Origin of the sequence: Streptomyces sp. NPDC001604, from assembly GCF_042893475.1 — a bacterium.
Classification (GTDB): Bacteria; Actinomycetota; Actinomycetes; order Streptomycetales; family Streptomycetaceae; genus Streptomyces.
On the sequence record NZ_JBIAUY010000002.1, the window covers coordinates 388510 to 442907 of the forward strand.

The window sequence follows — 54398 nt, forward strand, 5'->3', positions numbered from 1 at the left end:
CGGAGATGTACAACAGCACCTCCGTCGACTTCGCCCAGTCCAACCCCTCGCTGGTGGTCCGGGTCGGCCGGGGCGGCAAGCAGGACGGCGCCCTCTCCACCGACGGCGGCCACACCTGGAACGGCTTCACGGGCGAGCCGGTGCCCAGCGCGGACAGCGGCCACATCGCGATCGCGGCGGACGGCTCCACGTTCGTCTGGGCCGAGGCCGGCCAGGCCCCGTACCGCTCCACCGACCGGGGCGCGAGCTGGTCGAGGGTCAACGGTCTCGGCAACGATGCCGTGGTCGTCGCCGACCGGTCCTCGGCCAACACCTTCTACTCGCTGAACAACGGCACGCTCTACGCCAGCACCGACGGCGGCGCGACCTTCGGTGCCCGCGCATCCAACCTGCCGAGCGGCAAGCTCAGCGCCGTCCCCGGTGTCGCGGGTGACCTGTGGCTCTCCGGCGGCGGCAAGGGGCTGCTGCATTCCACCGACGGCGGCCGCAGCTTCACCACGCTCTCCTCGGTGCAGTCCGCCTCCGCCCTCGGCTTCGGCAAGGCCGCATCGGGCGCCTCCTACCAGGCCCTGTACCTGATCGGCACCGTCAAGGACGTCACCGGAGTGTTCCGCTCCACCGACAAGGGCGCCACCTGGCTCCGCGTCAACGACGACGCCCACCAGTGGGGCGGCATCGGCGGCATCGGCATCATCACCGGCGACCCCGACACCTTCGGCCGCGTCTACATCGGCACCAACGGACGCGGTCTCCAGTACGGCGACCCCTCCTGAGATCCCGACCTCCTAAGGGGGCCGCAGGCGCAACGGCCTGCGGCCCCACCGTGGTTGGCGGACCGCCCGTTGCCTCCACCACTCCGCCGGCGGCGCAGGTCAAGCTGTGATGGGTGAACGAGGCTTGGCAAGCCATACCGGGCGGGGGACGTCGAGAAGACCATACGGCCGGCGCATGTGCGGCATGTGCACGCAACCGATCGAGGATGGCGAGCCGTTCGAGCGGGCGGTGTACGCGAGCGAGGCAAGCGGCGGCAACCGCGGCTACGCCCACACCGGCGACTGCGCAATCGCGGGCTGCACGGCCGGTACATCCCGTTCGTGCGGCTCGACTCCACTGAAATCGCGCGACCCGTTCTCTGAGCACCGTGTGTCACACGCGACCAACGGCAGTCCCTGTCCGGTGCTACCCGCGACAGGCGTGAGCCCGCCGACCCGATTCCCTGGCACTACGCCAGGCGGCACGGCGCCGCCCGCAGTGACAGCTCGTGCCGCCAGCCCATGCGGTTTGCACGCTGTCTCGCGGAGGTGCTCCAGACTTCGGCGGTAGGCGGGGTGGGCGGCCTGGGCCGAGTTCCGGTACGGCAGGACAGCGGTCGGGATGCCCATGCCGTGCGCCTCGCACAGGATGCCCAGGGCGGGTGTGTCGCAGATGCCGGCGGCCCACTTGTTGACCGTGTTGAAGGTGGCGTGCTCCCGCGCCTCCGAGCCGACGGCGTGCCCATAGCGTGTCCATAAGACCGGTAAACCACGGTCAACAGCGGTGCGATCCTCCACCCTCGGACGCCGCGCCAGAGCACATAAGCCCAGGTCAGAAGCCATCTGGCTCCCCAAGCGCCGTCGCTTCCCAAGCTGAGAGCGCGAGTTCGATTCTCGTCACCCGCTCTTTTTGAAGCCCCAGGTCAACGGCCTGGGGCTTGTTTCATAGCGGAGCTGTTGCTGCGTTTTGGCGTGCTCCGGTACCCCGAGATCGGGCACGCAAAGGGCATACGCGCCTTGAGGAGGCGCCTCATCCACGTCTCAGTGTGGCGCTGACCTGTACTTTCACGTGGATGGGCCGGAGGCGAGCCCTCAGCCCGTGAGCGGTAGGCCGTCGGCAAGTGCCACGCTCAACACGTCGATGAGGTCGACGTCCAGCGCGCGGCAGCGGACGCGGACAGACATCCCGGCACCGGACCGACCGTCGTCACGTCCCCGGCTCCACCCGGCCGGTGCCGGTGTCGATGAGGATCTGTGCGGCCTGGGTGATGTTGTCGGCGCGTACCGCTTCGGCCATCGCGGCGCGTGCCGCCTCGGGCGCCGCATGCGGCGGGACCACGAGGAGAGAGAAGTGATCCGCCTCGCCCCTGGTGACGAGGACGGTGTCGTCGCCGACCGGGAAGGAGTCGATGTGGACGACGCGGTCGTCGACGATCAGTCGCGTCGGCAGTTCCTCCCAGGCGGTGGCGTCCAGGCCGATGCGGGTGACCGGCCCGAGATACTCGGTCAATGCGGTGATCAGGGCGGGCAGCTCGGCTGCGATGTCACGGGACCGCGGCCACCATGCCCCGTCCAGAACGCCCTGCCGTTCATGTGTCGTCTCCAGCCGTACGACGGCCGTCCCGGGCTTCGCCACCTGGTGGAGCGTGTCCGGCAGGAGCCTGGTCGCACGCGGGGAGTCGGAGTCGGGCATCACACTCACCTGTCTGTCCGCCGGCGGAAGCGCGGAGTGGATTCCTCGTTCCACGGTACTCCGCGGCTCACTGCGGCCGGGAAGGCCGCTGGTCACGCGCGTGAGCCGCGAGGCGCGCCGGAGTAGAGTCGAACATCCGGTCCGTTCATCCGTGCCCAGACACCCCGAGGTCGCCATGCAGCAGACCAGGCAAACCCCCTCGGAAGGGCACGCCGACGTACGTATCGTCGCGGCCTCACCCGAGGTCGCCCGTCGTGTCGCGGAAGTGCTCCGACGTTGCTTCGCGGCGACCGAGCAGCGCAGCTATCCCGCGGGCGCCGGGGGAGGAACGCGCCTCGAGCTCGTCGTGGACACGACGCGGGCGGCGGAGCCGGCGCGGTCCTGGCTGGAGACCAGCCGCTCCCCGGGAGCGGACAGCCGGCGCGAGTGAGGCGACGGCCGACGGCGGTCCGTTCGGCCTGTTCGAGGAGTAGCGTGAGGTCATCGGGAGCATTTCGCACACCGACCCCGATGCCGGTGTCGTTCCTGGTGAGCAACGACGCCGGACAACTGCCCACGCGCAGGGAGTCCGGAGACGGGTCCGCACGATGTCCGCGACCACCGGCCGTCCTCCGCTGAGCGCCATGCCCTTCAGGGCTCCGACCGCACGCCTCGCCCTCAGACCCGTGAGCCCTTCCCCGGAACACGTCGAGCTGGACGGCGCCTGGTGGCCCCACTCACGTGACCTGACACAGGAACTCGCCCCGCTGGCCGACGTACTGGACCCGCTGTGGGGCCGGATCACCCGGATCGCCTTCAATCCCCGCTACTGGCCCATCATTCCGCACAGAATCTTCGTCAACGGCCATGTGGTGAAGGTCGGCTGGTTCACCTCGGAGCTGGATCCGCACAAGATCCTGCTGCTGTCCGGCACGTCGGGCCCCCGGAACCTGCTGGTGGTTCCGCCCGAGACCGCCGACGCGGCTGCCGCCCGGCTGATGGCTGCCGCGAGCGCCGGCACGGGCCCGCGCTGGACCGCGTCCGCCCTCATGACGGCGGAACAGCCCGACGGCACAGCATCGTCGTACGACACCGGCGCCGGCCCGGCGGACCGGCCGGCGGCGGGCATGTGACGGCCTGCTCCCCGCCCTGGCCTTCAGTGCCCCGGCGGCCAGGTGAGCGGCCCGGCAGCCGGTCACCGGCCGGGTCAGCCCTGACCGTCCGCGGCGGCCGACATGAGCGGTTCCGCGGCCTCCTCGGTCGTGTCCGGCGGCACCACGAGCAGGTCCCAGCGCCCCCGGCCGGGGGCGAGCAGGACGACGGTGCGCGGGGCGGATGCCGCCGGTGTCCTGCGCAGCCGTACGACCTGGTTGGAGACGAGCATCCGGCCGGGCACCGCGGACCAGGTCGCCCCGCTGACCGTGACGCTGGTGATGTGGCCCCACGCGTGCGGCAACCCGGCGAGCAGCAATGGAAGTTCGGCGAGGAGGTCGTACGAACGAGGCCACCACGCGCCGTCGATGGCCCGAGGCAGATCCCTGTGCGGGGCCAGACGCAGGCGCAGGGCGGGCTGGGAGGGAAGCGGGGGCTGCAGTGCGGTGGTCATGACGGCTCCTGCCAACTGCCTTGCACGATGGGATGGTTGACGCCGGGCACGACAGGCCGCGGCCCGAACCTGCGTCGGCCGGCGCGCGTCATGCAGCCGCCGAGGCGTTCGAGGAGTCGTATGACTGCGGCCGACGGGGCGAGCAGACCGCGGTCGGCGCCGTGCCGGGCGCTGGTGGGGTTGGCGTGGTGGAGGGGGTGCGGGCTCTCACCGAAGGAGAGCGGGCCCGGCGGCCACAGGCTGGTGGCCCGGTCGTGGTGACTGATGCGAAAGGGGCGCTCACCGATCATGCGGCTGCCCGTGATCGTTTTGATCGGGCAGGGGACCACGGCGAGCAGGATGTCGACGGTGTGGGTGAGGGCTCCTTGACCTCGGCGGAGGCCGCTGGGACGGAGGTGCGGCCGGGGTCACGGGCTGCCCGTGGTTGGATGGGTGGCGTACTGGAGACGACCTGTCGGATGGGCACGACGCACCCTCTTTCTCCCCACCACCGTACTCCCCGTGCCGGGAAGCCCTCGCAGACCGCTGGTCAGGCCCCCGGGCGCGGTGCGCTCGGGCCGGTGCCGCGTTGACACGGATCGTCGCCGGACGTTGACTGACGGGACGGCGCAGAGCCGTGATGGCAGGGCCGTTCGGGCTTCAGGCAGCCTGAAGCAGGCCGCCGAAAAGGCCAAAGGCGTCTTCGGGCGACGGCCCCCATCACCACGGGAACGGTGGATACGACGATGTACGACCAGACACGCGCCCAACAACCCGCCGACCGGCCCCCGGGCCTCGCCGGGCGCCGCGCCCCGGGCGTGGAACCGCTGCTCCCGACCGACGAACGGGACAGGATCGTCCGGCGCCTCGGACACGCCGTGAACACCTTCGCGGACGCTCCGGGCGAGGCCCTGGAGGAGGCCGAGAACGCCTTCGACGAAGCCACGGAGGCGCTGGTGAACGCCCTTACGGAACGTCGGCGCGCCCTGCGCGCGGGCTGGCAGGACCGGGATCCCGAGACGCAGTCCGCCGAACTCCGGCTCGCGCTGCGGGAGTACCGGGAGATCACCGGGCGGCTGCTGCGCGCCTGAACCGGGCGGATGCTGCGCGCGCGAACGGCCACAGGTCCGCCCGCGCAAGCGTCTTCCGACGGCCGCCGCCGGTCGTTAGATCCCCGGCGGCGGCCGTCTGGGACTCCCCGCGCGGCCGAATCCCCCTTCACGGGCGCGCGATCGGGAGCCGTGTGCCCCGCATCGGACCGCGCGACGGCATGCGGGAGGCACCGCGCCGGTCTCGCGACGAGGGGAAGCAGGACGTGGCGAGCACAGGAGCCGACCACAACGTGTGGCGAAAGCCGACTGCTCTGCAGAGGCTGAGACTCGATCCTTGCCCGGGGCTCGGGACACAGACAGCCAACGGGCTGCCGACCGTCGTGCGTTCCGACGAAACCTGTGCACGGCGGAATGCCGCAAGCCTAGGTGGACTCGCCCCGGGTGAGAACCCCTTGAGGGCCGTGGAGAATCCACCGGACGGGCCCGCAGGTCCACGCGCCGGGGCGGAGTGGCGTGGAACGGACCAGGAGTTGCCCGTACGCCGGCTCCCCGTCGGCGTCGCTCTCGGCGCACCACGACACCGGCCCGTCGCACGGCGGCGTCGAGTTCTACGACGGCAGCCCCGGCCGAGGTTCGGCCGCTGACGACGTGGGGTGAGAGCGGGCGCGGCCTCGCCATGGTGCGGTGCCTGGCACAGCACTTCGACATCGATCCGGTCGACGGGGGCGGCAACAGAGTGCGCGCGGTTCTGGCGCTGTGACCGGCCTGACCGGCCAGGGCGTCGCTCCTCGAACCGCTCCTCCCCGCCCAGGCGTAGCCTGGACGTACCGAGGGCTTTTCGCGCAGCGCGACCGGCGGTGCCGTTCCCGGCGAGTGACCATGCGGGCAGCCGCCCTCGGCTCCCGGACGGGAGCGCACGATGGAACCCAGCAGAACGCCTGCCGAAGACCTGCCCGCTGACGGCGGGCACGACTACCGAATGCCCCTGCCGCGTCTGGCTCTCACCCCGGGAGTCGGCCACGGCCCTCTGGACGGAGCCTGGTGGCCGCGCTGTGACGCGCTTGAACTGGAACTGCCGTCACTCGTCGCCGCGTTGGAGCCGGACCTGGGCAGCACGGTGTACGTCACCGTGGACGCCGCTCAATGGCCCGACGCACCGCACACGGTGATGGCACCCGGCCGAGTGATCACCGTGGAAGCGACCCGAACCGCCGGCGAGAAGCATGTCATCACGCTGGACTGCGACACCGCCGGACGCCGCGTGCTCCTTGTCGTCCCGCCCCAGGAGTCCGCCGGCGAAGCCTCCCGGCTGATGACCGCGGCGGCCGACCCCGCGCTCCACCTCGGCGCGAACGCGCTCCTGACCCGCTGATCGGCACATATCTGTTGCCGCGAAGAGAGAATTAGGCACGGGGGAGGAGGAATATTTCTCCCACCTATCCGGCTGAGCGGAATTATTCGCGACCGGTGGCCCAATGCGCGTGCTACTGTCGAGACAGGTTGCAGTTGTGGTTGCCAAAAGGTTCATTTTCCGACGGGCTGATCATCGCGGCGACACGGAGGACGCACAGGGCGAACTCCGAGCACCGTTTCCGAAGGAGAAATGACATGGCTACAGGCACTGTGAAGTGGTTCAACGCCGAAAAGGGCTTCGGCTTCATCGAGCAGGACGGCGGCGGCGCCGACGTCTTCGCCCACTACTCGAACATCGCCGCCCAGGGCTTCCGCGAGCTGCAGGAAGGCCAGAAGGTGTCGTTCGACATCGGGCAGGGCCAGAAGGGCCCGACCGCCGAGAACATCGTTCCGGCCTGACCACAGCACCGACGCACACTTCGCAGCTGGGGCCCGCACCTTGGGGTGCGGGCCCCAGCTCGCTGCATTTTCAGGGGAAATCGCCCCTGTCGTCTTCGGCTCGTTCTCGCGATTCTCTGCGCCGTTCATCATGCTGCGGGAATTCCTTGATACGCGCCCGCATCGAGGAAGAATCCACATGAACAGAGCACGCGTTTCACGCGCTCAACGCCCCCAGCGAACCACGCGCGCCACCCGCCCTTACGACCGTTTCGAGGGCTCCCCCGCAAACCGCTCCGGCGCCCGGCGCCGCCCCAAGCTCCACGACGGCCGACAGGCCGCGCCCGGCGGCGAGTTCGCGCTGCCCACGACGATCGAGCCCGCACTGCCCGCCGTCGAGTCGTTCGCCGAACTCGCCATGCCGGCACCGCTGTTGGCCGCGCTCGGCCACCAAGGCGTGAGCGTGCCGTTCCCGATCCAGGCGGCCACCCTGCCGAACTCCCTGGCCGGCCGTGACGTACTCGGCCGCGGCCGTACAGGCTCCGGCAAGACCCTTGCCTTCGGCCTCCCCGTGCTGGCCCGTACGGCGGGCCGCCGAGCCGAACCACGGCAGCCGCTGGCCCTGATCCTGGTACCCACCCGCGAACTCGCCCAGCAGGTCACCGACGCGCTCACCCCGTACGCCCGCGCCGTGCGGCTGCGGCTGGCCACCGTGGTCGGCGGGATGTCGATCGGCAGGCAGGCGCATGCGCTGCGGGACGGGGCCGAGGTCGTCGTCGCGACGCCGGGGCGGCTGAAGGACCTCATCGACCGGGGCGACTGCCGACTGGGCGAGGTCGCCGTCACCGTCCTGGACGAGGCGGACCAGATGACCGACATGGGGTTCATGCCCCAGGTCACCGCGCTGCTCGACCAGGTGCGTCCCTCAGGCCAGCGGATGCTCTTCTCGGCCACCCTGGACCGCAATGTCGACAAGCTGGTCCGCCGCTATCTGACCGACCCGGTGGTCCACTCCGTCGACCCGTCGGCGGGGACCGTCACCACGATGGAGCACCACATCCTCCATGTGCACGAGGCGGACAAGCACCGCACGACGACCGAGATCGCCGCGCGGGACGGCCGGGTGATCATTTTCCTGGACACCAAGCACGAGGTGGACCGGCTGACCAAGCACCTCCTCGGCAGCGGTGTCCGGGCGGCCGCCCTGCACGGCGGCAGGTCCCAGCCGCAGCGCACCCGGACGCTCGCGCAGTTCAAGAGCGGGCAGGTGACGGCGCTGGTGGCGACCAATGTCGCGGCGCGCGGCATCCATGTCGACGACCTCGACCTGGTCGTCAACGTGGATCCGCCGGGCGACCACAAGGACTATCTGCACCGCGGCGGCCGTACGGCCCGGGCCGGCGAGTCGGGCAGCGTCGTCACCCTGGTGACCCCGGGCCAGCGCCGTGACATGAGCCGGCTGATGGCCTCGGCCGGCATCAACCCGACGATCACCGCGGTGCGCTCGGGAGAGGCGGAACTGAGCCGCATCACCGGTGCCAAGGCCCCGTCCGGCGTCCCGGTCGTCATCTCCACGCCGACCGCGGAGCCTCCTCGCCGGGCGGCGTCCGGTGGGTCGGCCTCGGCCCGGAGCCGACGGGGGCGCACCGCCGGGGGCCGGTCCGCGGCGAAGCGCCGCGCAGCATGACATGTCGCCGGTCCGTCGCCGGTCGGCGACGGACCGCCTACGCAATCCCGTCGCGCTCAGAGAATCCGCCCGTACCGCAGGAGGCAGCTGTGACACCGATCCAGACTCATCGAAACCCGAGCACTTCCGAGGTCATGGCCCGGGTCGACCACGTGGACGCGATCGAGCTACGTGTGTTCGACGACATGACCGTCGAGGTGGCCCTGTCCGTCATGGCCGGTGCCGGTGTGGACCACCTGCTCCTGTGCGACGGGGACGACGAGCGCACTGGCTCGGTCACCCGGGCCCAACTCGCCGTTCACCGCGACAGTTCCGCCTACACGGACCACGTCCGGCTGCGGGACGTCCTCGACGCACCGTGCCAGGTCATCCGCCCCTCCTCCTTCTCCCTGTGAGGCACCATGCGCTGTGTCATCGCCCGCTACCCGTTCGAACTGACCAAGCACGGAGTGCTGGACTCGATGGCGGGCGTCAAACCCGAGATCGTCACCGGTGATTCCGTGACCATCGGCCGCCGCCGCTATCCCGTGATGCAGGTCGGTGAGGTCATCACCCGGCAGGACCGCCGCGACTTCACCAGCGGCGAGGTCATCCGGACCATGGGCCGCCTCGGCTTCACCTGCCACTCCCGTCCCGGGGCCGCACCGACCCCGGATGCCGGTGCCCGTAGCCCCCTCCAGGCCGCCTCGGAAGCGCTCGGCAGCCCCGGCCTCCATGACGCGTGATGCCGTTCGGCGGACGGCATTCGTCCGATGCCCCGTCCAAGAACTCTGAGGTCCCCACCGGACAGAGGAGATGGGGCGCATGTGCGCTCATCCCGACCCGCCCGAGCCTTTCCGTATGCCCGAACTGTTCGACGAATGCCGGATGGTGCACGCCCGCGGCGAGCTGGATCTGACCACCATGACACCTCTGGTGCAGGCTCTGGAGGGTGCCCGCACCGGATGCAGGCGCGTCTTCCTCATCGTCGATCTCCGCGAGGTGACCTTCGCGGACGGAAGCATCCTGCAGCCGCTGTGCGAGGCGTGGGACGACTGCCGGGCCCGGCAGGGCTGGGTCCGCGTCGTCCACAGCAGCCGTGGCATAGAACTCGTCATGCTGGACGGCGGGGTACTCGGCCGCTTCCCCGCCTATGCCAGCGCCCAGGACGCCTGGAGCGGAACGCCCACGGCAGCGCGTGGCGCGGCACCCGCCCCCACATCGACGCGTAGTACTGCCGCCCCGGAGCCCCGGTGACGTACGGCAGCCCGTACCGGGCGCAGATTTCCCGCACCCGGGGGCGCGAACTCGGCGTAGCGGTTGCTGGGGTTGCCGAGGAGGCAGGGCACGGCGACGTACGGGATGGTCAGCCCAGCGACCGGTCGACGGAACCGTACGACAGGCCGGGCGGGGGCGAGGGCTGCTGAGGTGCGGTCCGGCAGGTGAAGCCGAGACGGACCAGTGCCCGGACCATCTCCGCGGCGGTGAAGTCGCGCGGGTCCTGGCGGGTGATCACCACTCCCACCTGCTTGACGGGGTACACCCGGTCCCCGATGACGACACATTTCCCCGTCACGGGCTCGGGTCGGACGTTCTCCATCGACATCTCCACCTCGGCCTTGGACAGGTCGACGGGGTAACGGGCGATCACACAGCGCATGGTGTCTCACCAGGGTCGGGGACGGATCCAGGACGGGTGGAACGTGGGGGCGGGGGGGCCGACCGACGCGGCTGCCGGTCAGACGGGGACGGACAGGGGCCCGCGCCCGTCGGTCAGCGGAGCACCAGAAGCCGGCTGGGAGCGAGATGCGACGCCTCGCGGTCCTCGGCCGACAGGCAGCGCCAGCCCCAGGACAGAAGTGCTTCGAGCATGTCCGCGTTGTCCCGGTCGACCAGCGTGACACCGAGCGCGGCTGCGTGATCGCTCAGCAGACGCTTCTGCAGGCGCCGGGCGAGGTTCCACTCGCGGCTCTGGTCCTGCGTGCGTACCCGTCGCTCCACGAGAATGTCGGCGACGGCGAAGAGCCTGCCGAAGGCGGCGACACGGAGCAGGCTCTGCGGGAGGCACCCGTCGAGGCCGTCCCACCAGGGCCCGTCGCCACGCACAGGGAAACCGTAGGCGCAGGCCGTGAGGCCGATGGCGCCCGAGGGACCGGCGGTCTCCGCCACGAGCAGTTCGAACCCCGGTCGCCGCATGTGGCCCGCGAGCCGTCGCCGGAACACGGCGGACCGGTCCTGGCCCGACGCGTCCGAGGCCCGCACCTGGTGGGAAGAGGTGTTGGTGTACAGCTCGCCGAGCTCTTCCATGCGGTCGTCGATCTGGCACCGGGTCAGCGGGCGGACGAACTCGCCCTTCTCGGGTGAGGGCCCCTGCCGGCGCCGCTGGGGCGGCGCCCCGGGAAGCGCTGGTTGCCGGCCGGGGGTCCCCGGGTGGGCGGTCTGCGGGCGGTCCGGCGTGTTCACGGTCATGGGCGAACCCTGCTCCGGGTCCGGACGGGTCCGGCCCGGCGTCGTCGTTCGCCGAGAACGGCACCGGCGCGTGAGCCGGCACACGAGGTGCCCTCGGTGCCTCCGAGCCTACGCCGCCGACGTGGCCGGAGAGCGCACATCCACCTGGCAGGACTCGAAAGCCGGCGAGTGAGCGGCCTCAGCGGAGGAGTGTGCACGAGCGAAGCATCCCCGGGTCGGCCGAGTGATCGAGCCGAGTCGAGCCGAGAGCCCGTCGAAGCGGCGCTCCGACACTCGCTCCTCAGTCCTGTGCCCAGAGCGTGCCCATAAAAGCGGTCAACCACGGTCGACAGCGGTGCGACCCAGCACTCCCGACCACTACGCCAGAGTGCATACGACCAGGTCAGAGGCGCTCCGACCGCGGAAGCGCCGTCGCTTCCCAAGCTGAGAGCGCGAGTTCGATTCTCGTCACCCGCTCCAAAGAGAAACCCCAGGTCAACAGCCTGGGGTTTGTTTGTTGTCTAGGCCAATTTGGGGGTGGCGTGCCCTCCGCGTGCCCTAAGTTGCACGAATGTACCCACAGGACGGGCTCCGGATGCCCCTTCAGTCGTGGGTCGCGGTCACCTCGCTCTCGCCCAGGGACGGCGCTCTCTGGCCTACGACCACTTTGCCATCGCGGCGGCCGCCGCCAGCGGCACGAGCGAGGTGGACGTGTGCATCAGGATCGCCCGCCGCGCGCGCCGCGGTCCGGCTCGCCGAGGGCGCCCCGCAGGCGGCCTGGGCGATCGCTGAACCCGCACTGTCGATGCTGCGAGGACTCAGGTCCTGGACTCGGACCATGGACCTCGTCCCGGTCGCGGCCGAGGCCGCGCTGGCCTGTGGGCACCACGCTGGGCACCACGCATTGGTCGAACGGCTCGTGGCGGAGGCCGAGTCGGACCTGCGCGACCGCGACGCGCCGACCGCCTCGGCCGAACTGGCGCTGGCCCGAGGTGTGTTGCTCCGCGCCACCGAGCCGGCGCGGGCCGCCGAGCACTTCGCCGAGGCGCAGCACGGGTGGCAGGACATCGGCCGTCCCTACGAGGTCGCCAAGGCCGCCGAACGCCGGGGCGAAGCCTTGACCTGCTCGTCTCCCGAAGACGCGGCGGCGCACCTGGCCGATGCCGCGTGCGGCTTCACCGGGCTCGGCGCGACCGGCGACGCCGCACGCTGCCAACACCGCCCGCGCGCACTCGGTGTCCAGACGTCGCGGCGACCGGGACGCCGCGGCTACGGAACCCAGCTGTCGCCCCGTGAACTGGAAGTCGCCGAGCTGCTCGCCGACGGCGCCACCAACCAGGACATCGCCCAGACCCTGTTCCTGTGCCCCCGCACCGTCGAGAAGCACGTGGCCCCCGTCCTGGCGAAACTGCGCACCGAGCGGCGGAAGGACATCCAAAGCAGCCTGCCGATCATCGACAGCCCGTAAGACGGGTGAAGGGACGGTCCCCGCACACGTGGGCGGGGCGCCGGGCCGTCTCTGGGCCGTCTCTGGGCCGTCCGCGACCAGCCGACGACGACAGATGACGGCAGCCAGCGAAACAGCCCTCCCCCAGCTCAGAGACGGTGCCTCACGCGTCGCCGCAGGCGTTCAACGCCAGAGCAGAGTCGAGGAACATCAGTGGTTGGTCCCCGCCCCTGCTGAGAGTCGACGGGCACGTCTCTCGCAGCCAGGGGCAGGTGCAGTGACCGATCGCCAGGGTGCAATGATGAGCCGCTCCGATCGGGCTTTCCGCCCCCTCGAAGCCCTTCGCGGGTGTGCGCCCGCGGCGAACGAGTGCCCGGGTCCGGGCATTCTCCGTTGAACGTTCCCCGGGGAGGGACCCGTGACATTCAAGCGTGCCGTCACCGCTGCCGCTGCGACCGCAACAGCTGCCGTGCTCCTGGCCTCCGGAAGCGCCTACGCGTGCAGCATCGGCGACTTCACCGCGAAGGCGACATGCGACACCAGCACGGGCGAGGCCCGGGCCGCCATCACGGTCACGGACAAGGATCCCTCCGGCACGCCTGCGGACATCACCGTGCGGATGCGGATGGCGGTGGGTAGCGATGGCGAGACCGTCGGCACCGGGCACATCGAGCACCCCACCGCGGCAGGTGTGAGCACGACGGTCCTGGTGCCGTGGGTGCAGGGCTACCAGTGGAACATCTACGTGACGGCGGGCAACATCCACGAAGAGCTGTTGACGAACCTGCCGATCTCCCCGGACACCCCCTGCGTGGCCACCTCCTCCCACCCCTCCAGCACCCCGACCGGCCCGGCCCCCTCGGCATCGCCGACCGTCACCGCGACGCCGACCTCTCCGGCCGCCGCGCCCGCGACCTCTACGTCCCCGGTCCCCTCGACGTCCGCGTCCTCGCCGGCTGCGAGCACCGGACTCGCCGAGACCGGAGGCGGCAGTGACACCACCCTCATCGGCGGATCGGCCGCCGTGGTGATCACGGCCGGCGCAGGCATGCTGTTCGCGGCGCGACGCCGTACGGCAGCCGCACGGCACTGACCGCCGATGGCTGGCGCCCGCGTGGACGAAGGACCCAGACACCTCGGCCCGGAGCGGAGATGGTGCTTTCCACCGTAGCTCTGGGGCTCGTCGTGCCCGGTGCGGTGCTTCTGGTCCGGGGCGGCGCATTCGCGAAGGCTCGTCGTACCTGCGACGGCGACTGAGTGCCGCCCCTCATCCCTATCCAGGACGGCCGTCACGTGGGCGACCACGCCCACGCCGCATGGCGGCCAAGATCCAGTACCTGGCACCCGCGATGGTCGATCCTCTTCGCGGTCGGGTACGGCCTCGATGTACAAGAGGCCGCCTTCTTCGTCAGCGTGGCGGAAGTGGTGCCGCAGCGTGGCACTCTCGTCGAGGGCTCGCAGGCACGCCATGATCTCTGCCGCTTGGAGGTCATGCGGGCCCCTCGGAGTAGCTTTCCGGGTGGCCGTAACCGCCGCAGCTTTCCCAGGCGCCGGACCCCCGCTCAGCGGTAGGGCCCGGCGCCTGGTGCGTCACTGCCTGACGGTGAAGTACTGCCATGCGCCCCATGTGCTGAGGTTGCCGGTGTCGTTGCTGCTGTGGACGTATTCGGCCCGCATACGGAACTTGCTGTTGAGCGCGTTGGTCAGGCTCATCGTCGTGTAGCTGGTGCTCGTGGTGCTGAGCGCGCGGCAGGAGGAGGTGCTCTGTGTGTGCCAGGCATCGCTGTAGTACCGCTGGATCTGGAATTTCACGCACTGGCCGGCCTTCTTGGGCGTGACCGTGACGTTCAGCTTGGCCTTGGCGGTGTGGTGGTAGACCCGGTAGAGGAGACCGCCGTAGTGGGTGCTCCCGTAGTAGCCGCTGAGCGACTCGGACACCTTGGCGTAGGCCGGCGCGGTCGTAGCGGCCGTGGTCGGGGCGTAGCGGTAGTCACCGGCGAACGCCGCGGTGAAGGTGGTCTTGCGGGTGAGTTCGTAGGTCGTGGCCAGGTTGCCGTGGCTGTCCACGGTGCCGGTCTCGATCAGGGCCTTCCTGCCGCCGTAGGGCTGGGCGTAGATCGCGAGGGTGCGGCCGTTGTAGGTCGTGCCGAGGTGGGCGGTGATCTTTGCGGTCGCGCCGTAGGCGTACGACGGAGCGTTGGTGGTGATGGACATCGCGGCGGCGCTGCGGGAGACCTGGACGGTCGCGGACGCGTTGACGGCCTCGTGGGTGGAGTCACCCGGGTAGGTCACGGCGTATGTGTTGGCTCCCCCGACCTGCGGGACATCTGCGATGCGGAAGGTGCCGTCGGCGGACAACGGCGCGTCGGGCAGCGCAACACCGGTGGGATGGGCCAGGTCGCTCTTGAGCACGTGCACAACCTCGCCGGACGGGTACGGAGCTGCCGACAGCTGCCCAGAGACGGTCAGTTGGGCCCCCCGGCCGGCTGTCTCCGGTGTGGTGAGGTCGAGGGTGGGCCGGCTCGGGGGCGGGAGCTGCGACGGCACCATGAACGTGTACGCAGCTGGCTCCTGCGAGCGGTTCCCGGCGGCGTCGACCCCGACGACGTAGAGGGTGTGCACGCCCCAGGACAGGGCGGTCGTCAGACTGCCGTTGCCCCCCGCATCGGCGGGAACCCGGGCGGCATCGATGCCCGGTTCCTGGTCCAGGGCGTACTCGAAGTGGTCCAAGCCGCTGGCCTGACAGTCCGGGGCCCCCGCCTCGGCGCACCCGCTGGGCAGGGGATCGCCGGTAGAGCTGAAACTGAACGTGGTGGGCTGCCCGGCAATCTTCGTGGGCGTTCCCGGGCTGCCCACCGGGGGAAAGTCCGGGTTGGTGACGACCGGCGCGAGGGGCGCGCTCCCGTCCACCCTGAAGTAGCAGGGCTCGGTCGGGTTCGAGTACGCCGTCCCGTCGTACGTCGACGCGTGCCAACCGTAAGTGTGCCCGTCCGCCAGGGGCAGCGGGACGTACACGGACTGGACGAGCACGGGCTGCCCGGAGACGGACCCGTCGGCCGCCTGCGAACCGTCCACGTCCCACGCGTGGACGACCCCCTGGTACGTCACCCCGTTGACCGTGGACCGCGGTATGCCGATGGAGACGGTCATCCCCGCGGGAGGCGGACTGGGCACGGTCCGCCAGGTCGGGCTGCTGTCGCTGCCGCAGTCCGCTCCAGCCGGCAATGTAGGCGCCGGCAGTGCCGGGTCGATCGGGGTCTCGTCGGCGGCCGCTGCCGCCGGAAGCGCCGCCACGATCGCGCCGGCCAGCAGAAGCGCGAGCCAGCCGCGCTGGTGCGCGGTTCGATTCACAGGTGTCTTCCTCCCGGGCCATGCCCGTACGTCAGTGTCGAGTGTCTGCACTCTCGCCGGGGGGCAGCGCCCGGGAACTCGGTTGCGCGCGCGGCGATTGCCAGGGCGGCATGCGTCTCCCCACACACGCGGCCTTCCACCCCCGCTGCTGCGGTACGGGACCGCACAGCAGCCGGACGCTAACACCGACTCGGACGACCTCAGTGTTCCTTGATCAAAGATTTACTGCGTGCGACAGACAGCTTTCCGCACGTCCTTCGGGCTCCCCTGCCGACGCTGGCGGTGCACGGTGTCGAGACTGGCTGCAAGCTCCTGCTGTCCCTCGCCGTCGGAGTGCTGATAGCTCAAAGCGGCTTTCTCCGAGAACTGGCCGACGCAGACCATCGTGTCCTCGAGCGCCGCGCCGGCGCATGTCCCCGACGTGTGAGTCGCCGCCGGTCAGCCAGGCACGCTTGGCTGCCACGAGCAGGGGCCCGGACGCCTCCGCTGAGCCAGGCCCGTCCGTTGAGGCCTCAGCACGGTGCGTGGTCAGGTCCGTCCCTGCCGTAGACGGCGGGAAGCTGCGAGGCAGGAGGACAGCCATGTCGCCTCCTCGCGGTTGATGATCAGGTCCGCAACGGTGATCATCCCGTCCATCGGGCCGTCGAGCCGAATCGAGTGGTCACCGACGAGGAACATCTCCCAGTCCGCGTCGCTGTGCCAGAGCCGAGCGGTTTCCTCGCCCCGACGCCGGGCGAACACGAGTTCCTCTCCGTACTCGTCCGACGTAGTCCTTGTCGGTGATCTCACCGCCGCACTGTTTTTGTCCGGTCAGTCGGCTCTCCGCCGCTCCCTGAAACGGGCGGCGGCCGCGGCGAGGTCCACGATCGGGGCGGGGTAGTCCAGGCCCGCACGGGTGGCTGTGTCGAGGTCGTGGACGCGGTGGACCGTGGTGGCGTCGAGGTGGCTGAGCTCGGGGAGCCAGCGGCGTACGTACTCACCGCTGGGGTCGTACCGGCGTGCCTGGACGAGTGGGTTGAGGAGCCGGTTCGGGCGGGTGTCCGTGCCGGTCCCGGCGACCCATTGCCAGTTGAGCTGGTTGTTGGCCACATCGCCGTCGACAAGGAGGTCCAGGAAGTGGCGGGCTCCCGCCCGCCAGTCCACGTACAGCGTCTTGGTGAGAAAGCTCGCCGCGAGCAGGCGGGCACGGCCCGGCATCCAGCCCTCGTGGCGAAGCTGTCTGAGGGCGGCGTCGACGACGGGGTAGCCCGTGCGGCCGTCCTGCCAGGCTTCGAACTCCCTCGTGGCGCGGCGCCAACGGTCGTGCCGGGGCCGGTAGTCGTGGTCGGCAGCGTCGGGGCGGGCCGCCAGGACCTGGTGGTGGAAGTCCCGCCAGGCGAGCTGGCGGACGAAGGCCCGCGCACCGGGATCGTCCTGGGCGCGGGCCCGGTGCAGCAGTTCGGTGGGTGACAGGCAGCCGAAGTGCAGGTAGGGGGAGAGCCGGGAGGTAGCGTCGGCGGCCAGGTCGTCATGCCGGTCGCCGTATGCGGACAGCGGGCCTGCCAGCCATGACCGCAGCCTGCGGCGGGCCTCGGATTCCCCGCCGGCGGGACGGTCCGGCGAGGTGGAACCCGACGTGAGGGACTCTGCGCGAGGAAGGGCGGCCGAGCGCACGTCCGGTAGCCGTACGGCGTCCGGTGCGGGCAGGACGCCGCGCGCGGAGAAGCTCTCCCAGCGGCGGAAGTACGGGGTGAAGACCGCGAAGTGGTCCTTGCCCGCGGGCGTCAGCGCCCCCGGTGGCACAGCCGTCAACGAGGCATCGTGGACACGTAGTTCGCGCCGGTCGCCGGCGAGCTCCGCGCGCAGCCGGTCCTCGCGCCGTGCCGCGTAGCGGCTCACCCCGCCCGCGATGTGCACCACGGCGGCCCCCGTCTCCGCCGCCACCCGGCAGGTCTCCTCGACCACGTCGCCGACGCGCACCACCAGCCGGCCGCCCCGGGACCGCAGGGCGGCGTCGAGATCGGCCAGGCTGTCGGCGAGGAACGCCGCGCGGTTGGGTCCGGTGAAGCCGGTGCGGCGGATGCCGCTGTCGACGACGAAGAGCGGGACCACCCGTTCGGCGTCCTTCAGGGCGGCCTGGAGGACCGGGTTGTCGTGCACCCGCAGATCGGCGGTGAACAGGGCGACCGAGACGCGCACGGTTCCTCGAGCCCCCTCAGTGAGTACGGGCTGGTTCAGGGGCAGCCGCTTCGGCCGCGGCGGCGATGTTGCGGGCCATGCCGCCGAAGACCATGGAGTGGAAGGGGGCAACGCTCCACCAGTAGGCGTGCCCGGCCAGGCCGTGTGGATGGAACAGGGCCCGCTGCCGGTACACCGTGCGCCCCTGCGGATCCCGGTCGACGGCCATCTCCAGCCAGGCCAGGCCCGGCAGCCGCATCTCCGCGCGCAACCGGAGCAGCCGGCCCGGCTCGATCTCCTCCACTCGCCAGAAGTCCAGGCTGTCGCCGACCCGCAGCCGGGTCGCGTCCCGGCGGCCCCGGCGCAGACCGACACCGCCCACCAGGGTGTCCAGCCGGCCCCGCAGGGACCAGGCCGCCGGCGAGGAGTACCAGCCGTTCTCGCCGCCGATCGCCTCCACCACCCGCCACAGCGCCTGCGGCGGCGCGGCGACCGAGCGCTCGCGCTGATCCGTGTAGAGGCTGCCGCCCGCCCAGTCGGGATCGGTGGGCAGCGGGTCGCTGGGGGCGCGCGGAGCCGAGGCCGAGGACCACCTAGTGGCGACGTCCGCGTCCTGCACACGCCGCAGAGCCAGCCGGATCGCCCGGTCGAGCGTGACCGGTCCCTCCGGTGGGTCCGGCACGTAACGGACGATGTCCCGCTCGGCGCAGACCACCTCGTGCTTGAGCGACTCGACCAGCGGGCGCGCGAGAGCGCCCGGCACCGGGGTGACCAGACCTACCCAGAGGCTGGACAGCCGGGGGGTGAGCGGCGGAACCGGGACGATGACCCGTTTCGGCAGCCCGGCGACGACGGCGTACCGCCGCATCATCTCCTCGTACGTGACGATGTCCGGCCCGCCGATGTCGAACGCGCGGTTCACGTCGTACGGCAGCCCCGCGCACCCCACGAGGAAGCGCAGCACGTCGCGGACGGCGATGGGCTGGATGCGGGTGCGCACCCAGCTCGGGGTCACCATCACGGGCAGCCGCTCGGTCAGGTACCGCAGCATCTCGAACGAGGCCGAACCCGACCCGATGATCACGGCTGCCCGCAGTACGGCGGTCGGCACGCCCGAGGCCAGGAGGATGCGGCCCACTTCGGTGCGGGACCGCAGATGGGGCGACAGCGCGTGTTCGGGTACTCCGGAAGGGCTGAGTCCGCCGAGGTAGACGATCCGGCGGATTCCGGCGGCCCGCGCCTGCTCACCGAAGATCCGGGCGGCGCGCCGGTCGGTCTCCTCGAAGCCCCGACCGGTGCCCAGCGCGTGCACCAGGTAGTACGCGACGTCCATGCCCTCCATGGCCGCGCGCACGGCGCCCTCGTCCGTCACGTCCCCGCGCACGGCCTCCGCCTGCCCGGCCCACGGATGATCCCGCAGCTTGCCGGGCGACCGGGCCAGGCAGCGCACGGAATGCCCGGCGGCCAGCAACTCCGGCACCAGCCTTCCACCCAGGTAGCCGGTGGCGCCGGTGACCAGACAGCGCAGCGGCCGGTCGACGTCGGTCATGCCGGCCGCACGCATGCCTTTCGAGTGCGCTTTGTCCCTCGACGGCCTGCGAACCGGGGCGCAGGAAACGTCATGGCTCTCATGTCCTCCTGGGAGGTGCCTTCTGAGGGGCGCTGTCACTGTCCCCTGACCTCATGCTTGGGCCCGCGGACGAACACCGCAACCTCGCGCCGTCCCCGGCCGAAGGCGGTGGCACCGGCTTCGCCGCATGCCCGGGTCGGCGCCCGGCCCCCGTACAACGATGACCGACACACCGAATCCGCGCAGGTCGGAGCCCATTCCACCGGCCAGGCGCCGTCGCTTCCCAAGCTGAGAGCGCGAGTTCGATTCTCGTCACCCGCTCTTTTTGAAGCCCGAGGTCAGCGACCTGGGGCTTGGCAAAAGTCCCTTGTGGGAGCGGGCACTTGACTGCCGCGGTCCTGCGTTCTCGAGGGCACCCACGCGGTACCGCGGGCGCGTCCCGGGTGAGCCCCACGTGTGAACCGCGCACGACGTGCGACCGGCGCGGTCCGATGATGCAATGGCATGGGGGGACAGCCACGAGCTCAGAGGTGACGCCGTGAGCGACGCATTCGATGAAGTCGACACATCCGGCGAGATGGGACCGATCGACTATCTGGTCGTCGAGTTTCCCGGCAACCGAATGACCGGCGAGGGCTTCCCCATCCTGGTCGATCTGGTGGACCGCGGCCTCATCCGGATCCTCGACCTGACGTTCATCCGGAAGGACACCGACGGATCCGTGACCGCCCTGGAGATCGGAGACCTCACCGGCGACGGCCGACTCGACCTGGCCGTCTTCGAAGGAGCCTCCTCCGGGCTGCTGGGCCAGGACGACCTCGAAGAGGCGGCCGCCGCCCTGGAACCCGGCAACTCCGCCGGCGTCCTGATCTACGAGAACCTCTGGGCCGCCCCGTTCGCCGCCGCCCTGCACCGCGGCGGTGCCGAGCTGGTCGCCTCCGGAAGGATTCCCGCACCGGCCGTTCTGGCCGCGCTCGACGCGACCGAGACCGCGCCCTGACGAGAGAGTGGAAGCGAGAAGGGAGATCGCCATGCCGGGACTCCTCCGAGGAATCGCCCGGACGGCCGTCGTCGCCGGAACGGCCACCGCCGTGTCGAACCGTGTGTCCCGTCGGCAGCAGGGGCGATGGGCGGCCCAGCAGGAGAACCAGGCGCCCGCACCGCAGCCCGCGCCTCCTGCCGAGCCGTACGCTCCCCCGGCCACCGACATGACCAGCAAGATCGAACAGCTGAAGCAGCTGGGCGACCTCAAGGCCCAGGGCGTTCTCACTGAAGCGGAGTTCGAGGACCAGAAGCGCAAGCTGCTCGGTTCCTGACCGCTCGACCGCTGCGCAGTGCGGCTGTGGGTCCGGGATCTCGACCGAGGGCGGATCGAGGTGCGTGCCCTCCGCGTACGCATGCCCCGCCACCGTCCCGGTGTCCCCCTGGCACACCCTCCGTGAACCGGCGCCAGGTGGGGCGGCTCGCGGGGACCGAGGCCCCCGCGGGAGCCGACGCCCGCACGGGCCGCCTCCATCCGCACCGGAAGCCCCGGGCCACGCCCGGCGTGCCCCGGGGGCGTGCGCAGGCGATACTGGTGAGTACTCGCCGCAGTCGCTTCCGTCCGCCGCCGGCATGGCGGAACGCCACATCCAGCGCCGGCGGGGGCGTCAACGTCACCCTTCACCCCCGTGCCGCGTCGGCTCCCTCGGCACCGCACAGCCATGCCGATCAGCGGCCCCGCGAAGGCGGCGAAACGGCTGTTGACCCCAGGAGTGGAGGGATCCCAGATGTGCCGTTGGATTGCCTACTCGGGCACCCCCGTCCTTCTCAGCCAGGTTCTGCTGGAGCCGGCCCACTCTTTGATCGACCAGAGTCTGCACTCCCGTCTGGGGGTGGAGACGACCAACGGTGACGGCTTCGGTGTCGGCTGGTACGCCCGGGACACGGCCGACACTCCGGCCATCGTGCGAGACGTGGGGCCGGCTTGGAACAACCGCAATCTGCGGGAGGTCGCCCAACACGTTCGCTCGGGCCTCTTCTTCGCCCATATCAGGGCGGCGACCGGGACAGCCGTGCAGCAGTCCAACTGCCATCCCTTCCGCCACGGTCGCTGGATGTGGATGCACAACGGGATGATCAACGGATTCCGCCTCCTGAGGCGTGACCTCGCCCTGGCCGTCGATCCGGCGCTGTACCCCGACATCGAGGGGTCCACCGACTCCGAGCTCATGTTCTTCCTCGCCCTGACCTTCGGCCTGCCGGAGGATCCGCCCGGAGCCGTGGCACGCATGGCGGGCCTCGTCGAGAGAACGGGCCACGCGCACGACGTCCGGCACCCGCTCCAGATGACCGTCGCGGTGGCCGACGGCGAGCGCGTATGGGCCTTCCGCTACTCCAGCGAAGGACGCTCACGGTCGTTGTACTTCAGTACCAAGGTGGACACCCTGCGCGCACTCCACCCGGACGCGGGGTTCCTCCGGGACGTCTCCGACGAGACCCGCCTCGTCGTGTCCGAACCGCTGGGCGACCTCCCCGGCGCCTGGAACGAGGTACCGGAGAACAGCTACGGCGTCATCCAGCCGGGCAATGACGTGATCGGCACCTTCCGGCCCGACCTCCAAGGCGGCTCGGCCCGGAGCTGACCGTTCCGGCTCGGGGAGTCGCCGGTGTCCAGAACCAGGACCATCCCGACAAAGCCGCCGTCCGTCGCCGCAGCACGGCGCGCCGGTGCTTCGCGGTGGCTTGTGGCCACCACGGCATCGGTCGACCTGTTGCTCGGACTGCTGATCATCTCCTTCGGGATCGCGGCCATCCGGCCGGAGGAACACGGAGCCCGGGTGCCGGGAATTCCCAGCTCACCGCCACGGCCGACGGCGGTCCACTGCTCCCGCGCGAGGAAGCAGGAACGCTGGGATGCTGGAGGAGAGAGCGCTGCCCATGACGCGGCTTTGACGGACAGTGGTGGTGAGCGCCGTGGCGGATGCCGAAGACCGTGCTCGAGGACCGGCCGATCCCCCTGATCCGTACGTCGATCCTCTGGGGGACCCGTTTCTCCGCACCCGGATCGCGCTGCCGTCGAGGCCGCCGACCTACCTGCGCCGGCAGCGGCTCGTCCGGCACCTGGACCAAGCTCTTCGGACGCCCCTGACCCTGGTCAACGGAGCGGCCGGCACGGGAAAGACCCTGCTGGCCGCCGACTGGGCCGCCGGACTGCGGCAGCCGGTCGCCTGGCTCACCGCCGAGGAGGGGGACGCGCGTCCCGGTGTGTTCTGGGCGTACGTCCTCCAGGCTCTGCGCGCGAGCGGTGTGCCGGTCTCCGGTGCCCTCGGGCTTCTGACCGAGGCGGCAGGTGTGGACCACAAACTGCTGGCGACGCTCGCCGCCGAACTGAACGAACGTGACCAGCCGGTGGTCGTCGTGCTCGACGAGTACGACCGCGTGACCGCCCCCGAGGTGGCCGAGCAGCTGGAGTTCGTCCTGCACCACGCCGGCCGGGGCCTGCGCCTGGTCATCGTCACCCGCACGGAACCTCTGCTGCCGCTGCACCGCTACCGGACGGCCGGCGAGCTGACCGAGATCCGCGCGGCGGAGCTGGCCTTCACCCCAGAGGAGGCCGTCGCCCTGTTGGAGCTGCACGGACTGAGCCTGCCGGTCCACGCCGTGCACGCCCTGGTGGACCGCACCCGGGGCTGGGCCGCCGGCCTGCGCCTGTGCGCCCTGGCCGCGCGGGAGAGCGCCGCCCCGGAGGTGTATCTGAAGGAGTTCGAGGCGGGCCGCAGTACGGTCGCGGACTTCCTGCTGGCCGAGGTGCTCAAGCGGCAGACGGAGCAGGCGCAGGACCTCCTGTTGCGCGTCAGCGTCCTGCAGCGTTTCTGTCCCGACCTGGCGAACGCGCTGACCGGGCGGACCGATGCCGAACCGATACTCGTCGGACTGCACCGCGCGAACGCGTTCGTCGAGCACCTCGGACACTCGTGGTACCGGCTCCACCCGCTGTTCGGGGAGATACTCCGGGCCCATCTGCGGGTGCGCCTGCCCGGGCTGGAGCCCGAACTCCACCGGCGGGCCGCGCAGTGGCTGCTCAGCTGCGGATCCCTGCCGGAGACACTGGCGCACGGCGCGGCCTCGGGCGACTGGGGCTTCACCGCGGGCGCCCTCGTCGACGACCTGGCGATCGGACAGCTCTTCACCGGCCTGCGCTCGGGTGACCTTGACGAGTTGTTCGCCGGGATGGACATCGAGGCCACCGGCCCCGCGCCGGACCTCGTCCGGGCGGCCCGTGAGCTGTCCCGGTGCGATGTCGAGCGCGGTCTCTCCCACCTGCACCACGCAGAGGAGCGCTTGGCCTCGGCGCCCGTCGGGGCGGCCGCGAAACTGAGCTGTGCGCTGCTGGAGGCACTGGCCGCCCGGCTGACCGGTTCTCCCGAACGGGCCGAGAAGGCCGCGGAGGCCGCGGACGAACTGCAGCGGGAGGTCCCCGCACATCTCCTGGACAAGCATCCCGAGGTCACCGCGCTCCTGCTGACCCATCTGGGCTCCACACGCCTGTGGGCCGGGCGCTTCGAGGACGCGCGGGCCGCCCTGGCCACGGTGGCCGCTGCTCCTGGCGGCTCGTCCACCGTTCTCCCCCGTGAGGAGTCGATGGGGCACCTGGCACTGATCGACTACCTGAACGGCTGGATCGGCCGGGCGGAGCGCAAGGCTCTGGCGGGGGTCTCCGAGGCGGGCCGGCTCGATCCGTCCCAGCCGGGCGCCTCCGGACCGGTCGCGGGCACGGGCATAGGACTGCTGGTGCTCGCCTCCGTCGCCGTGGACCGCGACGAGCTGGACCGGGCCCAGGCTCTCCTCGACGAGACCGTCCTGCTCTCCTCCGCGACACACGATCCGGTGACGGCCGCGGGACAGGCCATGGCCAGGGCTCGTCTGCTGCTGCTCCAGGGCAACGCACGTACCGCCGTGGAGGCGGCGCACCCGGACGTCCGCGCCGTCGTGCCCTCACCCTGGGCGGCGAGTCATGAGGCGCTGGTCGCCTCCGCCGCGTATTTGGCCGAAGGGCGGCCGGACCGGGCCGCCGAGGTGCTCCAGGGCGTGTCCGGTGACCAGCCGGCATGTGCGGTGGAGGCCGCGCGGACCCTGCTCGCCGCGGGCCGTCCGGAAGCGGCGGTCGACCTGCTCGACAGCATCGCGCCCCGGGGCCGGACGGGTCCGGCGGTGTCTGTCCGGGCCTGCCTGGTCAGAGCCCGGGTCGCGGACGCCGCGGGGGATACGGCCGCCGCCCGCAGGCTCGTCGAGCAGGCACTCCTCGATGCCCGGCGCGAGCGACTGCGCAGACCGTTCCTCGATGCCCGGCCCTGGATCGGCTCGTTCCTGTCCACCGAGCCGCTCCGCGAACTGGCTGAGGGCTGGCTCACCCCTGGTCCGTCAGGACCGGGTGGGCCGACCGCGGTCGACGAGCGGCCCTTGTCGCTCGTCGCGGAGGGGCTGAGCCGACGCGAGCAGGACGTCCTGGAGCGGCTCGCCGGGATGATGTCGACCGAGGAGATCGCCGCCGACCTCTATGTGTCGGTCAACACGGTGAAGACCCACCTCAAGAGCGTCTACCGGAAGCTGGCGGTGAACCGGCGCAACGAAGCGGTGCGCCGCGCGCGCGACCTCAAACTGCTGTGAACCGGCGTCGGTGAACGGGCCGACGGGAGCCTTGCGTGTGCCGGGGCCGGTTACCGGTGGGGTCCCGGCGTCTGCCGGAGATCGGCCGGGGGCCGGCCCGCGGTCGGCGCGGTGGTACGGGGCAGGAAGGCGGCGGCGGTCAGGCCGCCGAGCCCCACGACGGCGAGGACGGCCATGGCGGCGGCGTAGGCGTTCTTCGTCAGGCCCGCGACGAGGATGGTGCCGGCGATGGCGGTGCCGAAGGACGAGCCGAGGTTGGAGACGCTGCGGGACAGACCGGAGATCTCGCCCTGGCGCTGCTCGGGAAAGGCGGACTGGACGACGTTGACGGAGGGAGTCAGCATCACGCCGAGCCCGAGGCCGATCAGCAGCAGGCCCGGGGCGAACGCCCACGGACCGGAGGAGCCGGCGACGAGGCCGATCAGAACGCCGATCCCGGCGACGGCCACGGCGAACCCGGTCATGATCAGTGAGCGCTGCGGCCATCGTTTCGCCAGGCGCTCGGCGGCGAGCGAGGAGGCGAGCAGGCCGAGGGTGGCCGCGGTGAAGATCACGCCCGTGTCGACGGCGTCGTAGCCGCGGACGACCTGGAGGAACGCGGCGACGGTGAAGGACGTGCCCATGAGCACCAGCCACTGGGCGTTCTGGGTGATCAGGCCGAGATTGGACGTGCGGTTGCGGAACAGGCCGGTCGACAGCAGCGGCTCCCGCCCGGCCTTCTCCTCTCTGCGGACCCACAGCAGGAACCAGACCAGGACGAGTGTCCCGGCCACCAGCAGCGCGGCCATCAGCCAGAGGTTGTTGTCGGCGGCGAGGATTCCCATGACGATCAGTACGAGGCCGACCGAGGAGAGCACGGCGCCGGTGCTGTCGAAGTGCCGGCGTGGATCGGGCGGCAGCGGGTCTTCCAGCGAGAGGCTCAGGACGACGATCAGCACGATCACCAGGGCCTGGAAGACGAACGCCGCCCGCCAGCTGATCGCCGAGGTGATCAGACCGCCGATCAGCGGGCCCGCCGCCGCCCCGATGCCGCCGGCCGCCATGACGACACCGAAAGCGCGTGCGCGTGAGGTCAGGTCGGCGAAGAGCAGCGTGGTGAGAATGTAGACCGGCGGGATCAGCAGAGCGGTGCCGACGCCCTCGAGGATCGAGTTGCCGAGGATCAGCACGCCGAGGCCGGGCGCCACCGCACTGAGCACGGCGCCGATCCCGTACACGACGAGGCCGGTCAGGAAGCAGCGCCTCCGGCCGAGGATGTCGGTCAGCTTGCCGCCGGGGATCATCAGCGCGGCCATGACCAGCAGGAAGATCGTGATGGCGACCTGGACGCCCTGGACGGTCGTGTCGAGGTCGTGGCTGATGTCGTTGATCATCACGTTCATGTTCGACCCGGCGAAGCTGCAGATGAACTGCGCGAGGGCGAGCGGGGCCAGGGCCCGTCGGCGGGAACCGGCCTGCGGCGGAGGGCGGAGGCCGACTGGGGGTCGGTGAGCGGTCATGGTCCCTGCGCTCCCTCGCGTCGTGTCGTACGCCGGGCGGTCAGCGGGCCGCGCCTTCTTCCCGGTCGAGTTCCTCGTCGAGCGCGATCGCGGCGTCGATGAGGGACAGGTGGGTGAACGCCTGGGGGAAGTTGCCGAGTTGCTCGCCGGACGGCCCGATCTCCTCGGCGAAGAGACCGACGTGGTTGGCGTAGGTGAGCATCTTGTCGAAGGCGTAGCGGGCCTGGTGGATGCGGCCGGACTTGGCGAGTGCCTCGACGTAGAGGAAGCTGCACAGGTTGAAGGTGCCTTCGGAGCCCAGCAGCCCGTCGGGGGAGGCGGCCGGGTCGTAGCGGTAGACGAGGCTGTCGCTGACGAGTTCCTCGTCCATGGCGTCGAGGGTGGTCAGCCAGTCGGGGTCGGTCGGGGCGAGGAATCCGACCCGGGGCATGAGCAGCAGGGAGGCGTCGAGGACGTCCGTGTCGTAGTGCTGGACGAAGGCGTGGCGCTTCTCGCTCCAGCCGCGGTCCACGATCTGGTGGAACACGGTGTCACGGGCGGCCAGCCAGCGGCCGATGTCGACGGGGCGTGAGTGGGCGGTGGCCAGCTTGATGCCGCGGTCGAAGGCCACCCAGGTCATGAGTCGGCTGTAGGTGAAGTCATGGCGGCCTCCGCGGGTCTCCCAGATGCCCTCGTCGGGACGGTCCCAGTGGTCGGCCAGCCAGTCCAGAAGGCCGCCGAAGGCCTTCCAGCCCCGGATGCCGCCGATGTCCCCGGCCTGCGCGAGGGCGTAGGCGGCCTCGCCGTAGATGTCGAGCTGGATCTGGTCGGCGGCCGCGTTCCCGGCCCTGACCGGTGCGGAACGGCGGTACCCCTCCAGGTGGTCGAGGACCTCCTCGCTCAGGTGGGGTTCGCCGTCGATGCGGTACATGATCTGGAGCGGTTCGCCGGAGGTGGTCGTGCCAGCGTCGAGGCGTTCGCGCAGCCAGCGGCGGAAGGCGCCCGCCTCGTCGGTGAAACCGAGGTCGATCAGTGCGCGGACGGAGAGCGAGGCGTCCCGGATCCAGGTGTAGCGGTAGTCCCAGTTGCGTTCGCCGCCGATCTGCTCGGGCAGGCCCATCGTGGCGGCGGCGATCGGGGCGCCGGTGGGGGCGTAGGTGAGGAGTTTGAGGGTGATCGCGGAGCGTACGACCATCTCGTGCCAGCGGCCGCGGTAGCGGCAGGAGCGCAGCCAGGTCAGCCAGAACGCGCGGCAGGCGTCGAAGGCCGCGGCGATCGCCTCGGCGTCGGGAGCCGGGCCGCCGGGCCGCCCGCTGCGGGAGGCCGCGTCGCCGCTCTCGCTGGTGAGGACGATCGCTGCCAGGTCACCGGCGTGCAGGGTGAAGCGGGCGGTGACATCACTGCCGTCCGGGTGGAGGTCGACCGGGGCGGTGGCCTGCAGATGCAGGTCCGTGTCGGGGCCGTGGAAGACGAGGGACCCGTCGTCGAGGCGGTCCAGGGAGTGCTCGGCTCGGCCGTAGTCGAAGCGCGGCCGGCAGATCAGCTCGAACGGCAGGCTGCCGCGCACCACACGGGCCACCCGGACCAGGCGGTGCCGGGCGGAGGGGGTCGTCGACGGGTCCGGCTCCATGAAGTCGAGGACCTCGCCGACGCCGTCCGGGGCCATGTAGCGGGTCACCAGGACCGCGGTGTCGGCAAGGTAGAGCTGGCGGACGGTGACCTCGTCCCCGGGGTCGGCGGCCAGCCGGCAGTGACCGCCGCGGTCGCTGTCGAGCAGGGAGGCGAACACGCTGGGAGAGTCGAACCTCGGGGTGCACCACCAGTCGACGGTGCCGTCGGCGGCGATCAGCGCCGCGGTCTGCAGGTCGCCCACCAGCCCGTGATCGGCGATCGGAGGGTAGTCGTCCATGGCTTCTCCTCGCGTGTACGGCACGAGCCTCTCCACCGCGGCTCGACCCGGTACCGCAGGCCCGGGAGACCGGGCGCTCCCTGAGCGCACGCCCGGCCGGCGTGTCCCAGGGGCCCGGTCCGCGCCGTCGGATACCACACGAGATCACATATGCAGCAGACGGCGGGTCACCTGTACCGGGTGAGGTCCGGCCAGGCAGGGAGGTGGACGATCTCAGGGAAGGCGCCGTCCGCCTGCCCCCCCACGCCGTCCGCGGGAGAACTGCCCATGCGCTACGAGATTCGCGTCGAGGGACACATGTCGGAAACGCTCACCAAGGCCTTTCCGGAGCTGGGCCACGTGGTGATGTCCGGCCAGACGGTCCTGTTCGGCCCCGTCGTGGACGAAGGGCACCTCTACGGACTGCTGGCCCGCTTCCAGTCGCTGGGACTGCGCGTCCTGGAGATGCGGCAACTGCCGGAGGACCAGGCCGACTGACAGTCCCGACACGAGAGCAGCCGGAAGGGGCGCGGGCGGGTGCCGCGCCCTGCTCGCCACCCGGCCTTTGAACGGGCTCGCGCACCGACCTCCTGCATGGGCCTCACGTGGTCCGGTGGCGCACGTCCGGTCGGTCGCCACCGTGGTGCCGTCCGATCACCCGCCGTGGGTGACCCGGCGGTCGGGTGGCACGCGGGACGCTGAGACAGCCAGGGGCTCCCCATGCACCGCCCCGTCGGCGGTCCGGGAGCGACCCGCACGATCGCGCGAGGAGGAGCCATGACCATGTCGCGTGATCCGGCGTCGCCTGCCGAACCGGAACCCCCTGCCGACGGGGCGGCCCCGCGCCCGGTGACTGATACCGCGGACGTACTGGCGCAGCTGGGCCGCTCGTGGACCTGGATCCTGGGCTCAGCGGTCGCGACGATGGTGCCGGGTGTCCTGGTGCTGGTCTGGCCGGACGAGACCCTGCACGTCCTGGCCGTCCTCATCGGCCTGCACCTGCTCGTGACCGGGGCGTTCCGGTTCGTGGCCTGCTTCGGCCGGGAGGAACGCGGCGAACGGCTCCCGGGGCTGCTGCCGGCCGTACTGTACGTCCTGGCCGGGGTGCTGTGCCTGCGGAACCCACTGCAGACCATCGCCGCACTGTCCCTGATCGTCGGCGTCGTCTGGCTGGTGTCCGGCGTTCTCACCCTCTACACGGCCATCGCCGACAAGGAGATGCCGCACCGCGGCGTCGTCCTGGGCGTCGCGCTGCTCGGCATCGTCGCGGGGATCGTGGTGCTCGCCCTGCCGGCTGAATCGGCCCGCGCCCTGACCCGGCTGCTCGGCCTGTGGCTCGTCCTGCTCGGTCTGGCCGAAGCGGCGGTCGCCCTCGCATGGCGGGCCGCGCTCCGAAGGGCACGCGGCCCGGACTCGCGCAGTCCCGCCGCGACGACCTGACAAGCGGGTGACGGGCACTGTCCCTGCTGTCGGCGGCGCTGCTGTCGCCAGGCCGGCCCTTGACCGGCCGGACCGGACCACCCGCACGCTCACCCACGGAGGGTGAGGCACGGGCCCTGGAGCGTGCACACACTGAAGCGAGCACGCAATGGAGCCGGGCGAGCGCCCGGGATGGAGGAATGACATGAGCGCGCAGACGTACCTCGCGTACGACTACCCCATGCTGAGCGTCTTCTGGAGCATGCTCCTGTTCTTCCTGTGGATCATGTGGTTCATCCTGCTCTTCCGCGTCGTCGTCGACATCTTCCGTGACGACACCATGAACGGGTGGGCGAAAGCCGGCTGGCTGGTCTTCACCGTCGTCCTGCCCTTCCTGGGCGTCTTCGTCTACGTGATCGCCCGCGGCAAGAACATGGGCCGCCGAGAGATGGCGCAGGCCCGGGCACAGCAGGACGCCTTCGACGCCCGCATCAGGGAGGCCGTGAGCGACCAGGGTCCACGCAGCAGCGTCGATGAACTCGCCAGGCTGTCCGAGATCCGCGCTCGCGGCGACATCACGGACGAGGAGTTCAGCAAGGCGAAGGAACTGGTCCTGACCGGCCACGGGCCGGCAGACGGCTCGGGCACCACCTCCTCCGCCTACGGCCGCTGACCCGCGCAGGGCGGCACGCAAAGGGGTACTAGCATGACCGCGACACACACAGGGCAGGCGGACGCGACGAAACAGGGGTGGGCCGGGGGTCTGACGGCCTTCGCGGGCGTCATGCTCATCCTCGTCGGCCTGCTCGACATCTTCCGGGGCATCATGGCCATCGCCGAGGACGACGTCTTCCTCACCACACGGAACTACGTCTTCGAGTTCGACCTGACCGGCTGGGGCTGGGTTCACCTGGCCCTGGGCGCGGTCGCCGTCGTCGTCAGCATCGGGCTGTTCCAGACCGCGACCTGGGCACGCGTCACCGGCGTGGCCATCGCCGCACTCGTCATCATCGCCAACTTCCTCTCCCTGCCGTACTACCCGGTGTGGTCCGTCGTGATGATCGCGCTCTCCGGGTTCATCATCTGGGCCCTGTGCGTGGTCCGGCGCGACGAGTCCTTCGACCCGTTCGAGCACGTACCTCACGACATGTGAAGGGCGCGCTGTCGCTCAGGTGCGGCGGGCCCCGCGCTCCGTCTTCGCCCGGACGGTGTCGATGACCGCCTGGACGGCCGTCACGAAGTTCTGGGGGTCGTCCAGGTTCACGAACCGTGGGGCGACCCGCGCGATGTTGGGGTATTTGTCGGACGGCAGTGTGCGGTAGTCCGTCTGCCAGGCTTGCAGGTCGGCGTCCCGGAGCTCCGGGGACAGCGCGGCCAGGCTCGCGTCCATGGCGCTGTAGGCCAGCACCAGGTCGGCGAAGACCCGGTAGTAGCGGGCGGCTTCGGTGTCGTCGAGACCGGCCCGGCGCATGCAGTCCAGTTTGCGCTCCACGGACCGGAACTCGTTCTCCCGCCGGGCGGTGCGCGCGGCGGCCAGGGCCCCGACCCGGGGATGGCGGAGAAACGCCTCATGGGTGTGGATCGCGATCTGCATGAGGTCGTGGGCCCAGTCGTCCGTGGGCGGTGGGGTGTTGGCCAGGGCCTCCTCGTGCAGGGCGTCGATGAGTGCGAGCAGCAGTTCGTCCTTGTTGCGGAAGTGCCGGTAGATCGCCGTCGGATGGGCGGACAGCTCACGGCCGAGGGCCTGGAACGTCAGCTTCTCCATACCGGAGGAGTCCGCGACCCGGAACGCCGCCTGGACGATCAGCTCCTGGCTCAGGGTGCCTCGGGGCAGCCGGCTCCGGCCCGCCCTCCTGGTCGTCCCGGCACTGCTCTCGGTCATGCTTCCTTCCCCACGTCGCTCGCTCCCATGGTCGCGTATCCGGCCATGCTGTCAGCCGGCGACGGCCGAACCGTCCGCGCGCGGATCGGTGGCCGCCGCCAGGTGCGGTCCGCCGTCCCCGGGGACCCGCCGGACCAACTGGCCGTGGCCCACCCCGTCGTCGTTCGCACCGAGCGGCCGGACGGTGAAGCCCGCCCTCTCGATCGTGTGGACGCCTGCGGGAGGCACGTCCGGCTCGGTGCTGACGACGCCCGCGCCGGTCGTCACCCCGGCCTCCATGGCTCCGAGGACCCAGCGTGGCACCGACACGGCGTGTTCGGGAGCGGAACCGGCGGCCAGGTGCAGGGCCATGTGGGTGTGCACCTGGGGTTGCGCGCGTCCACCCATGGCGCCGTGCGCGCCGACCAGTTCGCCCCCTTCGCGGACCAGGACCGGCATGAGCGTGTGCAGCGGCCGCTTCCCGCCGGCCAGCTGGTTGGGCGAGGCGGGGTCGAGGGAGAACGAGGCGCCCCGGTTGTGCAGGACGATCCCGGTGCCGGGGTCGAGCAGCGCGGCGCCGAAGCTGTGGAAGACGCTCTGGATCAGGGAGACCCAGGTGCCGTCCGCGTCGGCCACCACCACCGCGACGGTGTCACCGGTCGCCTTGCGCTGTGCGAGCAGGTCGACCGCCGTGCCGGCCAAGGCGTGCTCGGCGATGTGCCGCGCGTACGCGTCGGACAGCAGGTGGTCGACGGGGGCGCTGCTCCACTCCGGGTCGGCGCAGTGCCGGTCACGGTCACCGGCGGTCCAGGCGAGGACGGAGGCGACCAGGCCGGCGTCGCGGCCCAGCGGGTCGAGCGGACCGCGGACGGTGCGGGCCACGTCGAGTGCCTTGAGGCCCTGGAGGAAGTAGAGGCCCTGCGAGTTCGCACCGGCCGACAGGTACTCGACCCCGTCGTACTCCACGGCGAGCGCCGGCGAGAGCTCCACGGTGTGCGCGGCGAAATCCTCCTCCGTCATCGCGGAGCCGCCGGCCGCGAGCAGCTTCACCAGGCTCGCGCCCACCTCTCCGCCGTACATCGCCGCGGGGCCGTCCGAGGCGATCAGGGCCAGGGAGCGGGCGAGGTGGGGCTGGCGCAGCGTCTGTCCGGCCGCGAGGACCTCGCCGTCGGCGAAGAACACGCCGCGCATGCCGGGATCGCGCGCCAAGTGGCCGCTCTCGCGGGCGAGGTCGTGGGCCAGTCCGGAAGCCACGGGCACCCCCTCACGGGCGGCGGCCTCGGCGGGCGCGAGCGCCGAGGCGAGCGGACGGGTGCCCCAGGTCTCGGCGAGTACGCCCCACCCTGCGACCGCGCCGGGAACCGTCACCGGCAGGGCGCCGAGCACGGGCATCAGGTCGTACGCCGACGTCAGCGACGCCATGTCGACGGCTCGGGGCGACCGGCCGCCGGCGTTGACGAAGCGGATGTCGCCGTCCCGGGTGCCCACCAGGGCCAGCAGGTCACCGCCGACAGAGCACTGGTTGGGGTACACCACCGTCAGCATGGCGGCGGCGGCGAGCGCCGCGTCGACCGCGTTGCCGCCCCCGCGCAGCACCTCGGCCGCCACGTCGCTGGCCGCGGCGTGGGGCGTGGCGACGGCCCATGCGCCGCCCCTCGCGGCGAGCGGACGTTCGGTGAGTGCGGACATCGTTCCCTTTCCCGAGTGCGCCGGAGGCCGCCTGGGGTGCGGCCTCTTTAACCGCCGCGTTACAAGGGATTTCTTGACAGTCCAAGAGCGGCGGGCCTAGCTTCCCAGTCATAGTCAACGTTATCGACTATGGCATTGACTTACATCGCCGCGCAACAGCGCGAACTCTCAAAGGGGTTCGGAAATGGCCAGGTCGCTCTCCTTCTCCCGTAGATCGGTGCCCGTGCTGACCGGCGCCGCCGCCGCGGCCGCCCTGGCCCTCACCGGATGCTCCGCCGGCTCCGGCGGCACCGACGCCACCGCCACGAAGGCGGCAGCGGTCAAGGTGCCCGCGGGTGCGCTCGTGAAGGGCGGTCAGATCACCTACTGCTCGGACATCAGCGCGCCGCCGCTGACGTACTACGACACCGCCCAGAAGCCGGTGGGAGCGGAGATCGAACTCGGGAACGCGCTGGCCGCCGAGCTGGGAGTCCGGGCGAACTGGGCCAACACCAGCTTCAACGGGATCATCCCGGCGCTGCAGGCCAAGCAGTGCGACGCGATCATCAGCCAGCTCTACATCAAGCCGGAACGGGAGAAGGTCGTCGACTTCGTCCCGTACATGTACGCCTCCAACACCTTCGTCGTGGCCGCGAAGAACGCCAAGACCGTCCAGAGCGCGGACGACCTGTGCGGCAAGAAGGCGGCCGGGCAGACGGGCACGACCATCGTCCAGTACCTCACCGACCAGTCCGCGAAGTGCGCGGCGGCCGGGAAGCCGAAGATCGACATCCGGCAGTTCACCAAGGACAGCGACGCCCTCCAGCAACTGCGCCTCGGACTGGTGGACGCCTACGGCACGACGCTGGAGACCGCCGCGTATGTGCTGAAGCAGCAGCCGGGCACCTTCGGCCTCGTCGGCGAACCGTTCAATCGCATCAAGGTGGGAGCCGCGACCCGCAAGGACGACGCGTCCCTGCACGACGCGCTCACGAAGGCGCTGGCAGCGGTACGCAAGAGCGGCGCGTACGACACGATCCTCAAGAAGTGGAACCTGTCCGGCGACGACATCGCCCACTGATTCCGCGGCAGGCGCGCAGAGAGAAGACGACGTGACCCACGCAACCGTGCTCGCCGACGCGGGGCAGCCGGCCGGCTTCGACTGGCCGTTCTTCTGGCACTACCTGTTCTCGCCCTCCGGGGCGTTCCTCGACGGACTCTGGCGCACCGTCTACATATCGGTCATCGCCCAACTGCTCGGTGTGCTCCTCGGTTTCGCCGTCGCCCTGGCCCAGCGCAGCCGCTTTGCCCCGCTGCGCTGGGGCGGCCGTACCTATGTCTGGCTGATCCGCGGCACGCCCCTGCTCGTCCAGCTCGTCCTCGTCTACAACGGCCTCGCCGCTGCGGGCATCTACCGCTTCGCCGACATCCAGGTCGGCGGGCTCGTGCTCCTCGGCGTCGTGCAGGCGGCCACTTTGACGCTCGCCGTGAACGAGGCCGCGTACATGGCCGAGATCTTCCGAGCGGCCCTCGACGCCATCGATCCAGGGCAGGCGGAGGCGGCGCAGGCGCTGGGCATGACCCCGGCGATGACCATGCGGGTCGTACTGCTGCCGCAGGCGATCCGGATCATCGTTCCGCCGCTGGGCAACGAGTTCAACCTGATGATGAAGTCGACCTCCCTGCTGTCGGTCATCGGTCTGCAGGAGATGTTCCTGACCGCGCAGTCGATCAACTCGGCGACCTTCAAGACCTTCGAGATCTTCCTCGTCGCCGCCTGCTACTACCTCGCGCTGACGACGGTGTGGTCGTTCGTCCAGCGGTTCATCGAGCGCAGACTCGCGGATCCCGGACAGGTGATCGCCACACCCTCGCTGCGGGAACGGCTCGCCGGTGGCGGCCTGGGCCGCACCACCGGCCGCGAGGACGCCGCGCTCGTGGGCAAGGAGGCCCACTGACATGGAACCGATCACAAGGCAGGCCGGGGAACAAGAGGGTCATGGGGCCGGGGTGCCCGCCGGGTCGGCTGACGCGTCGGCGGTGATGTCGGCACGCGGGGTGGTCAAGCACTTCGGCGACGTCAGGGTGCTGAACGGTATCTCCATGGACGTCCGGGCCCGCGAGGTCGTCGTCATGGTGGGACCGTCCGGGTCCGGGAAGACCACGTTCCTGCGCTGCCTCAACCACCTGGAACGCATCGACGAGGGCGAGATCCTCGTGCACGGCCGCCCGGTCGGCTACCGGCCGCGCGGGTCCGGCTCCGGTCGGCCGCTGGAGGAGCGGCCGAAGGCGGTGGCCGAACGCCGCCGCAACATCGGTTTCGTCTTCCAGCGCTTCAACCTCTTCCCCCACCTGACCGCGCTCGACAACGTGGCCGTCGCGCCGGCCAAGGTCCTCGGCACGCCGAAGGCCGAGGCCAGGGAGCAGGCGCAGGTGCTCCTGGCGAGGGTGGGCCTCGAACACAAGGCTTCGGCGCGGCCGTCGGCACTGTCCGGCGGCCAGCAGCAGCGCGTCGCCATCGCCCGCGCCCTCGCCATGAAGCCGGAGTTGATGCTCTTCGACGAACCGACGAGCGCCCTCGACCCCGAGATGGTCGGCGAGGTCATCGCCGTGATGAAGGAACTCGTCGACGACGGCATGACGATGATCGTCGTCACGCACGAGATGGGTTTCGCCCGCTCGGCCGCGGACCGACTGGTCATGTTCGACCAGGGGTCCGTCCTGGAGGAGGGCCCCCCTGAGAAGCTCATGACCGACCCCGCCCACGAACGCACACGCGCCTTCCTGCGCCGTATCAACGAGGGCGACTGAGCATGCGCGGCGGGCGCAGTGCCCCGAAACGGGTCCGGCCGGTGCAGTGCGTCCGCTCGCCCTCAACGGAACAACCAGGTCAGCACCGTTGTCGCCAGGAACACGACGACCGCCGCAAGCCAGACCATCAGGCGGGTCGGTCCCGAGGACCCGCCCGGCGCCCACTCCTCTTCCTCCTGTGACAGCTCCCGTTTCTCCCGTGACAGGAGCGCATCCGCGAACGCCTGTGCGGTCTGCGGTCGTTCGTCAGGTTCTATGGACAGCGCAGCATGAAGCAGTGTTTCGATGCCGTCCGGAACCCCCAGCTCTCTGGGAAGGGGCGGCAACGACGACGGCGGCGCCTCCCGCGTCAGAAGGACCGTGCGACCGCCCGACCCGAACGGCTTGCGTCCGGTCAGCAGCTCGAAGGCGACGACACCGAGGGCGTACACATCGGATCGACCGTCGAACCCGCTGGTCTGGAAGGCCTGTTCGGGCGCCATGTACGCGGGAGTGCCGGTGGTCACCGTCAGCCCCGACGCGTCGGCCAGTTGCTTCGCGCTGCCGAGGTCCGCGACAAGTACGGCGGCGGGCGTGCGGCCGGTGTCGAGCAGCAGGTTCGAGGGCTTGATGTCGCGGTGGATGACGCCCGCGTCATGGAGCACCTGGACTGCGTACCCGGCCTCGGCCGCGAGCCGGAGCGCCTCCGCCGGCCCGCAGTGCCCTGTCTGCTCGGCCAGCGTGCCGCCTCGGACGTAGTCCATGACGAAGTACGGCCGGTCGTCCTGGACGCCGACGTCGTGCACGCGCACCACGCGTGGGCTGGAGATCCTGCGGAGCAGCCTCGCCTCCGCCAGGAAGCGCTGTCGTACATCGGCGTTCGACGCCCAGTTGTCGGCCAGCACCTTGACCGCGACGTCGGTGTCGAGCTCGGGGTCGTATGCCTTCCAGACGGTGGCGAACGAACCGGCTCCCAGCCTGTCCTCGAGGAGATAACGACCTAGCTTCTGCATGTGGCAACATTTTTCCGGGGCGAGGTGGCGGAGAGAGACATGACCGACCGTGGCCGGCCGTGGTCGGGGGCTTCCGTGCGACCCAGTGGGGGTCCAGGTCGGACGATAGCGGGGGGACAGCAGGGTGCTCGAGGAGGATGAGCTGACGCGGCTCGTGGCGTCTGCCCAGGCAGGTGACCGGGCGTCCCTGGACCGCCTCCTCGTCAGGCTTCGGCCCACCGTCATGCGCCGCTGCTCGCGGTTCCTTCCGCACCATGCCGACGCCGAAGAGGCCGCGCAGGACGCCCTGTTCTCCATCAGCACGCATCTGCACGAGTACAGCGGGCGGGGTTCGTTCCTCGGCTGGGTGACCGTGATCGCCTCGAACGCCGCCAGGGCGACGTATCGCTCGATGCGCCGGCGCGCGGAGGACAGTCATGCGGTCGTTCCCGACGGTGTCGACCCTCGGACGACGAGCGTCATCGCGGGGACCCGTCTGGACCTCATGGAGTCGCTGGCCGCACTGGAGGAGCGGCACCCGGCCCTGGTGGAGTCCTTCGTGCTCCGCGATCTCGGCGACCTGACCTACCTTCAGGTCGCCGAGATCACCGGCGCCCCTTTGGGCACGGTCAAGGACCGCATCCATCAGGCTCGTCGCTTCATGCGGGACCGCCTCGGCGGTGGCTTCTGAGACGCCCCGGCTCCCCGCTCCCACCTGGCATCGGCTCGACCGCGGGCCGGGAGGGTGCTGCCGTGCGGCATCGGACCATCGTCGTCATCCTGGCGGTAGCGGTCGGACTCGGCCTGCTGACCGGCCGGTTCGTGCTGCCCGCGCCCTCCGCCGAGGGAACGCCGACGACGGGGCCGGGCGCTGCGGCGTCCTCGCCGGGCAGCGGCTCTCCGGCTCCGAGGCCCGCGAGCGGGCCCATGACGAGCCAACACCTGTTGACAGCGGCCGAGTTCAGGAAAGTCGGTCTCTCCCAGCGAATCTACGTGCGGGACCGCGTCGGAGACGGCAACTACGCCAACGCGACCTGCACCGGCGAGAAGACCCTCGGCGAGACCCTGGGAGCGTACGGCGCCCACTTCCGCGGATTGGTGACGAACAAGAAGGCGGGGACCGACGGCGACCCCACCCAGGCCGGGAACATCGACGATCAGGTCGCACGCGAAGTCGCCGACGACGCCGGAAGCCGGGCACTGGCCCAGAACTACGCCGAACGCCTGCTGCTGGAGGAGGTGCCGTGCCAGAGCGAACCGGCCACGCACTGGGTCTACGGGCCGACGCACACGGTTGACGTCGCCGCGGACATCACCGCGAGCTGGATGGGTGTCTACAGCGGCGATCTGAACACCACAGGGACCGCTCCACGGGGCAAGGAGCCGTGTGGAGGCGTCGCCGTACTCCGCAACGGCTCGCACTACGGGATCCTGGAGGTCGATGCCTGCCTGGGCTCGGCTGCCATGACGCGGATCGTCCGTGCGGCCGTGACACGGCTCTGAGACCACCCCCCACTCCTTGATGGAAGTGACATGGATCACATCCATCACGGCAGATCACCATCCAACATCTCCCGTACCGCCGGCATCTCCCAGACGTACGACGACGCCAACCGCGTCGTGACCAGACAGGAGATGAGATGTTCGACAACCAGGCAGCCCGCAGGAAGTTCGCGCGTCGCGGCCGTACCGCGGGAGCAGCCGCCGCCGTCGGTGCCGCCCTGATAGCGGTCGGCATCGGCGCTTTTCCCGCCGCCGGAGCGGACACGAGTTCCGCGAGCCGTTCGGCAACCGCGCCTGCCGGACCCGGCCTCGGCTCCGCCGCCCTGCTGCAGAGTGACGACTTCTTCCAGCAGGGCCTGGCCCCGGTCCGCGCGACGGTGGACCTGACCGGGAAGCAGGCTCTCTCGGCATGCTCCGGCGAGGAGACGATGCGAGAGCTGACCAGGGGGAAGGCCGCCGCCTATGCCGACGTGACCTGGACCTTCGACATCAAGGGCACCTCACTGACCGAATCCGCCGCGGACGGTTCCACCGACACGTCGGCGGCCTCGTACGCGAAGCAGCTCGACAAGCTGGTGCGCGGCTGCCAGGACGAGCCGCAAGGCCACTGGTACTACGGCAAGGGGCACACGTTCACCGTCAAGGCGGGCGCGGGCAGTTGGTACCCGGCCTTCAACGGCGACGGCAAGGTCGCCGGCGGCGTTGCCGTGATCCGCAGCGGCCACAGGTTCGGCATCGTGGAACTCGCCGGTCAGCCCAGCGACGACCCCGGCTACATGGCAGGCATCGCCGCCGCTGCCGCCAACCGGCTGGCGGACTGATCCGGTTCCGGGCGGTTCGGGGCGGTTCCGGGAGCTGTTCGAGCTGCTGAATATCTGTACCCGTGAAATGAGAAATAGCTGCGGGGTACGGCGAATATTCCTCGACCGCCCGGCGGAGCGGAATTCTCCGCCACGCAAGGCCGATCGCATCGTGCTACTGTCGAACTCAGTTGCAGGTGTGGTTGCCAGAAGGTTTTTCCGACGGCTGATCATCACGGCGACACGGAATGCGCACAGGGCGTATTCCCGTACACCGCCTCCGAAGGAGAAACAACATGGCTACTGGCACTGTGAAGTGGTTCAACGCGGAAAAGGGCTTCGGCTTCATCGAGCAGGACGGCGGCGGCGCCGACGTCTTCGCCCACTACTCGAACATCGCCACCCAGGGCTTCCGCGAGCTGCTGGAGGGCCAGAAGGTGTCGTTCGACATCGCGCAGGGCCAGAAGGGCCCGACGGCGGAGAACATCGTTCCCGCCTGACGCACCGGCACTGACGCATACTTCGCAGCTGGGGCCGCACCTTGGGGTGCGGCCCCAGCTCGCTTCATTCCCAGGGTGATTCGGCCCCTGTAGTTTTTCGCCCCGCTCTCGCGATTCTCTGTGCCGCTCATTGTGCTGCGGAAATTCCTTGATACGCGCCCGCATCGAGGAAGGTTCCGCATGAACCGCACTCATGCCACCCGCGCACGCAGCAATCGCACATACGACCGTTCCGGCGTTCCGGAAACCGACAGCCGGCGGGGTGCGAGTTCGCCCTGCCCCACTCCCTGGCCGGGCCGTGACGCACTCGGCCGCGGCCGCACCGAGCCTGGCAAGCCCCTCGCCTTCGGCCTCGCCGTACCGGCCCGTACGCGTCGGCCGCCGGCCTGAGGCTCGTCCCCACGCGTGAGCCGGCCCAGCAGGTCACCGACGCGCTCGCTCCGTACGCCCGCTCCGTGAGCCTGAGGCTCGCCACCGTCGTCGGCGGAATGCCGTCCCGGGACCGCAAGGGCCGACCCGTCGGCGCGACGGGGCGCCGCAGGGCACGGCGGCTGCCACCGAGGCCGGGGGGGCGGGGACCGCGTCTCACCGGTCGAAGTGGACGAGATCCCCTACGGTCCATGCGCTGACGTCCTTGATCGCGACCCGGTACATGCCGCCCGTCTCCGGGATCCCGAGACTGCCCTGCAGGATCCGGGCGAGATGAAAGTGCAGATGCGTGGGCGCCTCGCCGCCACCGGACCGATTCCCTCCCGGCGGGCGGGCGAAGACGTCCGAGAACGGGCCGAGACGGTCCGAGTCCTTCAGGACCTCCGCCACCCGCTCCCTCCACACGGCCTCGGGAGCCAGCCGGCCGGTGATGACGGCGCCGCCGACGACCACGGTCAGCGACATCTGATTGCTCCGCTCGGACTCCACAGCGGCGGAGATGGCGACGAGCAGCTCATCAGGGTTCGACATGACAGCAAAGCTTATGCGGCCCACCCGTACCCGAAACCCCCGTGGGGCTGAAGTGGTTGCGCGCGCGACCGGCAGGCGGCCTCCGCCGACGGGCGCGGGCCGGCCACGGTCGGATTCCTCCTCCACCAGACGAGTGAAATCTTCTCTCGCTGGAGTAGATTTTCGTTCCTGACGTGGGTACGCTTCTTCTCGTAGACACGGTCGACGAGATCCGCCAGACACGAACTGGCGGGTGGATGAAGACGAAGTACGCAGGTCAGTGCGGCTCTCGAGCCTCGAAGCCAGAGAGTTCCCAGAACGGTGACGGGACTGAGAGCCGCACTGGGCGGCTCGCACGACAAGGAGCCGCCAACAGCAGTACCAGTTCCATCAGTGGTTGGTTCAAAGAGGAACGGAGGAGCAGACGCCATCAGGATCGCCCGGCCCGAGAAGCACTCGGCCCGGGTACCGCAAGACCCCGGAATGGATGGTGGTCCCCGGTCAAGCAGCTGCGATCCCCCCGCACCCCCCTCTGCCGGGCCGGTAGCGGACACAGAAGGTCGGCACAGCAGTAGGGCCGACAGATGGTGTTGAATTTCCTTCGGGGCCCTGGTGCCGTACGGCGCCAGGGCCCCTCGACGCGTTGCACAGCGAGGTGACATGACATCGGACAACCCCCTGAATGATCGTCTGGACGACGACGACTATCCCGCGTACACGATGGGCCGGGCAGCCGAGATGCTCGGCGCGACGCCGGCCTTCCTCCGAGCCCTCGGTGAGGCTCGTCTGATCACTCCCCTCCGCTCGGAGGGAGGACACCGCCGGTACTCCCGCTACCAACTGCGGATCGCCGCGCGCGCCCGGGAGCTCGTCGACAAGGGGACTCCGATCGACGCCGCATGCCGCATCGTCATCCTCGAGGACCAGCTCGAGGAAGCGCAGCGCATCAACGCCGAGTACCGCCGTGCCGCCGACGAAGCGGCGGGCCGTGCCGGCTCCGGCTCCGCCTGAACACGCGGGCGCGTGCGGCATCCGGGAGGTGCGGGAGGCCGTCGGGGAGTACCCGGAACGCCTCGTAACGGCCCCCAACGGGCGGACGGCCCGCCACCGTTGTCACGCCCTTGCCGGCGGGCACCAGAAAGAGCGCGTCCTCCCAGTGCGTCATGGCCTGCCCGTACGGGAGGGGCCGCCCCGGCTTCGGTGACCTGGAGCTCGATCTCCCCGGCGCGCAGCGGACCGTAGGGGTCCGAGATCTGCACCTGCCGTATCTGCACGTCCAGCCCCCGGGTGCACCGCGATCCCGCGGTGGCGGCCCTCGCCCGCACGGGGAGGGAGCCGCCCGGCGTCCGCTGTGCCACGCGCCACTCAGACCGCGTGGCCGCGGCGGAGGACCCCCGCCTCCTCCGCCAGGCGGCTCGTGCTGCCCATGACGACGACCTGGAAGGCCGCGCCGACGTAGGCGGTGACGAAGCGGGTGATCCTGCGGGTGCTGCGCATGGTGGGTTGCCTGCCTTCCGGGTCGGTGGATGCGGTTCGCCGAACGGGCGCTCAGGTGTCACCAGTTGATGGCGTCGCCCATCTCCTGCTGCCAGTACGTGACCTTGATCGAGTCGTCGACGTAGACGCCCTTCGCGGGCAGCGGCGGGTGGGCGGCGGCGCCGACGCTCCCGCTCATGGAGCGAGGGGAGAAGTAGACCGCCAGGGACTTCGCGGTGTGACCGCCCTCGCTGCTGCCGTCGGTGGCGGACAGGCTGATGGCCGCGTACCCGGACTGGCCCGGCTCGAGCGTGACGACCGCCTGCGGCTGCGAGTCCTTGATGACCGGCGGCACGGCCTGCGCCCCGGTGAACCGGACGGCCGGGTAGCCGTAGAGGAAGCAGGTCCTGCTGCCGGTGTTGGTCACCGTGAGCAGCATGTGGTTCACGGGGCGGGTCAGCGGGGCCGCGACCGTCCTGGTGTTGGAGCCCTCGCAGGTGACCGGCGCGCCGGGCGCCTTCGACGCGTAGGTGCCGCCGGCGGCCTTCGAACCGGTGGTGGACCCGGTGGTGGACTTGCCGCCGGAGGAGCCCGTCGTACCCGTGGAGCCCGTCGTGCCCGTGGCGTTGGAGGCCGTACCCGTGGAGCCGGTCGTGCCCGTGGAGTTGGAGGCCGTGCCCGACGAAGTCGCGCCGGACGAAGGGCTCGTGGAGGTCGTCGACGCTGCGCCCTCGTCGTGGGCGCCCGTGCCGTTGTTGCAGGCGGTCAGGGAGAGCGCGGCGAGAACGGCGGTTGCGGCGGTGGCTGCGAGACGGGTGCGGGAGGTACGGAGACCGGACATGTTGCTGTGCCCCTCAGGTGTTCGGGTGGTGGTGCTGATCGGATGACCGAAGCTTGCGAGGCGGTCCGTCCCAACCGCCACGCCCAGCGGGCTGTTGGGGACGCTGGAACGCCGGAACGCCACCTGACCTGGGAGAACACAGTCACCCTGGAACGGGCGAATGGGATGCGGGGCTGTGCGGAACGGCTGCGGGGGCAACGGCGCTGTGCGGTTCGGGGTGAGGAGCGCGTTGCTCGGGCGGGCTTCTCGGCGTTGCTGTGTCGTAGCCCTCTATCCAAGGAAGTCCGGACATGCACCGTTCTGCTCATATCGCCATGGTCGGTACGCCTCTGGTCGGGCATGTGCTGCCCAGTCTGGAGATCATCCGTGAGCTTGTGGCGCGCGGTCATCGCGTGACGTACGCCAACGCCGGCCCCTTCGCCGAGCTGGTCGCCTCCACCGGCGCCGAGCCGATCGACGTCACGTCCACTCTCCCGGTCGCCGGCCACGACTGGCCGCGGGATCCCATCGCATCCGCCTCCCGCTTCCTCGACGAGGCGATGAGCGTGCTGCCTCAGCTGCACGCCGTGTACGACGACGCTCCCGCCGATCTCTATCTCTACGACGTCGGCGCGTACGCGGGCCGTGCGCTGGCCGAGGCGCAGGGCCGCAGCGTCGTCCAACTGGCCGCGGGGCATGTGGCCTGGGAGGGTGCTCAGGAGGAGATCGGCGCGGCGTACGACCGGCTGCCCGGAGGCCCCGCCTACCGGGCGCGGTTCGCGGACTGGCTGGCCCGGTGCGGTGCGGTGACCACGAACATGGAGGAGTTCACCGGCCGTCCGAAGCGGGTGCTGGCCATGATCCCGCGCGCCATGCAGCCGCTTGCGGAACGTGTCGACGCCGAGGCGGTGACGTTCGTCGGCCCGTGCGTCGGCGCCGAGCGGGAGCAGGACGGCTGGACCCGGCCGGCCGGGGCGAAGAAGGTGCTGCTGGTGTCGCTGGCCGGCTCGGCGTACCACGCGGCACGGGAGATCTACCACCAGTGCGCGGCCGCGTTCACGGATCTCCCGGGCTGGCATGTGGTGCTGCAGACGGGCAATGCCGACGATCTGGGCGAGCGGATTCCCCGTAACTTCGAAGTGCGGCCGTGGGCCTCGCCGTTGACCGTTCTCGAGCAGGCGGACGTGTGGGTGACGCACACCGGGATGGACAGCAGCAGCCAGGGCCTGTGCAGCGGAGTGCCGATGATCGCGGTGCCGAACGGTCCCGGCCAGTCCCTGTACGCCGACCGGCTCGTCGAACTGGGCGTCGCCCGCCGGGTCGACGCCGCGGACATCACGGCGGCGGCACTCCGTACCGCGCTGATGGAACTGATCGGTGATCCCCAGGTCGCCGCGCGCTCGGCATGGCTGTGGTCCGAGGTCCGCGCCGAGGGCGGCACCCGCCGCGCCGCCGATCTGATCGAAGAGCAGTTGGCCGGTGACAGGGTGAGCTGTTGACGCGACGGATGAACACAAAGGGGACAAATCACCCCACATGTGCGCCGTCTCACGCACACCAATAACCAGCCAAGTTGTCCAGATCACAGCGTAAATGCCCATTTGGCGTCCATCCTCGAAGCGGCTCAAGAAGCCCGAAGTGGAGCGAAACGCCATTTACTTGGACACAAAGCGCCCAAGTGGCCCATGACTCGGTGTTCGTGGCGTTCCGCCTCGCCCCCTCCCCCGGAGAAAGGTGCCACCATGGCCGCTTACCTGTGCCCGCCTGCCGTGATACACGGCGAACACACCGTGCAGACCAGCCAGATCGTGGCGGAGGTGCGCGATCGCCACCCGGACGCGGCGTGGGCGCCGCGCATCGACGGCATCGCGGCCAGTACGGGCATCGAATCCCGCGGCTGGATGCTGCCGTTGGAGGCCGCCGTCGCACCCGGCGGCGGGGGCGGCCTGCCGGCTGCCGGCATCGGCCCGGCCCGGGAGGCGCTGGCCGGTGACGGGTTCACCGAGCAGGACGTCGACCGTGTGATCGCCGCCCTGGAGGCGATACCCGCGCCGCAGACCGTTCAGGAGCGCACCGCGCCGGCCTGGGCGGCCGTGCAGTCCTGCGGGGAGCGTGCGGCGCGCGGGGCCCTGCAGATCGCGGGCCTGGACACCATGGACGTCGACTGTCTGATCACCAGTCACTCCACCACCCCGGCGCTGCCGGGGCTGGACGTCTCCCTCGCCAACAAGCTCCCGCTCCGGGACGACGTGCTGCTGCTGCCGGCCACGCAGTGGGCCTGCATAGCCGGGACCCGTTCGCTGGCGCTGGCGGCGGATCTCGTGGCCGCGGACCCCGACCGGGTGGTCCTGGTGGTGATCGCGGAGGCGCTGAGCACGACGTACCAGCCCGCCGACGACACGCTGGAGTCCCTGATCGTCCGGCTGCTGTTCGCGGACACCGCGGTCGCCGCGGTGGTCACGGGCCGCCCCAGGCCCGAGTCGGCGCTGCGGCTGGACGCCTCCTGGAACCACACCCTGCCCGGCACCCAGGACCTGCACCGCCTGGAGACCCGCGAGGACGGCACCCACTTCGTGATGGACCGGCGCGGGCCGCGGGCCGTGCAGGAGACGGTCACCGCGATGTGGGAGTGGCTGCGCCTGCGCTACCAGGACGACCCCGACTCCTGGCACCCCGATGTGCTGCTCGCGCACCCGGGCGGGACGCGCGTGCTGGAGTACATGGAGCAGACGATGCCCGACGGGTGGCCGTCGGGGCTGCTGGACTACAGCCGGGACAGCTACACCACCGGCAACCGCGGAGGCGCCGCCGTGTTCGACATCATGCGCAGGGCCTACGACGCCGGGCAGGAACCGGGCAGTCGTGCCGTCCTGTACGCGGCGGCCCCGGGCCTGACGGCCACCGCCCTGGAAGGCGAGTGGCTGTAAGCCGGGAAGGCTCAGTCACCTCTCGACCGAGGCCCAGACCACCTTGCCGTTGTCCGTCCAGCGCACACCCCACCGGCTGGTGAGGCCGTGCACGACGTGCAGGCCCCGACCGCTGTCGTCGAGGAGCCCGCCCCGGCCCAGCCGCGGCCGGCCGTTGCCGGTGTCGCCCACCTCGCACAGCAGTCCGTGGCCGGTCCTGATCAGCCGTACCGTGAGGGGTCCGCCGGCGAAGCGGACCGCGTTGGCGACGAGTTCGTCGACCACCAGCAGCACCCTGTCCTGGGTCTCGTCCCTGATGCGCCACTGCCTCAGCAGTGCGGAGACCAGCGCCCGGGCCCGGGCGGCCGCGTCGACCCGGGCGGGCAGCCGCCAGGTCGCGGTGTCCCCCTTGCGGTAGCCGATCATGCGCGCGAGCAGCAGGGTCACGTCGTCGCGCCGGTGCGCCGGCGCGAGTGCGGAGACCAGGTGCCGGGCGGCCTGCTGCAGGCCGTCCCAGGGGTGCACCGTGGACACGGCGTCCGCCAGCCTGCTGATGCCCTCGTCGATCGACAGTGCAGGATCCTCCACCAGGCCGTCGGTGTAGAGGGCGAGCAGTGAGCCCGGGGGTGCGGCGAAGGCGTGCACCTGGTACGGCTCCCGCAGCGCGAACTCGGCGCCCAGCCCGGGATGGGTTCGCACGGCGACCGGGCCGGCTGGTCCGCCCGGGGGCATCAGGATCGGGGGGAGATGGCCGGCGCTGGCCAGGGCCACGTGGTGGCTGACCGGGTCGTAGACCGCGATGCAGCAGGTCGAGCCGAGGGCGCTGTAGCCGGCCGCCAGCCCGGACTCCGCGTCGTCCAGCAGTGACACCGTCTCGTCCAGGTGCTCCAGCACCTCGTCGGGCGCCAGGCCCGCGGACAGCAGCGCGCGGGCCTCCATGCTGAGCTGTCCCATGGTCGCGGCGGCTCCCAGGCCGTGCCCGACGACGTCACCGACCACCAGCGCCGTACGGCCGTCCGGCAGCGGAAAGCTGTTCACCCAGTCACCGCCGACGCCCGCGCTGTCGGGGGTGGCGGGCTGGTAGACGCTGGCGGTCTCGATGGTGTCGCCGCCGGACCGGGGCAGCAGCCGGCGCTGCAGTGCCAGCACCTGGGTGTGCTCGCGCTGGTGCTGACGGGCCAGGTCGACGTGGTGGGAGGTCCTGGCCACCAGCTCCTGGAGGTCGAGCAGCTCGCTGTCCTCGAAGGGGCGGTCCGCCCGCCGCCAGACCTCCGCCACCCCCAGGACGACGGGCGGCGTGCCGTCCAGGACGAGCGGTACGCATGCCACGGCCGCCGCCTCGTCGCCGGGCACCAGGGCACGGACCAGCCGCGGGCTGCCGAGCACCCGCTCGATCGCTCTCCGGTCGGGTATGACGAGGGCCTGCGCGGCGTCGTCACGCCGTATCGCCTGGGCCAGCAGGCGGCTCGCATCGCCGGGAAGGTCCTCGCCCGGGGTCAGATAGCCGTCGGGCCAGGCCCGGTCCGGCACCAGGGCCGCCCGCCGCAGCCGGATGCGGTCCTGCGGCCGCCCCGTGACCACCTCGCCCGTCCATACGGCGAAGTCGAGGTCGATGGCGGTCACGTCTCCCCAGGCCAGCAGGGACTGCGCCAGTGACTGTGCGGTCTCGCCGATGTCCAGGGAGGTGCCGATCGCGGTCTCGGCGGCGTACAGGTGCAGCCTCCTGGCCATGGCGATCAGGGAGACGGTCAGGCCCTCCTGGGGCGCAGCGGCGGCCAGGATGCTCATCGAGACCACCAGCTCCGAACCGTCGCCGCGCCGCAGCCGCTGGACCCGGGCGACGTGCGGCTCACCGGTCTCGAGGACCTGCCGCAGCCGCCGGGTGACCGTCGGTACGTCCCAGGGCGGCAGCAGATCCACGAAGGGTTTCCCGGTCACGGCCTTCACCCCCGCGAAGACGGGGGCGTCCAGATTGCAGCGGGTGATTCTCAGGTCCCGGTCCAGGCTGACCGCGCCGAGGATCTGCTCCGGGCGGCCGGGGGCCGGCTCGGCGGCTGCGCGTGGGCGGGCGGCGCTGTCGTCCTGCTGATCGGCGGAACCGCCGGCCGCCGCTCCCTCGCCCGGCATGTACCGCGCCAAAGCGCCGCTGACCATGTCGAACGGCGACGCGGACGAAGGGGAGGGGGTGGAGTCCATGCGGCTCTCTCAGCTCGCTCGCCGGCCCCGGCACAGCGCCGGGGTCGTATCAGAACCCGGGCGACAGGGCCCCGAGATTCCTGACCGCACAGCTCATTCAATACCACCCGGGGCCGCTTCGCCCACACCAGCGGATCACCCGCCGGGGGTGGATGCGGCCGGCGACCGGCGTTCATCGGCAGCCGTCGCCTGCGCGCCGGTGCGCCGCCGGGTCGCCAGCGGTGCGTCAGGCGGAGGTGTCCGGGTCTGCCCGGCCCGAAACGTCGCCGTCCTTCGTCGGCGGCGTCACCGGGGCCGGTGTGCGGCGGCACCGGCGGACGAGGCCCGCTCCGATCACGCCTGCGGTGATCACTCCGCCCGTCACCGGGGCGCCGCGGGCGCCGGCCACTTCCATGAGGAGGCCGAGCGCGCGCACAACAGTTCCGGGGCGGTCAGTCCGCCCCGTTCAGCAGGCCGGCCAGTACGTCGGGCCGTTCCAGGGCGATGAAGTGGCCGGCCTTCGGCACCTGCGTGAACCCGGCGGCCGGCAGGAGCCGCCGGTTGGCCTCCCGGTCCGAGGGCCGGGACCAGTCCTTCTCGCCGTAGACGAGGTGGACGGGCGCCTTGACCTCCGGATAGCGCGAGCGGGCCGCGATGAGGCTGGGCAGGGCCTGGTACACGGCGCGGGCGACGGTCGGGTAGCCGGGGCGGGTGCCCACCCGGAGGAGTTCGTCGACGTAGTCCTCGCGCAGTGCGGTCCTGTCGCCGAGGCCGCCCCGGAGGATCTTGCGGAGGACGGGCCTGGGTTCGACCCCGGCGATCACCGGACCCACTCCGGGCGCGAGGACCCCGCCGACCACCACACGGGCGAGGAGGCCGGACCGGGCGATCCCGCCGCGGAAGTCGTACGCGTTCACCGCGACGACCCGCCGGACCCGCTCCGGGAGATCGGCGGCCGTGGTCAGGGCGAGTACCGCCCCCATGGACTCCCCGACCGACGTCACGTCGTTCAGGTCGAGTTCGGTGAGCAGTCGCTTGACCCCCGCGCGCATCGCCGGCTCGTCGTACGACGCACCCGGCACGATCTCGGAGTGGCCCATCCCCGGCAGGTCGAGGGCGTACACGGTGTACCGGCCGGCGATCAGCGGGACGAGGTGGCGGAAGTGCTCGGCCTGGGTGCGCACGGTGTGCAGCAGGACCACGGGCGCACCGCTGCCCGCCTTGAGGTAGTGCAGCTGTCCCTCACGGTCGCTGCGAGGGGGGATCGTGTGGCTGGTGGTCCCCGGGAGGTGGATCGTGGGGCCTGACTCCTGGGCGGGCATCTCACCGACTCCTCGTATGGGAAAGGGCTTACTTCGCCAGCTGGGCGTACAGCCCCGGCAGGTCTCCCGCCAGACCCGCCTTGACCTGCCGCGAGATGTCGTCGGCGAGCACCTCGTACGCGTCCGTCTCGACGCCGTCGAGGGCGAGTCGGGCGACGTCACGGGGGTCGGACTTGGGTGCGTCGACGTCCGCCGCGAGGTCCGTGTCCACGTAACCCACGTGCAGTCCGGTGACGCCGATGCCGCGTGGCAGAAGCTCCAGGCGCAGGGAGTTGGTCTGCGACCACAGGGCGGCCTTGGAGGCGCTGTAGGAGCCGCCGAGGGCCAGCCAGGAGAGCACGGAGTGCACGTTCAGGATGTGGCCGCCGCCGTTGCGCTCGATGACCGGCACGAAGGCCCGGGCGACCAGGAGCGGGCCGTAGAAGTTGGTCTCGAACTCCCGGCGTACGTCGTCCACCGGGGAGCCGAGGAAGGACGCGCCGACCGCGGCACCGGCGTTGTTGATCAGCACGGTGACGTCCTGGGCCTGTGCGGCGGCCGCCGCCACGGAGGCCGGGTCGGTGACCTCCAGCGCCACCGGGACCGCGTCGGGGTGCGTCACGCCGCGCGGATCGCGGGCCGTGGCGTAGACCTTGCCGGCACCACGCTCGTACAGCTGTTCCACCAGCGCCTTGCCTATGCCACGGTTGCCGCCGGTGACGAAGACGTTCGCGCCCTTCAATGCGGTCATGACTTCCTCCGGAGAATGTGAAACCGATCGGTTTCCACCCACCGTAAACCGATCGGTTTCCAAGTACAAGCACCGGAAACCGATCAGTTTTCATGCCGTCGGAATCGAGCTAACCTCGCAGGATGACCACCGAGGCGAAGCAAAGCGCCCGAGAGCGGCTGCTCGAGGCGGCGGCCGCGCTCACCTACCGAGAGGGTGTCGGTATCGGCGTGGACGCCCTGTGCAAGGCGGCGGGGGTGTCGAAGCGCTCCATGTACCAGCTGTTCGAGAGCAAGGACGAACTGCTGGCGGCGAGCCTGGAGCAGCGCGCGGCCGCCTACGCGGCGACGCTCCTGCCCGCGCCGGACGACGACCGTCCGCCCCGGGAGCGGATCCTGCACGTCTTCGAGCGGGTGGAGTCGGAGTCGGACGCGCCCGAGTTCCGGGGCTGCCGTTATCTGGCCGTCCAGATCGAGCTCAAGGATCAGAGCCACCCCGCCAGCCGGGTCGCTCACCGGGTCAAGGAGAACCTGACCGGCTTCTTCCGCACCGAGGCCGAACAGGGCGGGGCGAGCGATCCCGATCTGCTGGCCCGTCAGCTCAGCCTGGTGTTCGACGGCGCCAGCGCCCGCGCGGGCATCGGCGCGGACACACTGCCGGGGCTCGTCGCACCCACGGTGACCACCCTGCTCGACGCGGCGGGCATGCACTGACACCTCGCCCGCGTCGTACCACGTGATCGTGGGCGTGGATCGCCGCCGGCCGGCTGGGGCACAAGCGCCTGTTCCGAGCCGTCCTTCGCCACTCGAGCGGGCCTGTGGTCCGTGATCACCGCCCGGGTGCGGCCTCCTTCCACACGGTGTGGAAAGCCAGCCGCAGACAGGCCGCGAGGGCCGGGTGTTCGATGAAGAGTGTGGTGGTGGAGCCGGCGCCGGCCACCGGGTCGGGCATGTCGCACAGGACGAAGGAGGCGTCGGCTATGACGAGTTTCAGGGGCAGTTCGGGGGCGAAACGGGCCTCCTCCCCCGCGGCGGCGAAGCGCCGTACGTGCTCCGCCGTCTCGGGGTCGGCCAGGGCGTCGTCGAGGTAGATCGCCCGGACGGTGCCGCCGGAGCGGTGGAGCCGCCGGACCACTGCGATGCCCTCGGTGTTGTCCGCGGGCGCGACGAACGGGGGTTTGCAGAAGGTGAGAAGTTCGTGCTGCGCCTGCCGCTGGATGTCGGCGAAGCGCTCGGCGATCGCCTTCGGGTCGCGCAGGATCTCGATGTAGTCCAGCGGATCGGTGTGCTCCCGCCCCTGGGACCACAGCGGCTGCAGCACTCCGGCCAGCCCCTGCGAGACCTGCTCCAGGCGCTCGACGGACTCGCGTTGCCGCGCCATCAGCCGGGCGAGGGCCAGTTCGGGCGTGACGGCGGAGTACGTGGCCACGCGGCCGGGGTGAGAGGTGGCCAACTGCCGCCGTATCAGCGCGTCCAGCACGTCGTAGACGCGTTGGCGCGGCACGTCGGCCTCCCGGGCGACCTCGGCGGCCGTGTAGGAGCCACGCCTGACGAGTGCCAGGTAGACCCGTGCCTCGTACCGGGCCAGGCCCAGTGACATCAGGTCGTTGATGGTTCCGTCTTCAAGCTCCATGGCTGCACAAGGTACCTGTCGGCGCAGTGGAGTTGGGGACCGAGGTTTTACCAACTCGCGCTGTTCTCTTCGGCAAACTGTCAATAACCTCATGGAGAGCCACCACTGACCGGGGTGGCAGCCAACGCAATGCCCGGAACAGGGTTCCCCACTCGGCCACCCCCAACGGAAACCGCTTGTCATGCACGTGACATCAGTCATGGCGTGGGCGGTTCCGGCCGCCGACAAGGAGCCACCCATCCCCCCACGGAGGGCAGTTCATTGAGTTCTCACCGCAGAAGGAACCTGATACGCCGCAGCGCGCCCGCACTGCTGTCGGCAGCGGCTCTGATCACCGGCGGCCTGGCCGTCGCCTCGCAGTCCTCGGCCTTCGCGAACACAACCACCGCGACGCCCGCGGCCGCCACGGTGCACACGCACCGGCTCTGTTCGCAGCCGAGCGAGCCCGGCTACATGGCGTGCCAGGCGGAGGTCCGCACCGACCTGAAGACGCAGAAGTCCCTCGGCCGCCACGACACCCCCAAGGGCTTCGGACCGGCCGATCTGCAGGCCGCGTACAACCTGCCCAAGGACGGCGGCAAGGACGCCACGGTCGCGATCGTCGACGCGAACGACGACCCGAACGCCGAGAAGGACCTGGCGGCCTACCGCTCCCAGTACAACCTCCCGGAGTGCAGCACGAGCAACGGCTGCTTCAAGAAGATCGACCAGGACGGGGGCACGAACTACCCGGCGCCGGACGCCGGTTGGGCCGGTGAGATCTCCCTCGACGTCGACATGGTCAGCGCGGCCTGCCCGCAGTGCAAGATCCTGCTCGTCGAGGCCAAGTCCGCCAACATGGACGACCTCGGCGCGGCCGTGAACCAGGCCGTCAAGCAGGGCGCCAAGTACGTCTCCAACAGCTACGGCGGCAGCGAGGAGGCCGCGGACACCGCCTCGGACGACCAGTACTTCAAGCACCCCGGCGTGGCCATCACCGTCAGCTCCGGCGACAGCGGCTACGGCGTCGAGTACCCGGCCGCCTCGCAGTACGTCACCGCCGTCGGCGGCACCTCGCTCAAGAAGGACGGCAGCACCCGCGGCTGGTCCGAGTCCGTCTGGGGCAAGTCCGCCGGCGGCGACGGAGCGGGCTCGGGCTGCTCGCAGTTCGACGCCAAGCCTTCCTGGCAGAAGGACAGCGGCTGCGCCAAGCGCGCCGTCGCCGACGTCGCGGCGGTCGCCGATCCGGCCACCGGACTCGCCGTCTACGACACCTACCAGTCCGGCGGCTGGAACGTGTACGGCGGCACCAGCGCCTCCTCGCCGTTCATCGCCGGCGTGTACGCCCTCGCGGGCACTCCCGGCAATGACGTTCCGGCCGCGTACCCCTACGCCCACCCGGACAAGCTGAACGACGTCACCGACGGCGCCAACGGCTCCTGCAGCGACTACCTGTGCAAGTCGGGCAAGGGCTACGACGGCCCGACGGGCCTGGGCACCCCGAACGGTGTCGCGGCCTTCACCAAGTAACCCGCGCGCAGAACGGGCCCAGGTCAGTGACCTGGGCCCGTTTGCCGTTACGGCGTCACCAGCCGACGGCGTCGTCCATCGACTGCTGCCAGTAGCTGACCGTCAGCGAGTCGTCGATGTGGACGCCCTTCGCGGGCAGCGCCGGGTGCGCGGCGGCGCCTACGCTCCCGGACATGGAGCGGCCGAAGAAGTGGACGGCGAGGGACTTCACCGTGCGGCCGTCGCCGCCGCTGCCGTCGGTGGCGGACAGGATCACCGACGCGTAACCGGACTCGCCGGGCTGGAGGGTGACGACCGCCTGCGGCTTCGACGCCTCGATGACCGGGGGCACGGACTGGGCGTCGGTGAACTGGACGGCGGGGTAGCCGTAAAGGTGGCAGGTCCTGCTGCCGGTGTTGGTCACGGTGAGCAGCATGTGGTTCACGGGTCGCGTCAACGGGGCCGCGACCGTACGGGTGTTGGACCCGTCGCAGGTGACCGGCTTGCTTTGGGCGCGGGTGCGCACGGTCCGCTTCGAACCGGCGGCGCTCGAACCGGTGGGACGTGTGGAAGCGACGGAGCCGGCCAGGACCATGTGCGACGAAGAGTTCGTTGAGGTGCTCGTCGCGGCACCCTCGTTCTTGGCGCCCGTCCCGTCACCGCAAGCGGTCAGGGAGAGCGCGGCGAGAACCACGGTCGAGGCGGCGCCGACGAAACGAGTGCGGGACGTGCGGAAGTTGAACATGTGACAGAGCTCCTTCGGAGTTCGGTGGCCGTGGTGATTGGATGACGGAAGCTTGTGAGGTGATCCGTCCCAACTGCCACGCGTGGCGGGCTGTTGGGGACACCGGAACGCCGAAACGCGTTCTGACCAGGGAGAACGCAGTGCTCC

At 70.8% G+C, this 54398-nt stretch carries 56 protein-coding genes and 2 pseudogenes (1 of these 58 running past the window's edge); 34 read left to right on the forward strand and 24 right to left on the reverse strand.

What is annotated here, in order from left to right:
* A protein-coding gene (locus tag ACFY1E_RS06950; RefSeq protein WP_389072359.1) for an RICIN domain-containing protein crosses the window boundary here: on the forward strand, window positions 1-773 show its 3' end. Its footprint begins 1873 nt before the window's first position; the window shows 773 of its 2646 coding nt (coding positions 1874-2646); the start codon falls outside the window, past its left edge; it ends in the stop codon at window positions 771-773.
* Between the two features lie 468 nt (window positions 774-1241).
* Here ACFY1E_RS06950 and ACFY1E_RS06955 read toward each other — a convergent pair.
* Together ACFY1E_RS06955 and ACFY1E_RS06960 are read right to left on the reverse strand one after the other, a co-directional pair.
* A pseudogene (locus ACFY1E_RS06955) lies at window positions 1242-1463 on the reverse strand (flavoprotein); the annotation flags it as partial.
* Between the two features lie 496 nt (window positions 1464-1959).
* Window positions 1960-2445, reverse strand: a complete 486-nt coding sequence (locus tag ACFY1E_RS06960; protein WP_389072362.1) for a DUF5994 family protein — start codon at window positions 2443-2445, stop codon at window positions 1960-1962.
* A 175-nt stretch (window positions 2446-2620) separates the two neighbouring features.
* Between ACFY1E_RS06960 and ACFY1E_RS06965 the strand changes: the two genes are divergently transcribed.
* Complete coding sequence (locus tag ACFY1E_RS06965) at window positions 2621-2875, forward strand: hypothetical protein (RefSeq protein WP_389073348.1); 255 nt, start codon at window positions 2621-2623, stop codon at window positions 2873-2875.
* A gap of 193 nt (window positions 2876-3068) precedes the next feature.
* Window positions 3069-3557, forward strand: a complete 489-nt coding sequence (locus ACFY1E_RS06970) for a DUF5994 family protein (protein WP_389072364.1) — start codon at window positions 3069-3071, stop codon at window positions 3555-3557.
* Window positions 3558-3631: 74 nt separating this feature from the next.
* Here ACFY1E_RS06970 and ACFY1E_RS06975 read toward each other — a convergent pair whose 3' ends face one another.
* Window positions 3632-4030, reverse strand: a complete 399-nt coding sequence (locus ACFY1E_RS06975) for a DUF5994 family protein (RefSeq protein WP_389072367.1) — start codon at window positions 4028-4030, stop codon at window positions 3632-3634.
* Window positions 4027-4359, reverse strand: a complete 333-nt coding sequence (locus ACFY1E_RS06980; RefSeq protein ID WP_389072370.1) for a hypothetical protein — start codon at window positions 4357-4359, stop codon at window positions 4027-4029. The genes ACFY1E_RS06975 and ACFY1E_RS06980 overlap by 4 nt, the downstream gene beginning before the upstream one ends.
* Window positions 4360-4755: 396 nt before the next feature.
* Here ACFY1E_RS06980 and ACFY1E_RS06985 point away from each other — a divergent pair, with 396 nt between their 5' ends.
* The 8 genes from ACFY1E_RS06985 (at window position 4756) to ACFY1E_RS07020 (ending at window position 9775) form a co-directional block, all read left to right on the forward strand.
* A complete protein-coding gene (locus tag ACFY1E_RS06985) occupies window positions 4756-5100 on the forward strand; it encodes a hypothetical protein (protein ID WP_351473573.1) in 345 nt (114 codons plus the stop codon).
* A gap of 474 nt (window positions 5101-5574) precedes the next feature.
* Complete coding sequence (locus tag ACFY1E_RS06990; protein WP_389072372.1) at window positions 5575-5718, forward strand: hypothetical protein; 144 nt, start codon at window positions 5575-5577, stop codon at window positions 5716-5718.
* A 262-nt stretch (window positions 5719-5980) separates the two neighbouring features.
* Entirely contained in the window at window positions 5981-6433 is a 453-nt protein-coding gene (locus ACFY1E_RS06995; protein WP_389072375.1) for a DUF5994 family protein, read from the forward strand.
* A 236-nt stretch (window positions 6434-6669) separates the two neighbouring features.
* Window positions 6670-6873, forward strand: a complete 204-nt coding sequence (locus ACFY1E_RS07000; protein ID WP_351473518.1) for a cold-shock protein — start codon at window positions 6670-6672, stop codon at window positions 6871-6873.
* Window positions 6874-7051: 178 nt separating this feature from the next.
* Window positions 7052-8539 (forward strand): DEAD/DEAH box helicase, encoded by a 1488-nt coding sequence (locus tag ACFY1E_RS07005; RefSeq protein WP_389072377.1) that lies wholly within the window; start codon window positions 7052-7054, stop codon window positions 8537-8539.
* A gap of 89 nt (window positions 8540-8628) precedes the next feature.
* Entirely contained in the window at window positions 8629-8934 is a 306-nt protein-coding gene (locus ACFY1E_RS07010; protein ID WP_389072379.1) for a CBS domain-containing protein, read from the forward strand.
* Between the two features lie 6 nt (window positions 8935-8940).
* Window positions 8941-9264 (forward strand): SCO5918 family protein, encoded by a 324-nt coding sequence (locus ACFY1E_RS07015; RefSeq protein ID WP_389072383.1) that lies wholly within the window; start codon window positions 8941-8943, stop codon window positions 9262-9264.
* Between the two features lie 115 nt (window positions 9265-9379).
* Window positions 9380-9775, forward strand: a complete 396-nt coding sequence (locus ACFY1E_RS07020) for an STAS domain-containing protein (protein WP_389072386.1) — start codon at window positions 9380-9382, stop codon at window positions 9773-9775.
* 109 nt (window positions 9776-9884) lie between these two features.
* Here the strand turns inward: ACFY1E_RS07020 and ACFY1E_RS07025 are convergent, their stop codons facing one another.
* Both ACFY1E_RS07025 and ACFY1E_RS07030 read right to left on the reverse strand, forming a co-directional pair.
* Window positions 9885-10178, reverse strand: a complete 294-nt coding sequence (locus ACFY1E_RS07025; RefSeq protein WP_389072388.1) for an SCO5918 family protein — start codon at window positions 10176-10178, stop codon at window positions 9885-9887.
* 113 nt (window positions 10179-10291) lie between these two features.
* Complete coding sequence (locus ACFY1E_RS07030) at window positions 10292-10987, reverse strand: hypothetical protein (RefSeq protein ID WP_389072391.1); 696 nt, start codon at window positions 10985-10987, stop codon at window positions 10292-10294.
* Window positions 10988-11804: 817 nt separating this feature from the next.
* On the opposite strand from ACFY1E_RS07030, the gene ACFY1E_RS07035 reads away from it, so the two are divergent.
* Both ACFY1E_RS07035 and ACFY1E_RS07040 read left to right on the forward strand, forming a co-directional pair.
* Entirely contained in the window at window positions 11805-12434 is a 630-nt protein-coding gene (locus ACFY1E_RS07035; RefSeq protein WP_389072394.1) for a LuxR C-terminal-related transcriptional regulator, read from the forward strand.
* A 397-nt stretch (window positions 12435-12831) separates the two neighbouring features.
* Window positions 12832-13506 (forward strand): LAETG motif-containing sortase-dependent surface protein, encoded by a 675-nt coding sequence (locus ACFY1E_RS07040; protein ID WP_389072396.1) that lies wholly within the window; start codon window positions 12832-12834, stop codon window positions 13504-13506.
* A 497-nt stretch (window positions 13507-14003) separates the two neighbouring features.
* On the opposite strand, the gene ACFY1E_RS07045 is transcribed toward ACFY1E_RS07040, so the two are convergent.
* The 4 genes from ACFY1E_RS07045 to ACFY1E_RS07060 form a co-directional block, all read right to left on the reverse strand.
* Window positions 14004-15764, reverse strand: coding sequence for a hypothetical protein (locus ACFY1E_RS07045; protein WP_389072398.1), 1761 nt, complete (start codon window positions 15762-15764; stop codon window positions 14004-14006).
* Between the two features lie 528 nt (window positions 15765-16292).
* Complete coding sequence (locus tag ACFY1E_RS07050; RefSeq protein WP_389072400.1) at window positions 16293-16553, reverse strand: hypothetical protein; 261 nt, start codon at window positions 16551-16553, stop codon at window positions 16293-16295.
* Between the two features lie 21 nt (window positions 16554-16574).
* The gene (locus tag ACFY1E_RS07055) at window positions 16575-17942 is read right to left on the reverse strand and encodes a cryptochrome/photolyase family protein (protein ID WP_389072403.1); all 1368 of its coding nucleotides are present in this window, start codon (window positions 17940-17942) and stop codon (window positions 16575-16577) included.
* A 16-nt stretch (window positions 17943-17958) separates the two neighbouring features.
* Window positions 17959-19470 carry an SDR family oxidoreductase gene (locus ACFY1E_RS07060; RefSeq protein ID WP_389072405.1) on the reverse strand — a complete coding sequence of 504 codons (1512 nt, stop codon included), beginning with the start codon at window positions 19468-19470 and terminating at the stop codon, window positions 17959-17961.
* Window positions 19471-20068: 598 nt separating this feature from the next.
* Between ACFY1E_RS07060 and ACFY1E_RS07065 the strand changes: the two genes are divergently transcribed.
* From ACFY1E_RS07065 to ACFY1E_RS07080, 4 genes are all read left to right on the forward strand, one after another.
* The gene (locus tag ACFY1E_RS07065; RefSeq protein WP_389073351.1) at window positions 20069-20491 is read left to right on the forward strand and encodes a DUF6325 family protein; all 423 of its coding nucleotides are present in this window, start codon (window positions 20069-20071) and stop codon (window positions 20489-20491) included.
* Window positions 20492-20522: 31 nt separating this feature from the next.
* Complete coding sequence (locus tag ACFY1E_RS07070) at window positions 20523-20807, forward strand: SHOCT domain-containing protein (RefSeq protein ID WP_389072407.1); 285 nt, start codon at window positions 20523-20525, stop codon at window positions 20805-20807.
* 453 nt (window positions 20808-21260) lie between these two features.
* Window positions 21261-22115, forward strand: a complete 855-nt coding sequence (locus ACFY1E_RS07075) for a class II glutamine amidotransferase (RefSeq protein ID WP_389072410.1) — start codon at window positions 21261-21263, stop codon at window positions 22113-22115.
* 316 nt (window positions 22116-22431) lie between these two features.
* A complete protein-coding gene (locus ACFY1E_RS07080; protein WP_389072411.1) occupies window positions 22432-25140 on the forward strand; it encodes a LuxR C-terminal-related transcriptional regulator in 2709 nt (902 codons plus the stop codon).
* Between the two features lie 50 nt (window positions 25141-25190).
* On the opposite strand, the gene ACFY1E_RS07085 is transcribed toward ACFY1E_RS07080, so the two are convergent.
* On the reverse strand, window positions 25191-26639 hold the full coding sequence (locus ACFY1E_RS07085) for an MFS transporter (RefSeq protein ID WP_389072414.1): 1449 nt from the start codon (window positions 26637-26639) through the stop codon (window positions 25191-25193).
* A 40-nt stretch (window positions 26640-26679) separates the two neighbouring features.
* The gene (locus tag ACFY1E_RS07090; RefSeq protein ID WP_389072417.1) at window positions 26680-28527 is read right to left on the reverse strand and encodes a glycoside hydrolase family 15 protein; all 1848 of its coding nucleotides are present in this window, start codon (window positions 28525-28527) and stop codon (window positions 26680-26682) included.
* A gap of 267 nt (window positions 28528-28794) precedes the next feature.
* Between ACFY1E_RS07090 and ACFY1E_RS07095 the strand changes: the two genes are divergently transcribed.
* The 4 genes from ACFY1E_RS07095 to ACFY1E_RS07110 all read left to right on the forward strand — a co-directional run bounded on the left by ACFY1E_RS07095 (window position 28795) and on the right by ACFY1E_RS07110 (window position 31078).
* Window positions 28795-29004: a hypothetical protein gene (locus tag ACFY1E_RS07095; protein ID WP_115906926.1), complete on the forward strand. Its 210-nt coding sequence runs from the start codon at window positions 28795-28797 to the stop codon at window positions 29002-29004.
* A 279-nt stretch (window positions 29005-29283) separates the two neighbouring features.
* Window positions 29284-29946, forward strand: coding sequence for an HdeD family acid-resistance protein (locus tag ACFY1E_RS07100; protein ID WP_389072419.1), 663 nt, complete (start codon window positions 29284-29286; stop codon window positions 29944-29946).
* Window positions 29947-30130: 184 nt separating this feature from the next.
* Complete coding sequence (locus ACFY1E_RS07105; RefSeq protein WP_389072422.1) at window positions 30131-30598, forward strand: SHOCT domain-containing protein; 468 nt, start codon at window positions 30131-30133, stop codon at window positions 30596-30598.
* A 33-nt stretch (window positions 30599-30631) separates the two neighbouring features.
* Window positions 30632-31078, forward strand: a complete 447-nt coding sequence (locus ACFY1E_RS07110) for a hypothetical protein (protein WP_389072424.1) — start codon at window positions 30632-30634, stop codon at window positions 31076-31078.
* Between the two features lie 15 nt (window positions 31079-31093).
* On the opposite strand, the gene ACFY1E_RS07115 is transcribed toward ACFY1E_RS07110, so the two are convergent.
* Together ACFY1E_RS07115 and ACFY1E_RS07120 are read right to left on the reverse strand one after the other, a co-directional pair.
* A complete protein-coding gene (locus tag ACFY1E_RS07115; RefSeq protein ID WP_389072427.1) occupies window positions 31094-31807 on the reverse strand; it encodes a TetR/AcrR family transcriptional regulator C-terminal domain-containing protein in 714 nt (237 codons plus the stop codon).
* 51 nt (window positions 31808-31858) lie between these two features.
* Window positions 31859-33475, reverse strand: a complete 1617-nt coding sequence (locus tag ACFY1E_RS07120; protein WP_389072429.1) for a gamma-glutamyltransferase family protein — start codon at window positions 33473-33475, stop codon at window positions 31859-31861.
* Between the two features lie 184 nt (window positions 33476-33659).
* Between ACFY1E_RS07120 and ACFY1E_RS07125 the strand changes: the two genes are divergently transcribed.
* From ACFY1E_RS07125 to ACFY1E_RS07135, 3 genes are read left to right on the forward strand one after another with little or no spacing between them, the layout of a single operon-like run.
* Window positions 33660-34535 carry an ABC transporter substrate-binding protein gene (locus ACFY1E_RS07125; protein ID WP_389072432.1) on the forward strand — a complete coding sequence of 292 codons (876 nt, stop codon included), beginning with the start codon at window positions 33660-33662 and terminating at the stop codon, window positions 34533-34535.
* Window positions 34536-34566: 31 nt separating this feature from the next.
* Complete coding sequence (locus ACFY1E_RS07130; protein ID WP_389072434.1) at window positions 34567-35412, forward strand: amino acid ABC transporter permease; 846 nt, start codon at window positions 34567-34569, stop codon at window positions 35410-35412.
* Between the two features lies 1 nt (window position 35413).
* On the forward strand, window positions 35414-36265 hold the full coding sequence (locus ACFY1E_RS07135; RefSeq protein WP_389072437.1) for an amino acid ABC transporter ATP-binding protein: 852 nt from the start codon (window positions 35414-35416) through the stop codon (window positions 36263-36265).
* Window positions 36266-36327: 62 nt separating this feature from the next.
* Here ACFY1E_RS07135 and ACFY1E_RS07140 read toward each other — a convergent pair whose 3' ends face one another.
* Window positions 36328-37257 carry a serine/threonine-protein kinase gene (locus ACFY1E_RS07140; RefSeq protein ID WP_389072439.1) on the reverse strand — a complete coding sequence of 310 codons (930 nt, stop codon included), beginning with the start codon at window positions 37255-37257 and terminating at the stop codon, window positions 36328-36330.
* Between the two features lie 124 nt (window positions 37258-37381).
* On the opposite strand from ACFY1E_RS07140, the gene ACFY1E_RS07145 reads away from it, so the two are divergent.
* The 5 genes and pseudogenes from ACFY1E_RS07145 to ACFY1E_RS07165 form a co-directional block, all read left to right on the forward strand.
* On the forward strand, window positions 37382-37927 hold the full coding sequence (locus ACFY1E_RS07145) for an RNA polymerase sigma factor (RefSeq protein ID WP_389072442.1): 546 nt from the start codon (window positions 37382-37384) through the stop codon (window positions 37925-37927).
* A 62-nt stretch (window positions 37928-37989) separates the two neighbouring features.
* A complete protein-coding gene (locus tag ACFY1E_RS07150) occupies window positions 37990-38739 on the forward strand; it encodes a hypothetical protein (protein ID WP_389072444.1) in 750 nt (249 codons plus the stop codon).
* A gap of 137 nt (window positions 38740-38876) precedes the next feature.
* Entirely contained in the window at window positions 38877-39560 is a 684-nt protein-coding gene (locus ACFY1E_RS07155; protein WP_389072446.1) for a hypothetical protein, read from the forward strand.
* A 275-nt stretch (window positions 39561-39835) separates the two neighbouring features.
* On the forward strand, window positions 39836-40039 hold the full coding sequence (locus ACFY1E_RS07160) for a cold-shock protein (RefSeq protein ID WP_028799214.1): 204 nt from the start codon (window positions 39836-39838) through the stop codon (window positions 40037-40039).
* Window positions 40040-40219: 180 nt separating this feature from the next.
* Window positions 40220-40533 (forward strand): annotated as a pseudogene (locus ACFY1E_RS07165) (ATP-dependent helicase); the annotation flags it as partial.
* A gap of 91 nt (window positions 40534-40624) precedes the next feature.
* Here ACFY1E_RS07165 and ACFY1E_RS07170 read toward each other — a convergent pair.
* A complete protein-coding gene (locus ACFY1E_RS07170; protein WP_389072448.1) occupies window positions 40625-40999 on the reverse strand; it encodes a hypothetical protein in 375 nt (124 codons plus the stop codon).
* A gap of 639 nt (window positions 41000-41638) precedes the next feature.
* On the opposite strand from ACFY1E_RS07170, the gene ACFY1E_RS07175 reads away from it, so the two are divergent.
* Window positions 41639-41989 carry a MerR family transcriptional regulator gene (locus tag ACFY1E_RS07175; protein ID WP_389072450.1) on the forward strand — a complete coding sequence of 117 codons (351 nt, stop codon included), beginning with the start codon at window positions 41639-41641 and terminating at the stop codon, window positions 41987-41989.
* A gap of 354 nt (window positions 41990-42343) precedes the next feature.
* Here ACFY1E_RS07175 and ACFY1E_RS07180 read toward each other — a convergent pair whose 3' ends face one another.
* Together ACFY1E_RS07180 and ACFY1E_RS07185 are read right to left on the reverse strand one after the other, a co-directional pair.
* Window positions 42344-42475 (reverse strand): hypothetical protein, encoded by a 132-nt coding sequence (locus ACFY1E_RS07180; protein ID WP_389072453.1) that lies wholly within the window; start codon window positions 42473-42475, stop codon window positions 42344-42346.
* A 58-nt stretch (window positions 42476-42533) separates the two neighbouring features.
* Entirely contained in the window at window positions 42534-43295 is a 762-nt protein-coding gene (locus ACFY1E_RS07185) for a DUF4232 domain-containing protein (RefSeq protein WP_389072455.1), read from the reverse strand.
* A gap of 290 nt (window positions 43296-43585) precedes the next feature.
* On the opposite strand from ACFY1E_RS07185, the gene ACFY1E_RS07190 reads away from it, so the two are divergent.
* Complete coding sequence (locus ACFY1E_RS07190; protein ID WP_389072457.1) at window positions 43586-44773, forward strand: macrolide family glycosyltransferase; 1188 nt, start codon at window positions 43586-43588, stop codon at window positions 44771-44773.
* 243 nt (window positions 44774-45016) lie between these two features.
* Complete coding sequence (locus ACFY1E_RS07195; protein ID WP_389072459.1) at window positions 45017-46201, forward strand: type III polyketide synthase; 1185 nt, start codon at window positions 45017-45019, stop codon at window positions 46199-46201.
* A gap of 15 nt (window positions 46202-46216) precedes the next feature.
* Here the strand turns inward: ACFY1E_RS07195 and ACFY1E_RS07200 are convergent, their stop codons facing one another.
* The 4 genes from ACFY1E_RS07200 to ACFY1E_RS07215 form a co-directional block, all read right to left on the reverse strand.
* Window positions 46217-48376, reverse strand: a complete 2160-nt coding sequence (locus tag ACFY1E_RS07200) for a SpoIIE family protein phosphatase (protein WP_389072462.1) — start codon at window positions 48374-48376, stop codon at window positions 46217-46219.
* A gap of 226 nt (window positions 48377-48602) precedes the next feature.
* Window positions 48603-48791, reverse strand: a complete 189-nt coding sequence (locus tag ACFY1E_RS07205) for a hypothetical protein (protein ID WP_389072464.1) — start codon at window positions 48789-48791, stop codon at window positions 48603-48605.
* Window positions 48792-48807: 16 nt separating this feature from the next.
* Window positions 48808-49677, reverse strand: coding sequence for an alpha/beta fold hydrolase (locus ACFY1E_RS07210; RefSeq protein ID WP_389072467.1), 870 nt, complete (start codon window positions 49675-49677; stop codon window positions 48808-48810).
* A 28-nt stretch (window positions 49678-49705) separates the two neighbouring features.
* Window positions 49706-50407 carry an SDR family oxidoreductase gene (locus ACFY1E_RS07215; RefSeq protein ID WP_389072469.1) on the reverse strand — a complete coding sequence of 234 codons (702 nt, stop codon included), beginning with the start codon at window positions 50405-50407 and terminating at the stop codon, window positions 49706-49708.
* A 122-nt stretch (window positions 50408-50529) separates the two neighbouring features.
* On the opposite strand from ACFY1E_RS07215, the gene ACFY1E_RS07220 reads away from it, so the two are divergent.
* On the forward strand, window positions 50530-51099 hold the full coding sequence (locus ACFY1E_RS07220; protein WP_389072472.1) for a TetR/AcrR family transcriptional regulator: 570 nt from the start codon (window positions 50530-50532) through the stop codon (window positions 51097-51099).
* 115 nt (window positions 51100-51214) lie between these two features.
* Here the strand turns inward: ACFY1E_RS07220 and ACFY1E_RS07225 are convergent, their stop codons facing one another.
* Complete coding sequence (locus ACFY1E_RS07225) at window positions 51215-52018, reverse strand: TrmB family transcriptional regulator (protein ID WP_389072474.1); 804 nt, start codon at window positions 52016-52018, stop codon at window positions 51215-51217.
* A gap of 261 nt (window positions 52019-52279) precedes the next feature.
* Between ACFY1E_RS07225 and ACFY1E_RS07230 the strand changes: the two genes are divergently transcribed.
* Window positions 52280-53527 carry a S8 family serine peptidase gene (locus tag ACFY1E_RS07230; RefSeq protein WP_389072476.1) on the forward strand — a complete coding sequence of 416 codons (1248 nt, stop codon included), beginning with the start codon at window positions 52280-52282 and terminating at the stop codon, window positions 53525-53527.
* 55 nt (window positions 53528-53582) lie between these two features.
* Here ACFY1E_RS07230 and ACFY1E_RS07235 read toward each other — a convergent pair whose 3' ends face one another.
* Entirely contained in the window at window positions 53583-54251 is a 669-nt protein-coding gene (locus ACFY1E_RS07235) for a DUF4232 domain-containing protein (RefSeq protein WP_389072479.1), read from the reverse strand.
* Between the last annotated feature and the right edge of the window lie 147 nt (window positions 54252-54398).

What these genes read in the sequence shown, in the direction of transcription:
- ACFY1E_RS06960 (WP_389072362.1), bottom strand. Translation starts at nt 2,445, where the DNA reads ATGCCCGACTCCGACTCCCCGCGTGCGACCAGGCTCCTGCCGGACACG.
- ACFY1E_RS06965 (WP_389073348.1), top strand. Translation starts at nt 2,621, where the DNA reads ATGCAGCAGACCAGGCAAACCCCCTCGGAAGGGCACGCCGACGTACGT.
- ACFY1E_RS06970 (WP_389072364.1), top strand. Translation starts at nt 3,069, where the DNA reads ATGCCCTTCAGGGCTCCGACCGCACGCCTCGCCCTCAGACCCGTGAGC.
- ACFY1E_RS06975 (WP_389072367.1), bottom strand. Translation starts at nt 4,030, where the DNA reads ATGACCACCGCACTGCAGCCCCCGCTTCCCTCCCAGCCCGCCCTGCGC.
- ACFY1E_RS06985 (WP_351473573.1), top strand. Translation starts at nt 4,756, where the DNA reads ATGTACGACCAGACACGCGCCCAACAACCCGCCGACCGGCCCCCGGGC.
- ACFY1E_RS06995 (WP_389072375.1), top strand. Translation starts at nt 5,981, where the DNA reads ATGGAACCCAGCAGAACGCCTGCCGAAGACCTGCCCGCTGACGGCGGG.
- ACFY1E_RS07000 (WP_351473518.1), top strand. Translation starts at nt 6,670, where the DNA reads ATGGCTACAGGCACTGTGAAGTGGTTCAACGCCGAAAAGGGCTTCGGC.
- ACFY1E_RS07005 (WP_389072377.1), top strand. Translation starts at nt 7,052, where the DNA reads ATGAACAGAGCACGCGTTTCACGCGCTCAACGCCCCCAGCGAACCACG.
- ACFY1E_RS07015 (WP_389072383.1), top strand. Translation starts at nt 8,941, where the DNA reads ATGCGCTGTGTCATCGCCCGCTACCCGTTCGAACTGACCAAGCACGGA.
- ACFY1E_RS07020 (WP_389072386.1), top strand. Translation starts at nt 9,380, where the DNA reads ATGCCCGAACTGTTCGACGAATGCCGGATGGTGCACGCCCGCGGCGAG.
- ACFY1E_RS07025 (WP_389072388.1), bottom strand. Translation starts at nt 10,178, where the DNA reads ATGCGCTGTGTGATCGCCCGTTACCCCGTCGACCTGTCCAAGGCCGAG.
- ACFY1E_RS07030 (WP_389072391.1), bottom strand. Translation starts at nt 10,987, where the DNA reads ATGACCGTGAACACGCCGGACCGCCCGCAGACCGCCCACCCGGGGACC.
- ACFY1E_RS07035 (WP_389072394.1), top strand. Translation starts at nt 11,805, where the DNA reads ATGGACCTCGTCCCGGTCGCGGCCGAGGCCGCGCTGGCCTGTGGGCAC.
- ACFY1E_RS07060 (WP_389072405.1), bottom strand. Translation starts at nt 19,470, where the DNA reads ATGACCGACGTCGACCGGCCGCTGCGCTGTCTGGTCACCGGCGCCACC.
- ACFY1E_RS07065 (WP_389073351.1), top strand. Translation starts at nt 20,069, where the DNA reads ATGGGACCGATCGACTATCTGGTCGTCGAGTTTCCCGGCAACCGAATG.
- ACFY1E_RS07070 (WP_389072407.1), top strand. Translation starts at nt 20,523, where the DNA reads ATGCCGGGACTCCTCCGAGGAATCGCCCGGACGGCCGTCGTCGCCGGA.
- ACFY1E_RS07075 (WP_389072410.1), top strand. Translation starts at nt 21,261, where the DNA reads ATGTGCCGTTGGATTGCCTACTCGGGCACCCCCGTCCTTCTCAGCCAG.
- ACFY1E_RS07085 (WP_389072414.1), bottom strand. Translation starts at nt 26,639, where the DNA reads ATGACCGCTCACCGACCCCCAGTCGGCCTCCGCCCTCCGCCGCAGGCC.
- ACFY1E_RS07090 (WP_389072417.1), bottom strand. Translation starts at nt 28,527, where the DNA reads ATGGACGACTACCCTCCGATCGCCGATCACGGGCTGGTGGGCGACCTG.
- ACFY1E_RS07095 (WP_115906926.1), top strand. Translation starts at nt 28,795, where the DNA reads ATGCGCTACGAGATTCGCGTCGAGGGACACATGTCGGAAACGCTCACC.
- ACFY1E_RS07100 (WP_389072419.1), top strand. Translation starts at nt 29,284, where the DNA reads ATGACCATGTCGCGTGATCCGGCGTCGCCTGCCGAACCGGAACCCCCT.
- ACFY1E_RS07105 (WP_389072422.1), top strand. Translation starts at nt 30,131, where the DNA reads ATGAGCGCGCAGACGTACCTCGCGTACGACTACCCCATGCTGAGCGTC.
- ACFY1E_RS07110 (WP_389072424.1), top strand. Translation starts at nt 30,632, where the DNA reads ATGACCGCGACACACACAGGGCAGGCGGACGCGACGAAACAGGGGTGG.
- ACFY1E_RS07115 (WP_389072427.1), bottom strand. Translation starts at nt 31,807, where the DNA reads ATGACCGAGAGCAGTGCCGGGACGACCAGGAGGGCGGGCCGGAGCCGG.
- ACFY1E_RS07120 (WP_389072429.1), bottom strand. Translation starts at nt 33,475, where the DNA reads ATGTCCGCACTCACCGAACGTCCGCTCGCCGCGAGGGGCGGCGCATGG.
- ACFY1E_RS07125 (WP_389072432.1), top strand. Translation starts at nt 33,660, where the DNA reads ATGGCCAGGTCGCTCTCCTTCTCCCGTAGATCGGTGCCCGTGCTGACC.
- ACFY1E_RS07135 (WP_389072437.1), top strand. Translation starts at nt 35,414, where the DNA reads ATGGAACCGATCACAAGGCAGGCCGGGGAACAAGAGGGTCATGGGGCC.
- ACFY1E_RS07140 (WP_389072439.1), bottom strand. Translation starts at nt 37,257, where the DNA reads ATGCAGAAGCTAGGTCGTTATCTCCTCGAGGACAGGCTGGGAGCCGGT.
- ACFY1E_RS07155 (WP_389072446.1), top strand. Translation starts at nt 38,877, where the DNA reads ATGTTCGACAACCAGGCAGCCCGCAGGAAGTTCGCGCGTCGCGGCCGT.
- ACFY1E_RS07160 (WP_028799214.1), top strand. Translation starts at nt 39,836, where the DNA reads ATGGCTACTGGCACTGTGAAGTGGTTCAACGCGGAAAAGGGCTTCGGC.
- ACFY1E_RS07170 (WP_389072448.1), bottom strand. Translation starts at nt 40,999, where the DNA reads ATGTCGAACCCTGATGAGCTGCTCGTCGCCATCTCCGCCGCTGTGGAG.
- ACFY1E_RS07175 (WP_389072450.1), top strand. Translation starts at nt 41,639, where the DNA reads ATGACATCGGACAACCCCCTGAATGATCGTCTGGACGACGACGACTAT.
- ACFY1E_RS07180 (WP_389072453.1), bottom strand. Translation starts at nt 42,475, where the DNA reads ATGCGCAGCACCCGCAGGATCACCCGCTTCGTCACCGCCTACGTCGGC.
- ACFY1E_RS07185 (WP_389072455.1), bottom strand. Translation starts at nt 43,295, where the DNA reads ATGTCCGGTCTCCGTACCTCCCGCACCCGTCTCGCAGCCACCGCCGCA.
- ACFY1E_RS07190 (WP_389072457.1), top strand. Translation starts at nt 43,586, where the DNA reads ATGCACCGTTCTGCTCATATCGCCATGGTCGGTACGCCTCTGGTCGGG.
- ACFY1E_RS07195 (WP_389072459.1), top strand. Translation starts at nt 45,017, where the DNA reads ATGGCCGCTTACCTGTGCCCGCCTGCCGTGATACACGGCGAACACACC.
- ACFY1E_RS07200 (WP_389072462.1), bottom strand. Translation starts at nt 48,376, where the DNA reads ATGGACTCCACCCCCTCCCCTTCGTCCGCGTCGCCGTTCGACATGGTC.
- ACFY1E_RS07210 (WP_389072467.1), bottom strand. Translation starts at nt 49,677, where the DNA reads ATGCCCGCCCAGGAGTCAGGCCCCACGATCCACCTCCCGGGGACCACC.
- ACFY1E_RS07215 (WP_389072469.1), bottom strand. Translation starts at nt 50,407, where the DNA reads ATGACCGCATTGAAGGGCGCGAACGTCTTCGTCACCGGCGGCAACCGT.
- ACFY1E_RS07220 (WP_389072472.1), top strand. Translation starts at nt 50,530, where the DNA reads ATGACCACCGAGGCGAAGCAAAGCGCCCGAGAGCGGCTGCTCGAGGCG.
- ACFY1E_RS07225 (WP_389072474.1), bottom strand. Translation starts at nt 52,018, where the DNA reads ATGGAGCTTGAAGACGGAACCATCAACGACCTGATGTCACTGGGCCTG.
- ACFY1E_RS07235 (WP_389072479.1), bottom strand. Translation starts at nt 54,251, where the DNA reads ATGTTCAACTTCCGCACGTCCCGCACTCGTTTCGTCGGCGCCGCCTCG.